Origin of the sequence: Mesorhizobium sp. B2-5-3 (assembly GCF_006441005.1) — a bacterium.
In the GTDB taxonomy this organism is placed as follows: domain Bacteria; phylum Pseudomonadota; class Alphaproteobacteria; order Rhizobiales; family Rhizobiaceae; genus Mesorhizobium.
On record NZ_VFUS01000001.1, the window covers coordinates 220,248 to 277,037 of the forward strand.

The window sequence follows — 56,790 nt, forward strand, 5'->3', positions numbered from 1 at the left end:
CGCGAAGGCGAGCGCATCGCGCTGGTCCCAGACATGGTTGCCGGTGGTGACGACATCGGCGCCGGCCGCGATGGTCTCGCGAAAAATCTCCTCGGTGATGCCGAAGCCGCCGGCCGCGTTTTCGCCGTTGACGATGACGAAATCGAGCTTGAAATCCGAGATCAGGCCCGGCAATTGCTCCCACACCGCCGTGCGGCCTGTCTTGCCGACCATGTCGCCGAGGAAGAGAAGTCTCATCTACGCCTGATCCGGAAAAGTGGCATGACTTTCGGCAAAGATCATGCGTCCCAAAGAACTATCTACAATTCTGGCTCGAACCGGCGCAACCCGCTCTCGGTGAGTATTTCCGGGATGATGACGTCATGGTCCTCATTGGGAACCATCGTCACTTCCTGGCAGTCGAAAGCAATGCCGATCAGCCGGGGCGCATGCCCCTTGTCGACAAGCTTGGCGATCGCACGGTCATAATAGCCCGCGCCGTAACCGATGCGGTGGCCGCGCGCGTCGAAGCCGGCGAGCGGCACCAGCATGACGGAGGGGTCAAGAACTTCGGCCTCCTCATGCGGCCCGACGGTGCCAAATCCCATATCGATCATCGGCGCGCCGCGTACCAATTCGCGAAAGACGATGGTCGTCTTGTCGAGGATCGCCGGAAGGCAGAGCCGTGCGCCCTTTTCGCGCAAGGCGAACATCAGCGGCCGGACATCGACTTCCGAGCGCATTGGCCAGAAGCCGGACACGATTTGGCCTGGCTCGATGGCAAGCTGGTCGCGCGCGGTTTCGGCCATATCGAGCGCGACTTCCACCCGCCAGAATTCATCGAGCGCGTCGCGGCGGCCAAGTGCTTCCTTGCGCAGCTGTTTTTTCAGGTCTTTTGAGGATGCCATGCGCAGACGCTAGAAAAAGCCAGACCTGAATGGACGTTTTGGGAGCGACGTTTTCCATCGCATGATCCACGAAATACGTGGATGTGGCGAATAAGTGACGATCCACACAACCGGTGGAGAAGTCGATCCCGGGTGCCTACAAAGTAGGTGGGCGCCGTGTGAGAAAACCCACGGGTCTTCCCAGGGACAGCTCCCTAAGGATCGTTAAGGCCCCGGGGAAAAGTGTCTCCTGCCGGGAAGCGCAGACCGTCAGCCCCAATATAGGCCGATGCCCTCCCAAGCGCCAGAGACTTGGCGCCAGAGAGTTGGCGCTCTTGCCCTGCCGGCTTCACACTTCGCCGCCGCCAACCCACCCTTGCATGGGCCAAGCCGTCTCCTTACGGTCGTCCGTACTGAACCAAGGAGCAAAAATGCGTTTCGAAGGCACGGCGGCCTACGTCGCCGACAAGGATCTGATGGTGGCGGTCAACGCGGCGATCGCGCTGGAACGGCCCTTGCTGGTCAAAGGTGAGCCCGGCACCGGCAAGACGGAGCTTGCCAGGCAAGTGGCGGCGGCACTCGGGCTGGAACTCATGGAATGGCACGTCAAATCGACGACGCGGGCGCAGCAAGGCCTCTACGAGTACGATGCAGTGTCGCGGCTGCGCGACAGCCAACTTGGCGATACCAGGTTCAACGATATCAAGAACTACATCAAGCGCGGCAAATTGTGGGAAGCCTTCGCCGCCGGCAAGAAGGTTGTGCTTCTGATCGACGAGATCGACAAGGCCGATATCGAATTTCCCAACGACCTCTTGCAGGAACTCGACCGGATGGAGTTCTTCGTCTACGAGACCGGCGAGACGATCCGCGCCGCGGTGAGGCCGATCGTCATCATCACCTCCAACAACGAGAAGGAACTGCCCGACGCCTTCCTGCGTCGCTGCTTTTTCCACTACATCCGCTTTCCCGACGTCGAGACGCTGCACAGGATCGTCGATGTGCATTATCCCGGCATCAAGCAGAATCTGGTGCGGGCGGCGCTCACTCAGTTCTACGAAATCCGCGACGTGCCGGGACTGAAGAAGAAGCCGTCGACCTCCGAGGCGCTCGACTGGATAAGGCTGCTGGTCGCCGACGACATCGCGCCCGAGGATCTGCGCGCCGACCCGAAGAACGCGCTGCCCAAGCTGCATGGCGCACTGCTGAAGAACGAGCAGGACGTGCATCTGTTCGAACGGCTGGCCTTCATGGCGAGACGGCAAGGGTGACGAGCGGCTCGGCGTCCTGAGGCCGAGCCGCAAGGCATTGCTAGGAGCGCACCTTGCCAGCACCCTGCGCAGGACGCCCGCTTCGCTGCTGCGGCGCGACATGTTTTGGACCGAAGATAGCAAAGCTGATGACGGCAAGAGCCAGAACGCCGATCCCGCTATAGAGCATGACCCAGCCAAAACCGTTGACCAGGGAGGCATGAACGATGGCGCCCGTCGGGTCGAGGGTCGCAAGCTTGGGCGAGTATTGCGCCAGGCCGTCGAGATTGCCGGCTGCGATCTTCTCCGCCAGGGCGCGCAGTTCGTTCGGGTCGATAGCCGTGCCGAATGCGTTGCGCAGATAAGAAACGATCCCTTGCGTCAGCAGCAGTCCCAGCACCGCGATGTTGATGGCAAGGGTGATCAGCCGCGCACTGATATCGATGCCGGACGCCATGCCGGCACGATCGGGTGACACCGAGCCGGTCGTGGTGTTGGTGGTCGGCGAATTGGTCAGGCCGATGCCGATGCCGGCGATCAGCGTGCCGGGCAGCATGGTCAGCCAGTTGCCCTCGAGCCCGGAACCTATCCACATGGCGATGAAACCGACCCCCAATGTCAACAAGCCGAGCGGGATCGCCACCCGCGCCTGATAGCGTGCCCGCAGGCGCTCGGCGATCGACGGCATCAGCATGAAAGGGAGCGTGTAGACGAGCAGCAACAGCCCGGTCGTGGTGCTGTCGTAACCGAGGACCCCCGAAAAATAGATCGGCAGATAGATGATGAACGGCCAGTAGCTGAAATTCATGCCGATGCCGCCCATGATCGCTCCCGAGAATTGGCGGATGCGGAAAACGGAGAAATCGAACATCGGATAGGGATTGATCTTCTCGGCTACGAGGAACGCGACGAAGGCCAGCACGGCCGCGCTTGCCACGCCGATGCGCGCGCCAGCGCCCAGATCGGCCCCTTGCGTGATCAGATAGGAGAAGCCGAACACCGCGAACGACAGTGTCAGTATGCCGGCCCGGTCAAGCTTCTGCGCGTTGCGATCGCGCGATTCGGTGACACCGGCGCCGATGAAAGCCAAGGCAAGAACGCCAAGCGGCACATGGATGAGGAACACCCATTGCCAACTCGACAGCGTCACAATCAATCCGCCAATGGCGGGGCCGAAGCCAAGGCCGATGCCCGAGACGACGCTCCAGGCGACGAAGGCCTTGCCGCGTTCACTGCCGTCTTGAAACTGGTGGGACAACACCGCCACGCTGCAGGTAAACATCGCTCCGCCCGCCAGGCCCTGAAGAAACCGGGCGATGATCAGCAGCGGAGCGCTCGTTGCGAGACCGCATAGCAGGGAGGCGAGGCCAAAGGCGACGGTGGTGCCCACCATCACGCGTTTGCGGCCGAGACGGTCGGCCAATGTCCCCGTCGCCATCAACACCGTGGTGCAGGCAATGGTGTAGGCATTCATGATCCATTGCAGATCCTTGAAATCAGCGCCAAGCACGGTTTCCAGTTTCGGCAGGATCACCGGGACGCTGGAGATTTCGAGGCCGAACAGCAGCGAGGCGAGGCAGACCCCCGCAAGAGCAACGGTGTTTCGGTCGATTGGAAACGTCATGTCGGTCACTTTCAGTCGGAGCATTCGGAAGTGGCTGCGAGCGTCGCTCTTCACACAGCGGTCGACATGACTTAAATGACCCCCCATCATGAAAAAAGACTATGCGTTTCTATTTCAGAAATGACAAAATGGAATGATTAGAGATGACCAGTCTTGACGTCGATGCCGTGCGGACCTTCGTCATGGTGGCCGACCTGCAGAGCTTCACGCGTGCGGCTGCCGCGCTGGGCAGCACCCAGGCGACGATCAGCGTTAAGCTGCGTCGGCTGGAAGAGAAGCTCGGCGCGCGTCTGATCGAACGAACGCCGCGCCGCGTGGCCCTCTCGGCAAGGGGAGCGGCTTTTCTCCCGGCGGCGCGTGAATTCCTTGCCTCCCACGAACGAGCCGTCACGGAATTTTCCGACGCGCCGTGTCGGCTTGCTCTCGGCTTTGTCGATCACGTCGCCGGGCCCGAGCTGTCCATATTGATAGCCCAGTTGCATGCCCATGATCCGTCGCTCGCGCTCAACATCAGGATCGATACGAGCTCCATGCTGGAGGAGGCTTTCGATCGCGGTGAGCTCGATGCGGTGATTGTCCATCAGGAAGACGACAGCCGCCGCGGCGAAGCCTTGTCGCGCACCCATTATGGCTGGTTCGCCGCCCCGGCCTTCGAATGGCGGCCGGGAACGCCATTGCGCTTGGCGCTGCTAAGCACCGTATGCAATTGCCCTGACCGCGTGAGAGCTGTCGAGACGCTGGATAAGGCAGGCATTGCCTGGAACGAGGCTTTCGTGGGCGGCGGCGGCGCAGCCGTCAATATCGCGGTGTCGGCCGGCTTCGCCGTCGCTGCGCTCGCCTACCGTGTCGCGCCGCCCGGCCTGGTCGAGGTGGGCCGCAAACTCGGCCTGCCGCCAATTCCCCCTTCCGAGATCGTTTTGCATTCGCACGGCTTGGCGCCAAGGGCACGAGAGGCGCTGCACATGCTCGCGACCGCTTTTCGCGAGTATAATTCGCCGGCGGGATAGGCAAGGGTGTTCCTGATCCCGATTCTGTTGGTATGGATTGGGTTCCAGACTTCAGAGGGAACGAAATGGCCGAGATCACTATCCGCCCGCTCACAGAATCCGACCACGCCGACTGGCGCCGGCTTTGGACCGCTTACCTTGCTTTCTACGAGACGAAGCTGCCGCAAGAGGTCTACGAGGTCACCTGGAAGCGCCTGTTCACGCAAGGCGAGTTCGAACCGAAGGGCTTCATCGCCCTCCTCGACGGCAAGGCTGTCGGCCTCACCCACTACCTGTACCATCGCTCTTGCTGGTCCGAGAAGAACAACTGCTACTTGCAGGATCTGTTCGCCGACCCCGAAGTGCGCGGCAAGGGGATTGGCGCTGCGCTGATCGAAGCCGTGAAGCAGGAAGCCGGCAAGATCGGCGTCAGGAATGTCTACTGGATGACGCACGAAACCAACGCCACGGCGCGCAAGCTCTATGACCATGTCGCGCGCCGCACCGGCTTCATCGAATATGATCTTCTATAGATAGAATATAGATAGAAAATGTTCATCCCCTTCTTCCTCGAACTGAAGGCAGCGCGCGTTCCCGTTTCACTCAGGGAATACCTGTTGCTGCTGGAGGGGTTGGAAGCCGGGCTGGTCGACTACGACGTCGAAGGTTTTTACTACCTCGCTCGCGCAGCGCTGGTGAAGGACGAACGCCATATCGACCGCTTCGACCAGGTGTTCGCGCATATCTTCAAGGGTGTGGAGGCGCTCAGCGGTCCGAATGCCGTCAACGTCGCTGATATCCCCGAGGAATGGCTGCGCCGGCTGGCCGAAAAGCACCTGACCGAGGAGGAGAAAAAGCTGGTCGCGGCGCTCGGCGGTTTCGAGAAGCTGATGGAGACGCTGAAGCAGCGGCTCGAGGAACAGAAAGGCCGCCACCAAGGCGGCTCGAAATGGATCGGCACTGGCGGCACCTCGCCTTTCGGCGCTTATGGCTACAATCCCGAAGGCGTGCGCATCGGCCAGCATGAGAGCCGCAACCGCCGGGCCGTGAAGGTCTGGGACAGGCGCGAGTTCGGGAATTTCGACGACGCCGTCGAGCTCGGCACCCGCAACATCAAGATCGCGCTGAAGCGGCTGCGCCGCTGGGTGCGTGAAGGCGCCGAGGAGGAGTTCGACCTGCCCGGCACCATCCACGCCACCGCCGAGCACGGTTATCTCGACGTCAAGACGCGGCCAGAGCGGCGCAACGCGGTGAAGCTTTTGATGTTCTTCGATGTCGGCGGCTCGATGGACGACCACATCAGAAGCGTCGAGGAATTGTTCTCGGCCGCCCGCGCCGAATTCCGCCAGCTCGAATATTTTTATTTCCACAACTGCCTCTACGAGGGCGTGTGGAAGGACAATCGCCGCCGCCATGCCGAGACGATCCCGACCTTCGATCTCCTCCACAAATATGGGCCTGACTACAAGGTGATCGTGGTCGGCGATGCCTCGATGAGCCCTTACGAGATCGCGCATCCCGGTGGCTCGGTCGAGCACTGGAACCCGGAGGCGGGCGCCGTCTGGCTCGGCCGTCTGCTGCGGCAGTGGCCGAACGCGGTATGGCTGAACCCCGAGAGCCAGAAGAACTGGGGGTTCACCCATTCGATCGCTATGATCCGCGACATGTTCGGCGGCCGCATGTTTCCGCTGACGCTCGCCGGACTGGAAAGCGCCACCAAGCAATTGTCGCGCAAGCATTGAGCCGGGAAAATGACGGGAGGTTCCATGACCTGTTTCCTCTGCCTGCAATGCGGTGTCCAGTTCGCGCAGAGCGAAGCGCCCCCACAGCACTGTCCGATCTGCGAGGACGAGCGGCAATATGTGCGCTGGGAAGGCCAGGCCTGGACCACACCGGAAGAGCTCGCGGCCGGGCATCGGCTTGTGATGAAGGGCGATGCCGGCGTTCTCGCCTTCGGCATCGAGCCGCGCTTCGCCATCGGTCAGCGGGCGCTGCTGACGCAGACGCCGCACGGCAACGTTCTGTGGGACTGCATCTCGATGGTGACCGACGAGGCGGTGGCCGAGATCAATCGCCGCGGCGGCCTTGCCGGGATCGCCATCTCGCACTGCCACTACTATTCGGTGATGGTCGAATGGAGCGAGGCGTTTGGCGGCGTGCCGATCTATCTCCATGACGACGACCGGCACTGGATCATGCGGCCACACCCGTCGATCGTCAGCTGGCAAGGCGAGACACTGGACCTGAACCCGGCGTTGACGCTCATCCGCTGCGGCGGCCACTTTGCCGGCGGCCAGGTGCTGCACTGGAAGCGCGAAGGCGGCAATGCTCTCCTGGCCGGCGATATCTTGCAGGTGACGCCGACCCGCCGCCACGTCAGCTTCATGTACAGCTATCCCAACTACATCCCGCTCAATGCGGCCGCCGTGCGCCGCATCGCGGCCGCGCTGGAGCCCTTCACATTCGATGAAATCTACGGCGCGTGGTGGAACCAGAACATTATCGGTGGCGCGAAACAGGCGCTGGCGGCCTCCGTTGCGCGCTATCTCACGGCGATCGCATGAGGATTGCAGAAGGCACGCTCGAAAATGCGGGCAAATCTCGTAACAAACGCCTATCTTGTTGCGAATAGACATTGCGATCAACAATGAGCCGTCAAGGCCGAGGAGTTTTCTGCATGGACACCCACGCCTATCCCGTCACCCGCACCGACGCCGAATGGCGCGCCCGGCTGACGCCTGAGCAATATGCCGTCATGCGCAACCATGGCACCGAACGCCCGGGCAGCTGTGCGCTGCTTCACGAAAAGCGCGCCGGCACCTTCTTTTGCGTCGGCTGCGACCAGCCGCTGTTCGAATCCAAGCTGAAGTTCGAGAGCGGCACCGGCTGGCCGAGCTTCAACGACCCCGTTCCCGGTTCCATCGAGACCACGACCGACCGCAGCTACGGCATGGTCCGCACGGAATGCCATTGCGCTCGCTGCGGCAGCCATCTCGGCCACGTCTTCGAGGACGGCCCGCCGCCGACCGGGCTGCGCTACTGCATCAACGGCGTGGCGCTGAGATTCGAGCCGGCCTGAGCGAGGCCTCGCCAATGTTTTCTGCGAAGGGCGGCCTCGGCCGCCTTTTTCGTGCAGCATTGTCAGACGACGACTGTTGCGATCAGCCAGAGCGCCGAACCCAGCATAGCAAGGGAGGCCTTGGCGCCCCCGGTTCGCTCCGCCGTCCGCCAGACGGCCGAGGTCAGGAAGATGTTGTAGGGCACCGGCGCGAAATGCACCGCCAGCACAAGACCGAGCGGCGTCTTCACCCCCAGCAGAATGAGCGCCGCCACGGACGATGCAATGTTGATCGCCGTGCCGACGAGCACCATATCGCGCCAGAACAGCCGGTCGAGCCGCACCTGGCCATCCCAACGCGAGCGGAAGAAATCCGCGAGCATCGGCGGCCTATCCCTGTCCCAGAACTTCGGTGACAGCGCACTCGAACCGCGAGCATTCGGTCACCAGCCAGTCCGTCATGGCCGGCCAATTGTCCTCGGCAAAGCAGTTGACCCGCCACTGTGAATTGATGCCGAGGTTTTGTGCGCTCTGCTCCGGCCTGAGCTTCAGCCGTTCCTCGATCGCCGGCTGAAACGGCTTGAGGCGCACCCAGACGTCGGTTGCGCCAAGCTTCTCGTTACGGCCGAAGAAGACGCCGACCACATTCTCGCTCGGCGCCACATACATGGAGAGCACCAGCGCAAATTCCGGCAGCCCGCGCTGCCAGAACCAGGGCCCTCGCCTCGCCAGCCGGGTTCTTTCTTCCGGGTGACGCTCGGCAAACAGCGTCCAGAAGCCGCGTTGGCGGAACTCCGAGGCCCTTCGGCCGCCGAAGTCGAACTCACTCATCGCCGACCCCGGACGTCACGAGATGCCTCGCCTTACACCATGCCGAGGGCGGCCTTGTAGAGGTCCAGGATGGACTCCTCCTCCTGGCGCTCGGCCTGGTCCTTCTTGCGCAGCCGGATGATCGCGCGCATCGCCTTGGTGTCGAAGCCGGTGCCCTTGGCCTCGGCGAACACTTCCTTGATGTCGTCGGAAATGGTCTTCTTTTCCTCCTCGAGCCGCTCGATGCGCTCGATGAAGGCACGCAACTGGCCGGCGGCAACAGTCTGGCTGGTCTCTGTGATATCGTCGGCCATGTTTTTCTCCAAAAAAATCGGTGCTTCGCCGCGACTCGGGGGAACCGTGCCGCCGCAAATTTCTGCGGTTCGATGCCCGACCAGGGACCGCGGGTCAAGCGGTTATCGAACAGGCCGTCAGGGCTGCCGACAGAAGCCGACAGTCTGTGCCTCTCTCTTGCGAGCTCTCAATTGAAGGCGATCAGCAGGTCCTTGGCATCGATCTGGTCGCCGGCCTTGACCAGCACCTCGGCGACCGTGCCGTCACGCTCGGCATGCAGCGCCGTTTCCATCTTCATCGCTTCGATGGAGAGCAGCACGTCGCCGGCCTTGACGGCCTGGCCGGCGGCCACCGCGAGCGCCGAGACGACGCCCGGCATCGGCGCTCCGACATGCGCCTCGTTGCCGGGTTCGGCCTTGCGCCTTGCCTTGGCGGCGGACGCGCCATGCGCCCGGTCGGGCACCTTGACGCGGCGCGGCTGGCCGTTGAGTTCGAAGAACACGGTGACCATGCCCTTGTCGTCCACGTCGCCGATCGCTTGGCAGCGCACGACCAGCGTCTTGCCCTTCTCGATGTCCACGAACACCTCGTCTTCGGGCTTCATGCCGTAGAAATAGGTCGGCGTCGGCAGCACGCTGACGGGACCGTAGGTTTCCTGCGCGGCCGCGAAGTCCGAGAAGACCTTCGGATACATCAGCCAGGAAGCGAACTCGTATTCGCTGAGCTTGCGCTCGAGCTTCCGTTCGATCTCCTTGCGGCTGGCCTTGAGGTCTGCCGGCTTCAGCAGCGAGCCCGGCCGCGCCGTGATCGGCCTGTCGCCCTTCAGCACTTTCTTCTGCAGCGCCTGCGGCCAGCCGCCAGGCGACTGGCCGAGATCGCCGCGCAGCATCGAGACGACCGAGTCCGGGAAGGCGATGTCCCTCGCCGGGTTCTCGACGTCGGCGACGGTGAGATCCTGGCTGACCATCATCAGCGCCATGTCGCCGACCACCTTGGACGACGGGGTCACCTTGACGATGTCGCCGAACATCAGATTGACGTCGTGATAGGTCTGCGCCACCTCGTGCCAGCGCGTCTCCAGCCCAAGCGAACGCGCCTGTTCCTTGAGGTTCGTGAACTGTCCGCCCGGCATCTCGTGCAGGTAAACTTCGGACGCCGGCCCCTTGAGGTCGCTTTCGAAGGCGGCATACTGGTTGCGCACCGCTTCCCAATAGAAGGAGATCCTCCGGATCCATTGCGGGTCGAGCCCGGGATCGCGCTCGGTGCCCTTCAGCGCCTCGACGATAGAGCCGAGGCAGGGCTGCGAGGTGTTGCCGGAGAACGCATCCATCGCCGCGTCAATGGCGTCGACGCCGCTCTCTACCGCCGCCAGAACCGTTGCCGCTGAGAGCCCCGATGTATCGTGTGTGTGGAAATGGATGGGCAGGTCTGTCGCTTCGCGCAGCGCCTTGAACAGCACGCGCGCGGCGCTCGGCTTCAACAGCCCGGCCATGTCCTTGACCGCTATGATATGGGCGCCGGCCGCCTCGAGCTCTTTCGCCAGCCCGACATAATATTTCAGGTCGTACTTCGCCCGTGTGGGATCGAGAATATCGCCGGTGTAGCAGATCGCGGCCTCGATCAGCTTGCCCTCGGCGCCGACCGCGTCCATGGCGACGCGCATGTTCTCGACCCAGTTCAGGCAGTCGAACACCCGGAACAGGTCGATGCCGCCTGATGCCGCCTGTTTGACGAAATGCTGCACGACATTGTCGGGATAGTTGGTGTAGCCGACGCCGTTGGCGCCCCGCAGAAGCATCTGCAGCAGGAGGTTGGGCGCCGCCTCGCGTACCAGCGAGAGCCGCTCCCAGGGATCCTCGGTGAGAAAGCGCATGGCGACGTCGAAAGTGGCGCCGCCCCAGCATTCAAGCGAAAGCAACTGCGGCAGGGCACGCGCATAGGTGCCCGCTATGCCGGCGATGTCGTGCGTGCGCACACGCGTCGCCAGCAGGGATTGATGGCCGTCGCGCATCGTCGTGTCGGTGACCAGCACCTCTTTTTGCGTGCGCATCCAGGCGGCGAATTTTTCCGGACCGAGCACGTCAAGCTTCTGCTTGCTGCCGCCGGGCACATTGCCGTTGAGGTAGGGCACCACGGGTGCGGCGGCATCGGCTTTCGGCTGCGGCCGGCCGCGCGTCTCGGGATGGCCGTTGACGCTGACGTCGGCAAGATAGTTGAGCAGCTTCGTGGCGCGGTCCTGGCGCTTGACCTGCTCGAACAGCTCCGGCGTCGTGTCGATGAACTTGGTCGTGTAGGAATTGTCGGCGAAGTTCGGGTGATTGATGATCGCTTCGAGGAAAGTCAGGTTTGTGGCCACGCCGCGGATGCGGAATTCGCGCAGCGCCCGGTTCATGCGTGCGATGGTCTCGGCCGGCGTCGGCGCCCATGCGGTCACCTTTTCCAGCAACGGGTCATAGAAGCGGGTAATGACCGCGCCCGAATAGGCGGTGCCGCCATCGAGGCGGATGCCGAAGCCGGTGGCGCCGCGATAGGCGGTGATGCGGCCATAGTCCGGGATGAAATTGTGCTCGGGATCCTCGGTGGTGATGCGGCACTGCAGCGCGTGGCCGTTCAGCCTGATGTCCTTTTGTGCCGGAACGCCCGATTCCGGCGTGCCGATGGCGAAGCCGTCGAGAATGTGGATCTGCGCCTTGACGATGTCGATGCCGGTCACCTGTTCGGTGACGGTGTGCTCGACCTGGATGCGCGGATTGACCTCGATGAAATAGAACTTGCCGGTGTCGGCGTCCTGCAGGAACTCGACCGTGCCGGCGCCGATATAGCTGGTTTCGCGCGCGATCTTCAGCGCATGGCCGCACAGCTCCTGGCGCAGCTCCTCGTTGAGATAGGGCGCGGGCGCCCGCTCGACGACCTTCTGGTTGCGGCGCTGGATCGAGCAGTCGCGCTCGAACAGATGCACCGCATTGCCACTGGTATCGCCCAGGATCTGCACTTCGACATGGCGGGCGCGCTCGATCAGCTTTTCGAGATAGACCTCGTCCTTGCCGAAGGCGGCTTTCGCCTCGCGCTTGCCCTCGGTGACCTCGCGGGCGAGATCGGCCTCGGCACGGATGGCGCGCATGCCGCGGCCGCCGCCGCCCCACGAAGCCTTCAGCATCAGGGGATAGCCGATCTCCGCGGCAAGTTTCTTGACCGCCTCCATGTCGTCCGGCAACGGATCGGTGGCAGGAATGACAGGCACGCCGACCTCGATGGCCAGATTGCGCGCCGCGACCTTGTTGCCAAGCCGGCGCATCGTCTCCGGCTTGGGCCCGATGAAGGTGATCCCGGCTTCGGCACAGGCCTCGGCGAATTCGGGGCTTTCCGAAAGCAGTCCATAGCCGGGGTGGATCGCATCGGCGCCCGACAGCCTGGCGACGCGGATCACCTCCTCGATCGAGAGATAGCTTTCGATCGGCCCCATATCCTTGTTGAGGTGCGGCCCGCGCCCGACCTGGTAACTCTCGTCGGCCTTGAAGCGATGCAGCGAATATTTGTCCTCCTCGGCCCAGATCGCCACCGTTTTGAGGCCGAGTTCATTGGCCGCGCGAAACACGCGGATGGCGATTTCGGACCGGTTGGCGACGAGGATCTTCGTGATGGCCAAGGACTGGGCTCCAGCAGCGGAAGGGAAGAGCAAGCGGCGCCATGATTAGCGTGAAAATGCTGCAGTGCAAACAAAATTTGACGCGCGTTTAAACCGATTTAAAATGGATTCTCCGCCTTGAGCGTGGCCCCAAACGGCTGAACATCAGCGGAAAGCCTCCGCTGACCTCAAAACGAGAATTCTCGCCCGCCAATAAACGCGCGATCGCTGCTTCCGTAAAGAAAATGCCCGGCGCGAGGCGCCGGGCATTCCGTGAAGTCAATGCGGACAGGCTTACATCTTCTGGACGTAGGTGTACTTGCCGTCGTCGCCCTTCTTCCACTCGTACATGACGTAGCCGGGCAGCGTCGGGTCACCCTTGGCGTCGTAGGAGAGGTCGCCGAGCACGGTCTTGAACGGACCCTTCTCATGCAGCGCCTTGGCAACTTCCTGCGGGTCGTTGGACTTGGCAGAGGTGGCTGCCTCGGCGATCGCCTGCATGGCTGCGTAGGCGTAGAGCGTATAGGCCTCCGGCTCGAAGCCCTGCGCGCGGAACTTCTCGACCAGTTCCTTGTTGGCCGGGATCAGGCGAGGGTCCGGGCCGAACGTGTTGAGTGTGCCCGCGACCGCGTCGCCAGCGATCGAAGCCAGTTCGTTCGACACGATGCCGTCGCCGGAAACCAGCGTCGCCTTGAGGCCCTGGTCGGCCGCCTGGCGGATGATCAGGCCGGCTTCAGTGTGCAGGCCGCCCCAGTAGATGATGGAGACGCCGGCTTCCTTCATCTTGGCGATCAGCGCCGAGAAGTCCTTGTCGCCGACATTGACGCCTTCATACATGACTTCCTTCACGCCCTTGGCGTTCATAGCCTTCTTGGTCTCGTCGGCAAGGCCCTGGCCGTAGGTGGTCTTGTCGTGCACGACGGCGATCTTGGCGTCCTTGAAATTAGCCGCCAGATAACCGCCGGCGATGCCGCCCTGCTGGTCATCGCGTCCGCAGGTGCGGAACACGTTCCACAGGCCGCGCTCGGTGAACTGGGGGTTGGTCGCGGCAGGCGTGATCTCGACGATGCCGTTTTCCGCGTAGACTTCCGACGCCGGAATGGAGACGCCCGAGTTGAAGTGGCCGACCACGAACTTGACGCCGTCGCCGACGAACTTGTTGGCGACCGAGATGCCTTGCTTCGGATCGGAGACGTCGTCGCCGACTTCGAGCTTGATCTGCTCGCCGTTGATGCCGCCCGCCGCATTGATGTCGGCGACCGCCTGCTCCGCGCCCTTCTGCAACTGTGCGCCGAAGGCGGCATTCGGACCCGTGATCGGGCCAGCAACGCCGACCATTAGATCAGCCCACGCATTGCCGCTGAACGCGATCAGCGCGGTCAGGGCGACGGCGGACAAAAGTGATTTTTTCATTTAAACGCTCCCATTAACGGAGTGGGCGTGGATGAAGCTTTCATGCGATGCCCACCCTTATCGCAGAAAGCATAGTTTGCCGATTTTCAGGCACTTGTCACGCCGATTCATCCCCGAAACGGCGTTAATGATGAACGTCAACCTTTCGGTTTCCAGCTCAAGATTGAAGCTCTTTCGTAGAGCCAATTATACTGTGTCACCATCTGGTTGGTTCGTGTGTATTGATAGCCGACGAAGCCGAGGATCATCAGTACGATGGTGTCGACGACATAGTAATGCAGCGAGAACATCGTGCCGTTGAACAGCGCGTGATGGATGAAGCGGATGCCGATGCCGAGACCCAGCAGATAGGCGAACAGCTGGACGAAGCTGCGCCAGGTCTGGGCACTGGCCTTGCCGGTCATCCATGCCGCCCAGCCGCCGAGCAGGCAGGTGACGAAGAAGAACTGCCAGATGGACGGTTCCTCGTAGAGAATGCCTTGCATGGTAAGGACTCCTGAACTCAGTGATGGCCGCCTTCGAGATAGGCGGCGCGCACTTCCGGATTGGCGAGCAGTTCCTTGCCGGTGCCGCTCATGGTCACATTGCCGTTGACCATGACATAGCCGCGCGTCGCCAGCTTCAGCGCGCCGAAGGCGTTCTGCTCAACCAGGAACACGGTCAGCCCCTGCGTGCGGTTCAGCTCGCGAATGGCATCGAAGATCTGTTTGACGATCAGCGGCGCAAGACCGAGCGACGGCTCGTCGAGCAGAAGCAGCTTCGGCCGCGCCATCAGCGCGCGCCCGATCGACAGCATCTGCTGCTCGCCGCCCGACAGCGTGCCGCCGCGCTGGGCGATGCGCTCCTTCAGGCGCGGGAACAGCGCGAACACCTTCTCGACGTCCTCGTCATAGTGCTTGAGGTTGTCGAGGCTGGCGCCCATCTGCAGATTTTCCATCACCGTCATGCGCGGGAAGATGCGCCGGCCTTCCGGCGACTGGGCAATGCGCAAGCGCGCGATCTCGTGCGTTGGCAATTGGGTGATGTCGGCGCCGGCGAAGGTGATGGTGCCCGCGCGGGCGCGCGGCGCTCCAAAAATGGTCATCATCAGCGTCGATTTGCCGGCGCCGTTGGCGCCGATCAGCGCCACGATCTCGCCCTCGTTGACGGTGACGTCGACGCCGTTCAGCGCACGGATGTTGCCGTAATAGGTCTGCACGCCCTTGATATCGAGCAGCGTCTTCCCGGCCATCACTTGCCCCCTCCGCGCTTGGCCCGAACGGGCTTGCCCGCTCCTGTCGCGGGCTTTGCTGCCTGCTTACCGGAAGCATGGCTCGTCGCCACCTTGCCGGCGTCGACGCGGCGCGAGAATTCCGTGTCCTTGCCCTGGCTAAGCAGCCTGGCCTGCTTGACCCATTCTTCGCGGGCGATGCGTCCGTCAAAGGCGAGATACGCTTCGACGGCCTCGACATCGGCCTTCTTCCAAGCGCCGATCTGGTCGAAGTGGAAGATGCCGTGTTCGTTGAGCTTCTTCTCGTTGACCGCGCCGATCCCCTTGATGCGGGTGAGATTGTCGGCCTTGCCGCCGCGGGGCGCCGCCAGGCGGTTCGAGATGCCCGCGGCCTTCGCGGCCGGCGTCTTGGCCCCTGTCTTGACGCTCGCCTTGGTGGCCGGCTTCGCCACCGGCTTGGTCCGCGAAGCAGGTGCTGGCGCGACAGCCTTGGCCGCAACGCTCGCCGCCCGCGCATCGACCTGCGCCGCCTTCGAGGCGCCCTTCGACACCGTGATGCGCTCGCCTTCGCTGTGGCCGACCGTGTCGCTCACCGGGCCGGCGAGATAGGACGACGATGTTCCCGGACCATGCGCGGCATCGGGACCGGTATCGAGTTGCTCGATGACGTCCTCGTCGCCGACTTCGGTCAGCACGGTCTCGACCTCCTCATCGTCGACGCCGAGATAGGCCGCGATGACGCGCGGATCGGTGCGCACCGACTGCGGATTGCCGTCGGAGATCTTGCGGCCGTATTCCAGCACCACGACGTGATCGGAGATCTGCATGACCACCGACATGTCGTGCTCGATCAGCAGGATCGAGGTGCCGGTGTTGTTCTTGATGTCCATCAGCAGGTCGTTGAGCGCGGCCGATTCCTTTGGATTGAGACCGGCGGCGGGCTCGTCGAGGCACAAAAGCTCCGGGCCGGTGCACATGGCGCGCGCGATCTCGAGGCGCCGCTGCGCGCCATAGGGCAGGTCGCCGGCCGGATCGTCGGCGCGGTCGACCAGATCGGCTTTCTCAAGCCAGTGCTTGGCAAGTTCGACGGATTCGGCCGAGGCCTTGCGGTAACCGCTGAAGCCGAACAGGCCGAGCACCGTATAGCCCGAAGCCTTCATCAGCTTGTTGTGCTGGGCAACGAGCAGGTTCTCGAGCACCGTCATGCCCGAGAACAGGCGGATGTTCTGGAAGGTGCGCGCCACCTTGGCGCGCGCCGGGATCTCATGGTTGGGCAGCCGTTCGAGCAGGTAGATCGAGCCGTCCTGCCGGGTGAGAGTGATCATGCCTTCCGACGGCTTGTAGAAGCCGGTGATGCAGTTGAACACGGTGGTCTTGCCGGCGCCGTTGGGCCCGATCAGCGCGGTGATCTCGCCGCGCCTGGCGGTGAAGGACAGGTCGCCGATCGCGACCAGGCCGCCGAACTTCATCGACAGGTGTTCGACGTTCAGGATGGCGTCGTTCATGGAGGGGTTCGCGTTCATCAGCCGTGACCCTCCTTGGTGAAGGAACTTGAGACAGCCCTTCGCACCTTGAGGAAGGCGGTCGGCTCACGGCTGCCGACAAAGCCGCGCGGCTTCCACAGCATGACGATCACCATGGCCATGCCGAACAGCAGCATACGGTAGAGTTCCGGCGTGAAGTCGGGTCCGAAGACCTGCTTGAGGAAGTCGAGTTCGCGCAGCACCTCGGTGCCGCCGATCATGACCAGAGCCGCGACGGCAATGCCGACCAGTGATCCCATGCCGCCAAGCACGACGATGGCCAGGATGATGGCCGATTCCAGGAAGACGAAGGATTCGGGGCTGACGAAGCCTTGCCGGGCGGCGAAGAACGAGCCGGCAAAACCGCCGAACATGGCGCCGGTGGCAAAGGCGGTCAGCTTGGTGGTCGTGGTGTTGATGCCGAGTGAGCGGCAGGCGATCTCGTCCTCGCGTAAGGCTTCCCAGGCGCGGCCGACCGGCATGCGCCTCAGCCTGACCGTGACGAAGGCGGTGAGCAGCGCCAGCCCCAGGATGAGGTAATAGAGGAAGATCTTGTAATAGGCGCTCGATGTGGCGATGTTCAGCACCTTGCCGATGTAGTTCGGATCCGAGACGTTGAAGCTCATCAGGCCGAAGAAGGTGACCTTCGGGATGCCGGAAATGCCGGCCGAGCCATTGGTCACCTCGCGCCAGTTGATGATCACCAGCCGGATGATCTCGCCGAAGGCAAGCGTCACGATGGCCAGGTAGTCGCCGCGCAGGCGCAGCACCGGAAAGCCGAGCAGCACGCCCCAGAAGGCGGCCATGGCGCCTGCGGCCGGCAGGAGGATCCAGAAGGAGAGGCCGTAATGCGTGCCGAGCAGCGCATAGGCATAGGCGCCGACGGCATAGAAGGCGACATAGCCGAGGTCGAGCAGGCCGGCCAGACCGACGACGATGTTCAGCCCCCAGGCCAGCATGACATAGATCAGGATCTGGATGCCGAAATTATCGACCCATTTCAGCGACCCTTGCAGCCCGCCGACGAGCGACCACGACATCAGCGACAGCATGCCCACGACAATGATCGGATAGAGCACCAGTGCGGCGATGCCGAGTTTTGTGAAGTTGGCATGGATGAAGCCGCGGAAATAGTAGATCACGCAGGCCAGCGCGTAGATGACCGCAAGGGCGCGCAGGAATTGCAGATAGCCGGCCGGCTCCGCCCCTACCCAGCCGGCGAGAGACCTGCTGAAGACGAACAGCAGCGCCGCGACGATGACGGCCACGATGAAGGCTGGAAAGAGGAAGAAGCGCGACGCCACGCTGGCCGGCAGCAAGCCGGTGGCGACGTCGGCGATCTTCTGGTTGGCCAAAAAGGGCTGGCCGTAGGCGACATAGAGGAAGCGTCCGACGGCCGTGGCGATGACCACTGCGGCGAGCAACCCCCAGCGCTGCACCAGGATCAGCTCGTTTGAGATGTTCTGGTCGGTCTTGAGCCCGATGAACAGCACGAACAGGCCGAGCGCGATGGCACCGGCATAGAAGGCCTCGCGCAAGGCGCGCTGCATGGGCGTGGCTGCGACGGTGTCGCGCTCGGGAGATACGGTGACGGCCATGATCTCAGACCTTTTCGACTTCTGGCCGGCCGAGAATGCCGGAAGGCAGGAAGATCAGCACGATGGCCAGGATCGAGAAGGCGGCGACATCCTTGTAGTCGATCGAGAAATAGGCCGACCACATGCTCTCGATGAAGCCGATCAAAAGACCGCCCAGCACCGCGCCCGGCAACGAACCGATGCCGCCCAGCACCGCTGCGGTGAATGCCTTCACGCCGGGCACGAAGCCGTCCGAGAAGGCGATGACGCCGTAATACATCAGGAACAGCGTGCCGGCGACGGCGGCAAGTGCCGCGCCCATGATGAAGGTGATCGAGATGGTGCGGTCGACATCGATGCCGAGCAGCGCCGCCATCTTGCGGTCCTGCTCGCAGGCGCGCTGCGCCCGGCCAAGCGAGGTCTTGTTGACCAGGTACCAGAACAACACCAAGAGCAACGCGGTGACGACGACGATGATGATCTGCTTCAGCGACACGCTGATGCCTTCGATGTTGTAGACCTTCGACACCATCGGCGGGATCGGCTTGTTGCGCGGGCCTTGCGTCACCTGCACGAAATTGGACAGCGCGATCGACATGCCGATGGCGGTGATCAGCGGCGCCAGCCGGAACGAGCCGCGCAGCGGCCGGTAGGCCACCTTCTCGATCGTCCAGTTGTAGAGGCTGGTCAGCAGCATCGCCACGATCATCATCACCAACAGCGCGATGACCACGGGAACCGAATAGAACAGGGCACCCAGGATGAGGAAAACGATCAGCGCCGTGAAAGCGCCCACCATGAAGATATCGCCATGAGCAAAGTTGATCATGCCGATAATGCCGTAGACCATCGTGTAGCCGATCGCGATCAGCCCATAGATCGATCCCAGCGTCAGCCCATTGATAAGCTGCTGGACAAAATACTGCATGTGTACATGGCTCCCCTGGAATGTCGCCCATGCAGACGCATTCCTTTTCGTATTTCCCCTAGTCGTAAAGTTTCGAGACGGGATTGCAACGTCATTTTTTGATCGTCATGCGTGTTTCCGACTGCACGCCGTTCGATTGCCCGTTTTTTCGCATCCGCCCCTGGACTATCGCGGACCCTATCATTGGCATAACGCAATGTCTTTGACGATTAAGCGTCATCATGCGCTCTATTTCGAAGAAATCGCCGTCAAAATAAGTTGATGAGACGATTTGTTGCGCTCGTGACAGCAATCCTTTTTGTCCTTCCCGACCTTCCGCAGCGTGATGAATCGCCTATTTGACGACGAAGCCGTGCGCGAACGGATCGCGGTCATCGATGAAGATCGTGTTGAGCCCGGTCATGCGCGCCCAGCCGCCGATCGAGGGAATGATCGCCGGCTTGCCTGCGACCGTGACGTCGTTTTCAACCTTGCCCTTGAACAGCGAGCCGATGATCGATTCATGGACGAACGCATCGCCGGCCTTGAGCTTGCCCTTGGCATGGAGCTGCGCCATGCGCGCCGAGGTGCCCGTGCCGCACGGTGAGCGGTCGATCGCCTTGTCGCCGTAGAAGACCGCGTTGCGCGCGTCCGCACCCGCCACCGTCGGCTCGCCGGTCCACAGCATGTGCGACAGCCGGTTGATGCCCGGATTCTCCGGATGCACGAAAGAGTATTTCTCGTTGAGCCGCTGCCGCACCACCGGGCTCCAGGCGATGAGGTCGCCCGCCGAATGGTCTGCCATGTCGCGATAGTTTTTCTGCGGCTCGACGATGGCGTAGAAATTGCCGCCATAGGCGACGTCGACGACGATCTCGCCGAGCACGGGGCATTCGACCGTCAACCCCTCGGCATGGAGGAAGGAGGGCACGTTGGTGATGCGCACCTCCTCGACATATTCGCCGACCTGTTTGTATTCGGCGATGACCAGGCCGGCCGGTGTGTCGAGCCTGAGCACGCCGGGCGTCTTCGGCTTGATCAGCCCGTGCTCGATGGCCATCGTCACCGTGCCGATGGTGCCGTGGCCGCACATTGGCAGGCAGCCCGAGGTCTCGATGAACAGGATGGCGATGTCGCAATCCTCGCGCGTCGGCGGGTAGAGGATCGAGCCGGACATGACATCGTGGCCGCGCGGCTCGAACATCAGGCCGGTGCGGATCCAGTCATATTCGGCCAGGAAATGCGCGCGCCGCTCCATCATCGTCGAACCCTGGAGCAGCGGGCCGCCGCCGGCGACCAGTCGCACCGGGTTGCCGCAGGTGTGGCCGTCGATGCAGAAGAAGGATTTCCTGGCCATGACGCTCCTCGAAAAATCAAAACCGTTGTGGACTGAAGGGGGCCACGTCGATCGGCGGAGTCTGCCCCAGGACAAGCTCGCGGATCAACCGTCCCGTCGCAGCAGCCTGGGTCAGGCCAAGATGGCCGTGGCCGAAAGCGTAGACCACCGGCCGGCTTCCCGATGCGCGGCCGACGACAGGCAATGAATCCGGCAGCGAGGGACGAAACCCCATCCATTCGCGTCCGCCCGAAGGATCGAGGCCCGGCAGGAAGTCTTGCGCCTTGCGCAGCAGCGCCTTCGAGCGCGCGTAGTTGGGCGGCCGCTCGATGCCGCCGAGCTCAACCGCGCCGCCGATGCGCAGGCCCGTGTCGAGCGGCGTGATCACGAAGCCTTGGCCGGAGAAGATCAGCATCCGCTTCACGTCGAAGGCGGCCTTTGGCAACGTCGTGTTGTAGCCGCGCTCGGTTTCGAGCGGAATGCGGTCGCCGAGCTGCCGCGCCAGCAGATGCGACCAAGCGCCGGCGGTGACGACCAGGTGCCGGGCTTGCCGCGTCGTGCCGTCGGCCAGGGTCAACGTCGCGCCGTTCCCGTCCGCGGCGACGCCGGCGATGCGGGCCTTCCCGAACCGCGCGCCCTTGGATTGCGCATAGTCCCAGATCGCCTTGCCGAGCAGTTTTGGATCGGCGATTGTCTTCCAGCCCGGCACGAACGTGCCTTTGCCGAAGCGCGGCGACAGGCCGGGCTGCAGCTCCGCCAGCTCCTCGCCGCCGACATGGCGGAAGCCGATGCCGAAGCGCTGGCGCGCCGCCCAGCCGGACAGCGAGGCCTGGAATTCGGCCTCGCTTTCGTAGAGTTCGAGCGAGCCATCCTCGCGCAGCATCCGCCTCGTGCCGGAGCGGTCGAGCAGGCCCATCCATTCGGCCTCGGCGAGCGCCATCATTGCGGCCTGCGCCACCAGGCCAGCCTCGTAGTGCTTCGCCGAGCCGGCACGCCAGAAGCGGATCAGCCAGGGCAGCAGCTTCGGCAGGTAGGCGGGCGGGATGGCGAGTGGGCCGAGCGGATCGGCCAGCCATTTCGGCAATTGCCGGAGCATGCCCTTGTGCGCCAGTGGCAGCACGTCGGAAAAGGCGAAGGCGGCGGCATTGCCGGAGCTCGTCTCCTCGCAGATGCCGGTGCGGTCGTAGACCGTGACGTTTCGCCCCGCCTCGGCAAGAAACGCCGCCGCGCAGATGCCGATGATGCCGCCGCCGACGATGGCGATATCTATTTCTTCTCCCTGTTCACGGGGAGAAGACGCCCGCAGGGCGGGGCGCCGCCGCGCTTCCATCGATTTGGAACTTCCTGTCACCTGGGCGCCGCCTCTCGGAAGAAAGCCTCAGAACGCCGGTAGTGTCGGCCGCACCGCCAGTGCGTCCTTGACGATCTTCTCGACCGCCTTGCGGCGCTCGCCCGACAGCGGCTGGCGCGGCATGCGGACGCGGTCGTTGGTTTGAATGGCGAACACCTCGGCAAGCTTGATGTTCTGCACCAGATAGGTCGAGACGTCGAGATCAAGCAGCGGCCGGAACCAGCGATAGATGGCGAGCGCCTCTTCGCGGCGGCCCCGCTGCATCAGCTGGTAGATCGCCACCGTCTCGCGCGGGAAGGCGGTGACGAGACCGGCCACCCAGCCGATGGCGCCCACCGACAGCGCCTCGAAAGCGAGATTGTCGACGCCGGTAAACAGGTCGTAGCGGCTGCCCAGGCGATTGATGATCTCGGTCGAGCGCCTGATGTCGTCGGAGGATTCCTTGATGGCGACGAAGCGCTCGTCCGACGCCAGCTCCTCCATCTGGTCGACGGTGACATCCACGCGGTAGGCGAGCCGGTTGGAATAGATCATGACCGGCAAGTCGCCGGCCTCCGCGACGGCGCGCAGCGCCGCCACCGTCTCTTCCGCATTGGTATGGTAGATCGGGCTGGGCACCACCATCAGGCCGTTGGCGCCTTCCTTGGCGGCGCGGCGGGCGATGCTGGCGGCCTCGCGTGTCCCGGCCTCGTTCACCGTCAGCAGCACCGGTTTCTTGCCAGCCACCTTCTGCGCGGTTTTCAGCACTTCAATCTTTTCGTCATGGGACAGCATCGGCCCTTCGCCGAGCGATCCGCAGACGATGATGCCGTCGCAGCCGGCCTCCATCTGCAAGCCGAAGCAGCGCTCCATCTCGGCATGGTCGAGGCGGTCGTCCGTGGTGAATTTAGTCGTGACGGCTGGGAAAACTCCGGTCCACATGGTCATCGCTCCTCTGATATATCAGCCGTATATCTATTAAGAAAGCCGCTGTCAACACGGATTCTCCTATGATATATGCAAAATATATCAGGAGACCGCCTTTGATATCCATGCAGAGGAGCGCTGCGTTCGAGCCAGCTGCGACCAAGGCCTACCGCATGCTCGAGCATATGATTGTCACGCTCGAACTGGCGCCGGCGAGTTTCGTCACTGAAGGCGGCCTGATCGAGAAGCTGGCGCTCGGCCGTACGCCGGTGCGCGAGGCGATCCAGAGGCTGGCCTGGGAAGGACTGCTCGACGTGCGGCCGCGCGCAGGCATCGCCATCGCGCCGCTGCACCCCGGCGACTGGCTGCGCGTCCTCGACGCGCGCCGCGGCGTCGAGGTGGTGCTGGCCCGCTCCGCGGCGCGCTTCGTCACCCGCGACGCAGCCGACCTCTTCCACGATGCCGCGCTTGCCATGCAGAAGGCTGTCATCTCCGGCAACGTGCTTGCCTTCATCCAGGCCGACAAGACGCTGGACGAGGCGCTGGCGCGGGCTGCCGACAACCCGTTCGCGGCCAGGCTGGCTGCCCCGCTGCAGACCCACAGCCGCCGCTTCTGGTTCCGCTACAAGGCCGATACCGGCCTGGCGGAATCGGCCGAGCATCACGTCGCGCTGATCCGCTCGATTGTCCACGGTGACGAGGAAGCCGCCGCGAAGGATGCCAAGCGGCTGATGGCATTGCTGCGCGCCCATGCCGAGGCGGCCGCCACACGTTGAAGCATACCGCCAGACACCGACCCCGGTTCAGGACAGTGCATGCCCAAGCCTACGCGTCGCCTGAACCGCTTAGACGCGATGCGCCTCAGGCTCCTGGCAAGGCCGCCTTGATCGTCGGGCTGTCCCAGCCCTCGCCCACGGACAGGATGCAACTCTGGCCCTTGGTGTCGGAGGCGAGGACGGTCCAACTGCCCTGTTCGGAAACGAATACCTCAAGCACCACGTTGGGATTGATCAGGCCACGCCCGGCCTCGCTTTCGTGGAAATTCTCGCCGAGCGCCTTGACGATGTCGGCGCGTGCCGCACATTGCCCGGCTGCATTCGCCGGCCCTATCGATAGCGCCGCCGCGGCGCATAGCAGCATGGACATAAGACGTTGTGCCATCGGACACCTCCTTGCGCCCGACGATGCGATGCTAACGGTCAGCCGTCGGCGCTCTGGTTGCCTGCCATGCCTCCTCCAGGGCAGGATCGTAGCTCTAAGTCCTGGCGCCCTCGCCGGTTCCATCACATTAGCGTTTGCAAAATAAACGGCCCGAGCCAGGGGACTCGGGCCGTAGATTTTTGGGTGGTCCTGCCGGCCCGCGCGGCCGCAGCCGAAGGACGCGCAAGCGGACAAGCGTCCGGCTAGTTCATCGTCGGGATGACGAACTCGGCCCCGTCCTTGATGCCGGACGGCCAGCGCGAGGTGACCGTCTTGGTCTTGGTGTAGAAGCGGAACGCGTCCGGACCGTGCTGGTTGAGATCGCCGAAGGACGACGCCTTCCAGCCACCGAACGTGTAGTAGGCGATCGGCACCGGGATCGGCACGTTGACGCCGACCATGCCGACCTGCACCCTGGAAGCAAAGTCTCGCGCGGCGTCGCCGTCGCGCGTGTAGATGGCGACGCCATTGCCCATCTCGTGGTCATTGGCGAGCTTGATGGCGTTCTCGTAGGTCGGCGCGCGCACCACCGACAGCACCGGCCCGAAGATCTCTTCCTTGTAGATGCGCATGTCCGACGTGACGTTGTCGAACAGGCAGCCGCCCATATAGTAGCCGTTCTCGTAGCCCTGCATCTTGAAGCCGCGACCGTCGACGACCAGCTTGGCGCCTTCCTTGACGCCGATATCGACATAGCCCTTCACCCGCTCCAGCGCCTGAGCGGTGACCAGCGGGCCAAAATCGGCGGCGGAATCCGTCGAGGGGCCGACCTTCAGGCTTTCGACGCGCGGCACCAGTTTTTCCATCAGCCGGTTGGCGGTGTCGTTGCCGACAGGGACCGCCACCGAGATCGCCATGCAGCGCTCGCCGGCCGATCCGTAGCCCGCGCCGATCAGTGCATCGACGGTCTGGTCCATGTCGGCGTCGGGCATGATGATCATGTGGTTCTTAGCGCCGCCGAAGCACTGCACGCGTTTTCCCGACGCAGTGCCGCGCGAATAGATGTAATGAGCGATCGGCGTCGAGCCGACGAAGCCGATAGCCTTGATATCGGGGTCGTCAAGGATGGCGTCGACGACTTCCTTGTCGCCGTTGACGACGTTGAGGATACCGGCAGGCAGGCCCGCCTCGATGAACAGCTCGGCGATGCGGATCGGCACGCCCGGGTCGCGCTCGGAAGGCTTCAGGATGAAGGCGTTGCCGCAGGCGATCGCAGGCGCGATCTTCCACAGCGGGATCATCGCCGGAAAGTTGAACGGCGTGATGCCGGCGACGACGCCGAGCGGCTGGCGCATCGAATAGACGTCGATGCCGGGGCCGGCACCGTCGGTGAATTCGCCCTTCATCATGTGCGGCGCGCCGATGCAGACCTCGACCACTTCGAGGCCGCGCTGGATGTCGCCCCTGGCATCGGCGATCGTCTTGCCGTGCTCGCGCGCCAGGATGTCGGCCAGTTCGTCATAGTCGCGGGCGACCAGTTCAAGGAACTTCATAAGGACGCGCACACGGCGCTGCGGGTTGGTCGCGGCCCATTTCGGCTGCGCCGCCTTGGCGTTCTCGACCGCCGCGCGCAGTTCCGCCTGCGAGGCCAGCGCCACCGTGCCGCGCACAGAGCCGTCCATCGGCTGCATCACGTCCTGCTTGCGACCGCTGGTGCCGGCGACACGCTTGCCGCCGATGAAATGACCGTATTCGATCATGATGTCTCTCCCTGGGTTTGTGATGGTGCATTGTCCGCCTTTGGCACGCCGATGGCAACGCGAGGGAGAACGCAACCGTTGTGCGGAAAATAGACACCGGTTGACGGGAGAGCATCAATTCTCGCAAATGGGAAGGATCACGAAGACGACGCCCAAGGATTGGCAGGTTGAATTCCTTCACCACAGAACGCGACATTGAAAATTGTCATCCGGACCATCCCCATGAACTGGGATGACGTCCGCATCTTTCTCGCCGTGGCGCGCGCCGGGCAAATCCTTGGCGCGGCGAGGCGGCTCGAACTCAACCACGCCACCGTCTCGCGCCGCATCGCCGCACTTGAAGACGCGCTGCGCACGAAACTCTTTCGCCGGCTGACCACCGGCAGCGAGCTGACGCCCGCCGGCGAGCGCCTCCTCGACATTGCCGAGCGCATGGAGGGCGACATGATCGCCGCCCGCTCGACAATATCGGGCGAAGGCGACGACGTTTCGGGCACGGTGCGGATCGGCGCGCCGGACGGATTTGGCGTCGCGTTCCTCGCCCGGCGCCTCGGCGCACTGACCGCGCTGCACCGTGAATTGACGATTCAGCTCGTACCGGTGCCGCGCTCCTTCTCCCTGTCTCGCCGCGAGGCCGACATTGCCATCACCGTCGAGCGCCCGACCGAGGGCCGGCTGGTAGCGGGCAAGCTGGTCGACTACTCGCTCGGCCTGTTTGCCTCACGTGCCTATGCTGAAGCCCACGGCCTGCCCCAGACCGCTGCCGAGCTGGGACGGCACACATTGATCGGCTATGTGCCGGACCTCATCGTCAGCCCATCGCTCGACTACGCCGCCGAATTCAGCGCGGACTGGCGCACCAGCTTCGCCATTTCCTCCGCGCTCGGGCAGGCCGAAGCGGTGCGGTCGGGCGCCGGCATCGGCATCCTGCACACTTTCGTCGCCCGCTCGATGCCGGAACTGGTGGCCGTCGACGTGGTGGCGCCCATCCGCCGTGCCTACTGGCTGGTCTATCACGAATCGGTCAGGCCGCTGCGCCGCGTCCAGATCGTTGCCTCCTTCATCACAAAGGCGGTGGAGCGGGAGAGAAATCTTTTCGTCTGACGCATGTCGGCCATCGCAGCTTCTTCCACGACACCGAGAACGGCATGATGGTGCTCGACCCCGCCTTCTTCGCCAGATGACGAGTATCTCCCCCATTCCAATCGGTCGCCACCGAAGTGACCATCCGGTGGGCTTACCGGCTCCTGTTCGACGAGGGCTGGGTGAAACAGGCGTTCTGACGCGATATCCCCCGGCCGCGCCCGCCGATGGCGAGCGGGCGGCGTCTATTTCAGATAGCGCTCCTGCGCCAGCGCGCGGGCGTCGATATCGGGCACTTTGTTCGAGATGATGTCGGCCAGCACCTTGGCCGAGCCGCAAGCCATGGTCCAGCCGAGCGTTCCATGGCCGGTGTTGAGGTAGAGATTGGAAAGCTCCGTGCGCCCAATCAGCGGCGGCCCGTCCGGCGTCATCGGCCGCAGGCCGCACCAGAACGTCGCCTCCCGCATGGCGCCGGCTCCCGGGAACAGGTCGCCGACCGAGTGTTCGAGCGTGCGCCGTCGCGATTCGTGCAGCCGGAGGTCGAACCCGGAAATCTCGGCCGTGCCGCCGACGCGGATGCGGTCGCCGAGCCTCGTGATCGCGACCTTGTAGGTTTCGTCCATCACCGTCGACACCGGCGCGGCGGCGGCATCCTTGATCGGCACCGTGATCGAATAGCCCTTGACCGGATAGACCGGGATCGGCCGCTTCATCCGGCGCATGAAGTCCGACGAATAACTGCCCAGCGCCATCACATAGGCGTCGGCGGTCAGCCAGCCCTTGCTCGTGCTCATATTGTTGACGCGGTTGCGGCTGCGGATGACGCGCCATATCGTCGTGTCGTATTCGAACTTGACCCCGCGTGCCACGCAAAGCTCGGCCAGCCTGTCGGTGAACATCTTGCAGTCACCGGTCTCGTCGCCCGGCAGCCTCAGGCCGCCGACGAATTTTTCGCGCACTGCGGCCAGAGCCGGTTCCGCCGCGATGCAGCCGTCCTGGTCGAGGACTTCGTAGGGCACGCCATATCTCTTCAGCACCTCGACATCGCCTGATGTGCCGTCGAGCTGCTTTTGCGTGCGAAACAGCTGCAGCGTGCCCTGCGTCCGCTCGTCATAGGCTATGCCGGTTGCCTCGCGCAGCGCCTTCAGCGTGTCGCGGCTGTATTCGGCCAGCGGCACCATGCGCGATTTGTTGACCGCGTAGCGTTCGGCGGTGCAGTTGCGCAGCATTTTGACCAGCCACGTCCACATATGTGGATCGAAGGCCGGCCGCACCACCAGCGGACCATGCTTCATCAGCAGCCATTTGATCGCCTTGAGGGGGATACCGGGCCCGGCCCAAGGCGAGGCATAGCCGGGCGAAATCTCGCCGGCATTGGCGAAGCTGGTTTCCAGTCCCGGCCCTTTCTGGCGGTCGATCACGGTCACCTCGTGGCCAGCCTCGGCGAGATAATAGGCCGTGGTCACCCCGATCACGCCACTGCCCAGCACCATGATTTTCATTCATTCACTCCTTGCCGCGCCGAGCGTCCTCAGGACGCCCGTGGACGCGGCCGTATTTTTGATTTGCGCATGATCCCGAGCGAAAATCGATGTCGATCTTCGAGACCACGCGCCGTTGCCCATTTCACGCCGCCGAGGGACCGGGGTCGTCTTCTTCTGTCTGCCGCATTCCGGCCGTCTCGCCAAGAGGCCGCCAATCGGCTGCGGCACTGTAGACGAGCCTGAGCCCGTGCGGTCTCCGCTCGTCAGCCTGGTCTTTCTGCCTGACCGTGCGCCGGGCAGCTTCGGGCTGGTAGAGCACGGCCTTGATCAGGATCGACTCCCGCCTGCCGTCGGCGTGTTCGACCGTTGCCGTCTGGCCTTGCGCCATGCCAAGCATGCAGAGCCCGCGCCTCGTTGCGACCGACAGGCTCGAGCCGACCGGCCCGCGCACCTCGTGCTGCACCAGGGTTCGCGTCTCGGCGGGACCGGCATCGACGCCGAACACCACCCTGCTGTTCAGCGTAACGATGTCGGGGCCGACCGAATCGATCGGCACGACATCGGCGCCTGAAAGCTTGTGTTCGAGCATGCGCACGATCGGATCCGCGAATGCCCGCCGGCGCTCCAGCATGACTTCGAGGACGGCGAAGTCCTTCGTCGTCAGGCAGCAATTCGTGCTCGTCATCACCGCCTCCGCCATCAAGCTCGTCGCGGGCCGGAAGCCGGCGCATCGACGGCCTCGACGGTCACTGACAGTTCCCGGCCGCCACGACCGTTCCAGCAAACCGTCTGCCCGACGCTCGCGCCAATGAGCGCGGTTCCCATCGGCGTCAGCACCGAGATCCGGTTCTCGGCTATGTCGGCCTCACCCGGGTAGACCAGCATGATGCGCTGGGCGTCGCCGCTTTCGCCGCGCACGATCACCGTCGAACCCATTCGCACCACACCGGCCGGCATCGCCGCCGCGCTCCTGACGACGGCCCTGTCCATTTCCGAAAGCAGCTCCTCGGCCGTCTCGGGCGCGCGATCGAGCAAAGCCCTCGCAAGGCCCGTCAGCCTGTCATGGTCGGCGTCGCTGATCAGAAGATGGCTGTTTGGACGCAGTTCTTTCGCGTGTTGCATGGCAAACCTCATGGACCGGCGCATCGAGCGGATGCGCGCCTGCCGGCGCGCTGGCGGCGGCGTGATGAAAGGCCGGCAGCCGCGAAGGGCTGTTCGGCTTGATGGCGATTGTGGATGGATGGATGCCCCGGTACGGACGGACGCCGGAAGGCGGCCGCGCCGGGGCTACGATCCCGCGATCGGGCAGACCCTGAAGAAGGTTTTGATATAAGCGAGCTTGCTCATGTGCCAAAGCTTGCCGAATGGCGCCCGCTTGTCAAGCGCGGCCAAACCGCTCAACCGCCCAGATAGCGCCGGTGAAAACGCGTTCCGAGGCTGGCCAGGATTTCATACCCGATGGTGCCGGCATGGTCGGCAGCATCGTCGACGCTCTGTGAGGGCCCTAGCAACTCCACCAGGTCGCCCTCTCCGAGCCGGCCGGGCGGCAAGGCGGAAATGTCGAGAATGATCGAGTCCATCGACACGCGCCCGAGGAAAGGCAGGCGCACCGCCTCGAACCATGCGGCCGAAGCGGAGCGGCGCAGCCAGCCGTCCGCATAGCCGAATGAAATCGTCGCCAGGCTGAGCGGGCCCTGCGCATGGTAGCTGTGGCCATAGCCGACGCCAGTGCCCTTTTGGACACTGCGCGTCTGCGCCACCTTGGCCTGCAGCCCGACCACGGGCAGCATCGGGTTGGCTTCGCCAGGCGTCGGGTTGATGCCGTAGAGGGCGGCACCGGGCCGGGCGAGATCGCAATGATAAAGCGGGCCTAGAAAGATGCCGGAGGAGTTGGCAAGCGAGGCCGGCGCCACGGGTAGCATGGCACGCAACCGCGCGAATGCCAGCCTCTGCTGTTCATTGGCCGGGTGGCGCGGTTCATCGGCGCAGGCCAGGTGGCTCATCACATATCTGACGTCGATGCCATCGAAAGCGCCGACATCCACGGCCACCGCCTCGACCTCGGCTGGCGCCATTCCAAGCCGCGACATGCCGCTGTCGACCTGGACGGCAGCCGGGAGCCGGCGCCCGGCGCGGTGTGCCGCTGCGCGCCAGGCTTGCAACTGTGCGCCACTGTTGATGACGGCGCACAAGCCAGCCGCCACCGCTTCCGGCTCGGAACCCGGCGGCATCCCGTTCAGCACGTAGATGTCCGGTCCGGCCCCCACCGCCTTGCGCAGCGCGATGCCTTCGGACAGCAGCGCGACGAAGAAGATGTCGCAGCCTTCCTTCATCAGCGCCGATGCCACTTGCGCGGCGCCGAGACCGTAGCCGTCGGCCTTGACCACGCCCGCGCAGCGCACGCCGCCCAGCCGCGCCTTCAGCCGCCGGTAATTTTCGCGGATCGCGCCAAGGTCGATGGTGAGGATGGCCCCGGCAGCAGCCTCGCTTGTGGCGTCGGCTTCCTCGGGCAGCGATCTTTTGGGGGCGTCGTGCATGGCGGCCCTTCTTGTGGCGGATGGACATCAATAAGACGGTCGAACCGGCGCGGCAACCGCTGGCGTTTGAACCGCGGCCGCGGCCCGTCCGGCTATGGCACAAGGTGACGGAACGCCGTCACCACGTCTTCATAGACCTTGCGCTTGAACGGCACGATCAGGTCGGGCAGCTCCTGCATCGGCCGCCACGACCATTTGTCGAATTCGGCGGTGTGGCCGCCGGGCGGCGGATTGATCTGGATCTCGCTGGTATCGCCATGGAAGCGGAAGGCGAACCATCGCTGCGTCTGACCCCGATAGCGCCCCTTGAAGGCGACGCCGACGAGGTGGTCCGGCAGATCATAGTTGATCCAGTCCGGCGCCTCGGCGAGCAGCGAGACGCTGCGCATGCCGGTCTCCTCATAGAGCTCCCGCTCCGCCGCCTGCAGCGGCTCCTCGCCCTTGTCGATGCCGCCTTGCGGCATCTGCCAGAGCTGCGTGGTGCCGGCGAATTCGCTGTCCGGCTCGGCGATACGATGGCCGACCCAGACCAGGCCCTCGGCGTTGAGGATCATCAGCCCGACACAGGGACGGTAGGGCAGCGTCTCGCGGTCGACCTTCTTCGTCTTCGGCATCATTCAGTCTTTCAAGCTGTTTCCCGGTGGCTAGCCCTTTTGCGGATCGATCGCCACCGCTGAAATCGGCACGATCTCGATGCCGCGTTTCTTGGCCTCGGCCGCCCATGACGACACCGTGTCGACCGTCAGGTCGAAAGCGGAGCCGATGCCGACCGCGGTTCCCTTGGCACGGGCGGTCGCCTCCAGGCTGTCCAGTTTCTTCAGGATGGCGCCGCGATCCTGCACGGCGTCGATCGCCGTGTCGCCGGAGACGAAGGGCACGCCGTCCTTCAGCGCCAGATCCGGCGCCAGGCTACGCGCCGACGAGCCGTCGTCGATATAGGCGAGCCCGCGTTTGCCGAGCTCGGCCATGAAGGGTTCCATTGCCGCCGGGTCGGCGGAAAACCGCGCGCCCATATAGTTCATGACACCGGTATAGTTCGTCGTCCGCGACAGTGCCCAGCGCAGGTTCTTCAGGTTCTCTTCCGCGCTCGCCGCCACCGTCAGCGTGTTGCGCCCGGGGTTGACATTGGGATAGTCGAACGGTTCGAGCGGCACCTGCATGACGATCTCGTGGCCGCTCTGCCGGGCGGCCTGCATCCAGCGGCCGATGCTGTTGCCTTGCGGCGCGAACGCCAGCGTCACTTCCGCCGGCAGCTTGGCGATGGCCGCCTGGGTGCCGGTCTGTGAAACCGCGAGCCCGCCGATGACGATCGCCACGCGGGCGCCGCGCGCGCCTGACCACGGCCGCGCGTAGACATCGAAGGGCCGCCGGCCGTCTGCGGCGCGCACCGGCAAGGGGCCGGCATCGCCGGCCTCGATCAGCGCCCTGTCGGGAATATGCGCGATCTTCAGGTTTTGGCCGATGGTCGACGGATCGCGGATGACGATTGCCGCCTTGGGCGGACCATCGCCTTCCTCTGTCTGCACATGGATGATCTGCGGGCCCCCAGCCTTGGCCGGCATTTCCGCCTTTGGCGTCGTGACCGGCGCCAAAGCGGACGGCGCAGCGGTCGGCTCCGGCACCACTTTCGGCGTCGAAACCGCGACTTCCTGCGGCTTGCGAAACGGCTTGTCCCTGAGCGCGATCGCGCCGGAGACGCCGACAACGGCCAGCACGACGAACGCAGCCACGAGCGCACCCACGCTGACCTTGCCGGCGGCGCGCGGCGGACGGACAGTCAGTCCGAGCGGTCGTTCGATGTCCTTGCCGATATCAGCCAAGCCCTGTCCCCGTCCGCATGGCTTCGAACATGGAACCTTTCGAAGAGACATGCGCGAATTCTTCAACCCCGGCGCACCCCTGGCGCCCTGTATCGAGGGATTCGCGTTACCCCCGAATCAAACTGCCGGAACCTTTCGGTCCCGGCAGCATCGCATTGCTTCCATCGGGCGGCCAGACCCGTTGTTGGCCGCCACCTGTTACTGGTTGAGGACAGCCTTCTGCGGATTGGGCGGGAAGGACGGATCGGTCTTCTGGCCGCGCAGAAGCTGCTCGGCATAGATGAGCTGGAGGTCGTTCTTCGGATCCGGCGGCACATAGGCTGCCGAGCCCGAACCGGTCGAGCTCTCGTCGGCACCCTTGATGTGGCCCTTGAGGTCGGATTCGCCGCGCGTCAGGTCCCTGCCCTGCAGTTCCGGCGGCAGCGGCTGGTCGACCTTGATGTCGGGCGTGATGCCCTTGCCCTGGATCGACTTGCCGGACGGCGTGTAATAGAGCGCCGTCGTCAGCCTGAGCGCGCCGTTCTCGCCAAGCGGGATGATGGTCTGCACCGAACCCTTGCCGAAGGACTGCGTTCCGACCACCGTGGCGCGGCGCAGGTCCTGCAGCGCGCCAGCGACGATTTCGGACGCACTGGCCGATCCGCCATTGACCAGCACGATCAGCGGCTTGCCGCCGATATCGTCGACCTGCTTGGACTTGGCGTCGAAGCGGGTAACGTCCTTGGGATCGCGGCCGCGCGTCGAAACGATCTCGCCACGGTTGAGGAAGGCGTCCGATACGCTTACCGCCTGATCGAGCAGACCGCCGGGATTGAGGCGCAGATCGAGCACATAGCCCTTGAGCTTGTCGTTCGGCACCTGCTTCTTGATGGTGTCGATGGCATTCTCGAGGTCGTCATAGGTCTTTTCGGTGAAGGAGGTGATCTTCATGTAGCCGATGTCGTTCTCGACCCGGAACTTGACCGCCTTGACCTTGATGATGTCGCGCACCACCGTCAGCTCGATCGGCTTGTCGGCGCCCTGGCGCAGGATGGTGAGCTTGATCGGCGTGTTGACCAGGCCGCGCATCTTGTCGACCGCGTCGTTCAGCGTCAGGCCACGAACCTCCTCACCGTCGATCTTGGCGATGTAATCGCCGGCCAGCACGCCCGCCTTGGCGGCCGGCGTATCGTCGATCGGCGTGATCACCTTGACCAGATCGTTCTCCATGGTGACCTCGATGCCGAGGCCGCCGAACTCACCCTTGGTCTGTACGCGCATGTCCTGCGCCTGCTCGGCGTTCATGTAGGAGGAGTGGGGGTCGAGCGAGGCAAGCATGCCGTTGATGGCGTTCTCGACCAGCGACTTGTCGTCGGGCGGCGTCACATACTGCGCCCGCACCCGCTCGAAGATATCGCCGAAGATCGCCAGTTGCTTGTAGGTCTCCGACCCCGCAGCGTTCGCTGCCGAGCCGGGCGCGCCATAGACCAGGCTCATGGCGGACGCGCCCATCAGCGCACCGGCAAACAGAAGCGACAGTTTCCGCATCATTTCACGTCCTTCCAGAAAAACGGTCCGCCCACCATGGGGCCGGATCGACGGGTTTTCCATCCTTGCGGAACTCGACATAGAGCTCCGGCGTGGCATTTCCATTCTTCGAAGCCGAGGTGCTTGCCACCCGGGCCTCTCCCATCGCACCGACCGGCTCTCCTGCGAGCACTGATTGGCCGGTTGCGACGCTGATTCTGCTCATCCCCGCCAAGACGACATGATAACCGTCGCCGGCATTCAGGATCAAGAGTTGACCGTAGGAGCGAAACGGCCCCGCATAAAGCACATTCCCATCCGCCGGTGCGGTGACGATGGCGCCCGATTGTGTCGCAACCATGTCCCCAAGCATCACCGCGCCGTTACCGTCTTCGGCGCCGAACCGGCGTTTGATGCGGCCGATGACCGGCAGCGCGATCTGTCCTTGCAGCGCCGAGAAGGGTGCCGCAGCGGCAAGCCGGTTGGCCTCGGGAACCGGCAGCGACGCCGTCATATCGCCGCCCGCCTTATCCCTGCCCGCCTTGTCGCCGCCCGCCTTGTCGCCGCCGGCTTGGCCGGCCTCCGCGGCCTTTGCGGCATCCGCGGCCTTGCGGTTGCGTTCGGCCTGGGCTTCGAGCGAGGCGATCAATTCCTTCAGGCTGCTGGCCTTGGCCGCGAGCGCCTCGGAATGCTGTCGCTCGGCCGACAACTGCGCCTGCGTGTCGGCTTCGAGCTTCTGCTTGGCTTCCAGCAGCATGCCGAGCCGCTTCTTTTCCGCAGTCTGCTCGCCGACCGCCGCCGTCAGCCGTGCCCGCTCGGCCTCGATCGAGGCCGTCACTCTTGTCTGCTCCTTGAGGTCGGCCAGGAGCCTGTCGGTCTGCTGGCGCAATTCAGGCACCACGGCGCCAAGCAAGATGGCGCTGCGCACCGACGACAGCGCGTCCTCCGGCTTGACCAGGATCGCCGGCGGCGGGTTCAGTCCCATGCGCTGCAATGCGCCCAGCACCTCCGCCAGCACGTCGCGCCGCGCCATCAGCGAGGCGCGGATCTTCTGCTGCTGGGTCTTCAGCCCCTCCAGCTTGGCGCCGATGTCCTCGATGTCCTGCCCAAGCTTTTGCTCGGTCATTGCCGACTGGATCAGCGCGGCGGTGATCGAGGCGTGGTCCTTCTTGACCGCGGCGATGTCGGCGGCCAGCTTGGCCAGCCGCTCGGACGACAGGCTTATCTCCTTGGAGATCTGTTCGTATTCGGCGCGGCTCTGGTCCGGATCGGGGGCCATGTCGAGCGTGTTCTCGGCCCATGCGGCATTGAGCGAAAGGATGACCACCGCCGCCGCGATGCCGCAGCGCGCGCGCCAGGAGCCCGCTGTCGATGAGCCCGTCGTCGATTTCCAGCCTTCAGCCATGCGGGATGGACTCTATCTGCGGCTTCGTTAACGAACCATCAACCATATTAATGCGCATCGCCCAAAACTGTGCAGCGGTTTCGCACACCGGTGAGCAAAATAGGGAAAGCCGGCCCGAAGCCGTGATCTTGCGCGGCATTGGGGCGGAATTCGGTGCGATGCGACCTTCAGGTTCTGTGATAGGGGTGGCCGGACAGGATCGTCGAGACCCTGTAGAGCTGCTCTGCCAGCATCACCCGCACCAATTGGTGCGGCCATGTCAGCGCACCGAAAGACATCACCAGCTCGGCCTGGGCGCGCAACGACGGATCGTGGCCATCGGCGCCGCCTATGGCCAGCGCCAGCGCCTTGCGGCCAGCGTCGCGCAATTGGCCGATGCGGCCGGCGAAATCTTCCGAGGACAGGTTCTTGCCGCGCTCGTCGAGCAGGATCAGCGCCGAGCCGGGCTGCAACTGCGCCTGCAGCCTTGCGCCTTCATCGCGCCGGCGTTCATCGGCGTTCTGGGCGCGGCCTTCGGCGATCTCGGCGATGCCGGAGAATTCGAGGCCGACAGCCGGGCCGCTCTTGGAGAAACGCTCGAAATAGCGGTCGGCGAGTTCTCTCTCGGGGCCGCTTTTCATCCGGCCCACGGCATGAACGGTAATCTTCATCCTCGCCTCAGAGGCCGCCGATGCGTGTCGCCCGAAAATCGTCAATGGGCCAGGAACCACGGCACGCATCCAAACCAACCGGCTCAGTGCAAGGTCTCTTCCTCGAGGTCCGGCGCCTGCCACATCTTTTCGAGATTGTAGAATTCGCGGACTTCGGGGCGGAAGACATGGACGATAATGTCGCCTGAATCGATCAGGACCCAGTCGGCGCCGGACAGCCCCTCGACACGCGCCGTGCCGAGGCCGGCATCCTTCAACGCCTTGAGGAGATGATCGGCAACAGCCGAGACATGACGGTGCGATCGACCCGACGCGACGACCATGTAGTCGCCGAGGCTCGATTTTCCCTGAATGTCGATTGAGACGATGTTTTCGGCCTTGGAGTCTTCCAGACTGGCAAGGACTGTCTTGATGGCGCGGGACACGGCGTCGTTTACGCTGATCCCGGCCGGCGAAGGCACGATGTCGGCCTTCTTCCGCAGTGCTGTTCTCAGTGTATTTCCTTTCGCAGCAAGAACAACCAAATCACCCCTGAAAGCGGGTGACACCGCTTAGATAGGCAGAGTTCCGTTGCAGTTTCAAGACGGAGCCCCGCTTCCATGCGAACTCATTGAGGCTCCGCTTGTTCCGCGCGACACGCAAAAGATCGGAACCCAGGCGTTCCGCAGGGGTTATCGGCTGATTGATCAACCGGAATCCCATTATGCCGATCGACCCGCAAAATGCCCTCCTGACCGTGCAGGCGGGGCTCTCTCAGCTCAGCGCGCTCATTGTCTCCTATTCCCTTTCGGCGGTCGGCGCCGTCATCCTTCTGGTTGTCGGCTACATCGTCGCCGGCTTTGCCGAGCGTTCGATTTTTGCCGGCCTGGGCCACATCCATGGCTTTGACCAGACGCTGCGGCACTTCTTTTCCAAGATCGTCCGCTATGCCATCCTCGTCCTGGTCGTCATCATGGTGCTCGGCCAGTTCGGCGTGCAGACGGCCTCGATCATCGCCGCGATCGGCGCCATCGGCCTGGCCATCGGCCTGGCGCTGCAAGGCACGCTGCAGAACATTGCCGCCGGGATCATGCTTTTGGCATTGCGGCCGTTCCGCATCGGCGAATCCGTCGAAGTCGGGTCCATTGCCGGCTCGATCGAGGAAATCGGCCTTTTCGCCACCAAGCTCCGGAGCGCCGAAGGCGTCTACATCCTGGCGCCCAACTCGACGCTGTGGAACCAGCCGGTGCGCAATTTTTCGCGCAACGGCGTGCGGCGCGGCGACATCACCCTCTCGATCGGCTCCTGGAACGACATCGACCGCGCCCAGAAGACGCTGCTTGCGATCGCCGCCGCCGAGCGCCGCGTCAAGCGTGAGCCGGCGCCGACCGCCTTTGTCGCGGCATTGGGCGAAAGCACCGTCTCGATCACCTTGCGTTACTGGACATCATCGGTGGATTTCTTCGCCGCCCAGGCCGATCTCACCAAGCGGGCCAAGCAGGAATTCGACCGCGAACGCATATCGATCCCGCTGCCGCCACCGCAGGCCCCGGCGCCGGAAACCCGCCGGCAATAGTCAATCGCCCCTGTGCCGGTGCTGTTCGTCCGGCGCGAAGGCGAGTTCCACCGGCAATGGCGCTTGCGCCGTCATCGGCGCGAAGCTGCCGGTTTCGGTTGCCGGCACCGGCCGCGCGGTGAACACGCGCAAAAGCACGAACAGGCAGAAGACGCAGGCGATGACCACTGTTACATAGATGAAGGCCTGCGTGCCGAAGACGGCTGACAGCGCGGTCACGATGCCCGGCACGATGAAGCCGGACAGCGACCAGGCAAACAACAAGGAACTCGACAGCGCCACCATGTCGTCCTTGCCGGCGCGGTCGGCGGCGTGGGCACTGGCCAACGAGTAGATCGATTCCGAGGCGCCGTCCCACATCACATAGATCACCAGCAGCACCGCCAGCGTACCGCCGTCGAAGCCGAGCGCAAACATCCCTGCCGCCGCGGCGATCGCGGATGCCGCGACCAGCACATAGCGGCGATCGGTGCGGTCGGAAATCCAGCCGAGCGGAACCTGCAGGATCAGCGTGCCCAGCGGCATCACCGAAAGCAGCAGCGCCACGTCGGCCTGGCTGTACCCCTTCGCGGTGGCGTGGATCGGCGCAAAACCGGAAATCGACATGGACAGGCCACCGACCGCCAGCATGCCGGCGACGCCGACCGGCGAAATCCGCCAGGCCCGGCGCAGCGCCACCGATGCCGCCTGCGGCGCCGGCGGCTGGGCCAGCCGGGTCATCCCGACGGGCAGGATGGATAGCGCGGTGAAGGCTATGCCGATCAGCGATGCATCCGCCGTCCTGATGTCGACCAGCGCCAGCGTCGCATAGCCGATGCCGAGCCCGCCGACATAGGCGACGTAGAAGACGGCCATTACCCTGCCGCGTATGGCGTTGGCCACGGCATCGTTGAGCCAGCTCTGCGCGACGATGAAAAGCCCGCATATGGCAAAGCCGTAGAGAGCGCGCGCCGCGATCCACAACAGGGGGTGCGGCCCGGCGCCGATTGCGGCATTCGACAGCGCGATCAGCGCCGACAGCACCATGAAGGCACGGGCATGGCCAACCCTGCGCACCAGCGGTCCGGTCAGGATGCAGCCGGCGAGACCACCCGCCGACAGACCGGTGACGATCAGACCGGCCCAGGTCGGATCGAAGCCTTCCACGCCGAGCCGGACGGGGATGTAAGCGAACATCAGCCCGTTGCCGATGGCGATCAGCGCCATCGACACCACGACGCTGGCAATCGCGATCAGCGGCGTGGGCGTGTCGCCGTGCCTCGGTTCCGTTTCGGTTTGGCTTTTCACGAGAGTGGTCATATCAGCGCAAGATCATCCATTCGATGACGAAAGGCCGCCGCAAAAGCGACATTGCCAGACTTGCCTTCCTCCTTGCGAAGAAAGGGCGCTGTGCCGATCAGCCCTTCGCCTGCTCGCGGATAGCCGTCGACGACAGCGACGAGCGCGGGCCGTGGATGAAGGTCCACGCGGGCGCCTTCATGCGGGCGAGCCTTGGCGCATCGCCTTCGTCGATGCGGGCATAGTCGAAGGTCTTGGCCACGACCGACGACAGGAACGACAGCGTCGCGCCCGGACGATCGATGACCGCGATCGGGAAGGTCATGACGATTTCGCGCCAGCGCTGCCAGCGGTGGAAATCGCGCAAGCTGTCGGCGCCCATGATCCAGACGAAGTCGACGCCGGGATTGCGCGCCTTGACCAGCGCCAGCGCGTCGGCGGTGTAGCGCACATGATGCGCCGCTTCGAAGGCGGTGACCTTGATCTTCGGGTTCTTGGCGATCTTCTCGGACAGGCACAGCCGTTCGGCCAGCGGCGCCAGCTCGTGCGTGTTCTTCAGCGGATTGCCCGGGGTGACCATCCACCACAACTGATCGAGCGCCAGCCGCCTGAGCGCGATCTCGGCGACCAGCGCGTGGCCGGCATGCGGCGGATTGAACGAGCCGCCGAACAGGCCGACGGCAAGGCCTTTGCCGGCATGCGGCATTTTGAGGTAGCTGGACGGGATAGGTTGCTCAAGCAGGGAAAGCATTCGCTAGGCACCCCCCTCTGTCCTGCCGGACATCTCCCCCGCAAGGGGGGAGATTAGCAGCTTCGGTGAAGGCACAAATCTTGGAGCATTGAAGATCGGCGAAACCAAAAATGTCAGCCGATCTCCCCCCTTGCGGGGGAAATGTCCGGCAGGACAGAGGGGGGTGGCTGGGCGCAAGCTTCAGGCCCTTTGGACGAAAAGCGTCAAGGCCTCACCTGTCCCGAGCCGCGCACGCGGTATTTGAACGAGGTCAGTTGCTCGACGCCAACGGGCCCGCGCGCGTGCATCTTGCCGGTGGCGATGCCGATCTCGGCGCCCATGCCGAACTCGCCGCCATCGGCGAACTGCGTTGAGGCATTGTGCAGCAGGATCGCCGAGTCGATCTCGTTGAAGAACCGTTCCACCGCCTGCGCGTCCTCGGCGACGATCGCCTCGGTGTGATGGGAGGAGAAAGTCTCGATATGCTCGATTGCGCCAGCGACACCGTCGACCAGCTTCACCGCGATGACGGCGTCGAGATATTCGGTGACCCAGTCGGCATCGGTCGCCGGCTTGGCGTCGAAGAACAGCTTCAGCACCTCGGCATCGGCATGGATCTCGCAGCCGGCGGCGCGCAAGGCGTCGAGGATCGGCACCAGGTGGGTGGAGGCAACCGCACGGTCGACCAGCAGCGTTTCGGCCGCGCCGCAGACACCGGTGCGCCGCATCTTGGCGTTGACGGCGATGCCGACTGCCATGTCGAGCTTGGCCGAGCGGTCGACATAGAGATGGCAGATGCCTTCGAGATGCGCGAAGACCGGCACCCGGGCCTCGGTCTGCACCCGCTCGACCAGGCTCTTGCCGCCGCGCGGGATGATGACGTCGAGATTGCCGCCGAGGCCTTTCAGCATTTCGCCGACGGCGGCGCGGTCGGCGGTCGGCACAAGCTGGATGGCGTCCTGCGGCAGGCCGGCTGCCTTCAAGCCGTCGACCAGGCAAGCGTGGATCACCGACGACGAGTTCAGCGAATCCGAGCCGCCGCGCAGGATCACCGGGTTGCCGGCCTTGAGGCAGAGCGCGCCGGCATCCGCCGTGACGTTCGGCCGGCTCTCGTAGATGACGCCGATGACGCCGAGCGGCGTGCGCACGCGTTCGATCCTGAGGCCGTTCGGCCGCTCCCAACTGGCGATCACGTCACCGACCGGATCGCCGAGTTCGGCAATTTCGCGAATGCCTTCGGCCATGGCGCGGATGCGGGCGGGATTGAGTTTCAGCCGGTCCATGGAGGACGCCGAGAGGCCGGCTTCATGCCCGTTCGCGATGTCGTTGGCGTTGGCGTCGAGTATGGCTCGCTCGCGGGCGATGATCGCCTGCGCCATGGCGGCAAGTGCCGCGTTCTTGGCGGCTGTCGTGGCGATGGCCAGCGGTCGTGCGGCGGCGCGGGCACGGCGGCCGAGGTCGGCCATGGTCGCCACTGTATCGTTCCGGGATTTTTCATGCAGCTTCAGCATGGCTCATCCTCCGCTCGTTACTTGGTCGCCCGCGAGGCTGACCACAAGGTCGTCGCGGTGGATCATCGCCGAACGCGCCTCGTAGCCGAGCACGGTCTCGATTTCGGTTGTCTTCAGGCCTGCGATCCTTACGGCATCCGCGGCATCATAGGCAACCAGCCCGCGGGCGATCTCGCGACCCTCGGGCGACAGGATCGCCACCGTATCGCCGCGCGAGAAATTGCCGCTGACCAGCTTCACACCGGCCGGCAGCAGCGACTTGCCCGATGTCAGCGCCCCGACGGCGCCGGCATCGACGGTGAGCCTTCCCGCCGGTTCGAGCTGGCCGGCGATCCAGCTCTTGTAGCCTTTCACCGGGTTGGCGCTCGGCCGGAAGAAGGTGGCGCGCTCGCCGCGCTCGATCGCCATCAGCGGCGAAAGCCGCGTGCCGGCGGTAATGATCATGGCCGTGCCGGCCGCAGTGGCGATCTTACCGGCGTCGAGCTTCGTGCGCATGCCGCCGCGCGACAGTTCGGAAGCCGCGGCACCCGCCATCGCTTCGATCTCAGGCGTGATGCGATCGACCACCGCGACGAATTTGGCCTCCGGGTCACGCGCCGGCGGCGCGGTGTAGAGACCGTCGATATCCGAGAGCAGCACCAAAAGGTCGGCGCCCATCATCGTCGCCACCCGCGCGGCCAGTCGGTCATTGTCGCCATAGCGGATCTCGGAGGTCGCCACGGTGTCGTTCTCGTTGATGACCGGCACCGCCTTCATCTTCAAGAGCGTCGAGATCGTCGCCCGGGCGTTGAGGTAGCGGCGGCGCTCCTCGGTGTCGCCAAGCGTGAGCAGGATCTGGCCCGATTTCAACCCGCCCTTGCCGAGCGCATCCGACCAGGCGCCGGCCAGCGCGATCTGGCCGACGGCTGCGGCCGCCTGGCTCTCCTCGAGCTTCAGCGCCCTTTTTCCAAGATCCAGAATGGTACGGCCCAGCGCGATGGCGCCCGACGACACGACCAGGATTTCCGCGCCGCCTTGAGCCAGCACGGCAATGTCGTCGGCCAGCGACGCCAGCCAGTCGCGCTTCAGCCCGGCGGTGCGGTCGACCAGAAGCGCCGAACCGATCTTGACGGTGATGCGCCGGTATTTCTTCAGCGACTGCACGGTCATGCTATTTTTCCCAGCGCGTGTCGACCGGCGCCGCGATCGCGTCGCGCGCTTCGGCCACGACCGCCATCAGCGCGCGCAGCACCGCTTCGACCCCTTCGCCGGTGACCGCCGACAGAAGCATCGGCGCACGGCCGGCGGCGCGCTTCAGCGACGCGACCTTCTTCTTGCGCTCATCCGCATCAAGCGTGTCGACCTGGGAAAGGGCCAGTATCTCGGCCTTGTCGGTCAAGCCATGGCCATAGGCTTCGAGTTCGGCGCGCACGGTCTTGTAGGCCTTGCCGGGGTTCTCCTCCTGCGCCGACACCAGGTGCAGCAGCACGCGCGTGCGCTCGACATGGCCAAGGAAGCGATCGCCAATGCCGACGCCCTCATGCGCGCCTTCGATGAGGCCGGGAATGTCGGCGATGACGAATTCGCGCGCATCGATGCGTGCCACCCCCAGGCCGGGATGCAGCGTGGTGAAGGGATAGTCGGCGATCTTCGGCTTGGCGGCGGTGACGGAGGCGAGAAAGGTCGATTTGCCGGCATTGGGCAGCCCGACCAGCCCGGCATCGGCGATCAGCTTCAGCCTGAGCCAGATGTTGAGCTCCTCGCCGGGCTGACCCGGATTGGCGCGGCGCGGCGCCTGGTTGGTCGAGGTCTTGAAGTGCTGGTTGCCGAAGCCGCCATTGCCGCCCTTGGCCAGCAGGAAGCGCTGGCCGACCACGGTGAGGTCGCAGATCAGCGTCTCGTTGTCCTCTTCGAACACCTGCGTTCCAGCCGGCACTTTCAGCGTGACGTCGGCGCCCTTGGCGCCGGTCATGTTGCGGCCCATGCCATGAGTGCCGGTCTTGGCCTTGAAATGCTGCTGGTAGCGGTAGTCGATCAGCGTGTTCAGCCCGTCGACCGCTTCCAGCCAGACGTCGCCGCCGCGGCCGCCATCGCCGCCGTCCGGTCCGCCGAACTCGATGAACTTCTCGCGCCGGAACGACACGGAACCCGCGCCCCCGTCGCCGGAGCGGACATAGACCTTGGCTTGATCGAGAAATTTCATCGGACAGCAGTTTCTTTATTGGCCTTGCGGCATTGCTCTAAACCTTGCGCCTTGCTCTAAACCAAGGCGCGGCGAAGGGCGAGGCCGTTTTGTGACAGTGGCCGCGCGGGGTTGGCCGGAGATGACGGATGAAGCTTGTAACCTACAACATCCAGTACGGCATCGGTCTTGACGGGCAGTACGATGTCGCGCGCATTGCCGACGCGGTGCGCGGTGCCGACGTGATCGCGCTGCAGGAGGTCACCCGCAACAATCCCAGGAACGGCGGACGCGACATGGTCGCCGAGATCGGCGAGGCGCTGCCCGACTATTTCGCCGTCTATGGCAGCAATTTCGAGGCCAATATCGGCTCGCGCATCGAAAACGGCCGCGCCATCACCACCACCTTCCAACTCGGCAACATGGTGCTTTCGAAGACGCCCATTCATCTGTCGCGCAACCTGCTCCTGCCGCGAAGCCGCAGCTTCGAGATGATGAACTTCCAGCGCGGCGCGCTGGAGGCGCTGATCGAGACGCCGCTTGGTTTCATCCGCTTCTATTCCATCCATCTCGATCACCGCAGCCCGGTCGAGCGCGCCAGCCAGATCCAGTTCCTGCGCCGGCGCCTGTTGAACTATGCGCTTGAAGGCGGCGCGCTGTCCGGCGTCGCCGAGATCGGCCTGCCGGAACTGCCGCACCCCGAGGCCTTCGTCGGCATGGGCGACTTCAACATGCTGGCCGGATCGCCCGAATATGTCGAACTCGCCGGCCGGCCGGACCACGAATTCGGCATGCCGCTGACCGCCGACTTCGCCGTCGATGCCGCCGTGCGCCTCAATGTCGCCGGCGACGATCTCGTCAGCTGGGTCGACCCCAAGGACCCCGGCAATACCGACCGCCGCAAGCGCATCGACTATGTCTTCACCAGCGCCTCGCTTGCCCGGTCGCTGAAGCGCCTGTGGGTCGACCGAAAGGCTGTTGGCTCGGACCATCTGCCGGTATGGGCCGAACTGGGCTGAGCCCAAATCGATGCACGTTTCTTTCCGAACCTTTGACCAGAGGCCCAGCGCCGATGTGTGCTGAGATTCAGGTCAGGCCGAGCCGAAAACGTTGGTTTTCGAGAACCGGAGCGGAGCGTACTTAAGGTACGCGAGCACCGGAAGCGCAGAAAATCAGCGTTTGCAGGCCGGCCTCACCTGAATATCGGCACACATCAAAAATGTACCCAGTTGCGCAGGCTGGTCCATGTCTTCCGGTCGAGGCGGTAACGCTCGACGGGCACCTGGCCGGCGACGATCGAGTTCAGCATGCCCTGGCCCGCATACTGGAAGCCGCATTTGTGGATCACCCGGCGCGAGGCCGGATTGATGACCCGCGTCGAGGCATGAAGCACCTGGATGTTTGTCCGCTGGAACGCGAGATCGACCAGGGCGTGCGACGCCTCGGTGGCGAAGCCGCGCTTCCAATAGGGCTCACCGATCCAGTAGCCGAGCTCCAGTCCGCGGTCGGTGGTATTCAATCCGGCGCAGCCAACGAAGGTTTCGGTGCCCGCCAGCGTCAGCGCATAGGCGATACCGGCGCGGCGCGACTTGGCCATGGCCAGGAAAGCGCGTGCCTCGGCCTCGCCATAGGGATGCGGCATGCGCGCCAGCATCTCGGCGACATGACGGTTGTCGGCGAGCTCGACCAGTTGCGCGATGTCGCTTTCGCGCGGAGCCCGCATCACCAGCCGCTCGGTGACCAGCACTGGGCAATCGATCGCATAACTTTCGTCTTCTGAGTCTTCCGCTTCGGCAACCATGTCAAAGTCCTCCAGGCACAAGAAAAAAGGGAGATGGAAACCCATCTCCCTTGATCCTTTTCCTGGCTTTGCCAAACCTTCTGGCTTCCAGACACCGGTTCCCGAGATGGGCTGCCGGTGTTGTGGCGCGGAACCGGCTACTCCGCTGCTTTGGTAATCGGGTTGACCGATACGTAGGTTCGGCCGTTGGCTTTTTTGTTGAACGTCACGGCGCCGGCTTCAAGCGCGAAAAGCGTGTGATCCGTACCCATGCCGACGTTGACGCCGGGATGCCAGGTGGTGCCGCGTTGACGAATGATGATGTTGCCCGGGATGACGGCTTCGCCGCCGAACTTCTTCACGCCCAGACGCTTGGAATGCGAGTCGCGACCGTTGCGCGACGAGCCGCCAGCTTTCTTGTGTGCCATCTAACTAACTCCGATGCGCCCAGGGGCGCTTGAATGGTCTTATGAACGCGTTCGCGTTCCGTTTCAAGTCCGATCCGGCGACGTTTCGCGCCGGTTGGCCTTACTTCTTCGCCAGTTCCTTGGCCTGCTCGCGCCAGTCCTTGATCTGGTCGGCGCTGAACGGCATGTTCTCGTCGATCTTGGCCACATCCTTCTCGGTCAGCTTGGCGAGCTGCGCGAAGGTGATGATGCCCTGTTCGTTGAGATCCTTGGCGGCGACCGGGCCGATGCCCTTGATCACGGTCAGATCGTCCGGCTCGCCCTTCGGCGCCTTGAACAGCGGCGCTGCCGCGGTCTCGGCCTTTGCCTCTTCCTTCGGGGCGTCCTTCTTGGCCTTGGCTTCCTTCGGCGCCGCGTCGGCGGCTACCTCGGCCTTGGCTTCCGCCTTGGCAGCGGCCTTCTTGGCCGGCTTGGCGCCACCCAGCAGGATCTCGGAGATCCTGACCGTGGTCAGCAACTGGCGATGGCCGATCTTGCGGCGCGAATTCTGGCGGCGGCGCTTCTTGAAGGCGATGACCGTGCGGTTCTTGCCCTGCTCGACGACTTCGGCGGTGACAACCGCGCCGTCGACGAACGGTGCGCCGAACGTGACATTCTCGCCCTCGCCATGCGCGAGCACGTGGCCGATCTCGACGATATCGCCGACATTGGCTTCGACTTTTTCGATCTTCAGGAGATCGTTGGCGGCGACGCGATACTGCTTGCCGCCCGTTTTGATGACTGCGAACATTTTTTGCCTTTCGCTGTTCGGTCGGCCTCGATGAACCGCCTGTGGCGGTTCGGCCGTCTTTTTGTCAGTCTGCGGGTTCAAAAAACAAGCGGCGCGGAAGAACCCTCCACGCCGATTGCGCGCTGTCCCTAACCGAAGGTTTGTTGCGAGTCAAGGCAAACGGCCAGATTCTCAGGGCAACGAATCCGGGCTAACGGGTTCCTTCGGAGCTTTCGTCGGCGCGCTGTTGATGGAGCCTTGAACGGAAAAACCCGCCTGTGCGGCGGGTCCCTGGCGCAACTCAGCACCATAACCAGATCTCTACCATAGTTGCCTTCACCCCGTCAAGAAAAAATTCCTATCAGGAGGTCGCCGGCACCGCCGGACCGGCGTCCTCAGGCCTCGTTAACCCGAGTTCGAAATCTTGGCCGGATTGCTGGCCGGCGAAGTGGCTGGCATCGTCTACCGCGGTCGGGACCGCGTCGCTCCGGGCCAGCCTCTGACGCAAGCTGACTTTCCGGCGGATTTGGCCTTGTAACCTGCCCGTTCAGCCGTTATCTAGTGCGCCGCGCCGGCAACGGCCGACCATGACCGCGGAGAGGTGGCAGAGTGGTCGAATGCACCGCACTCGAAATGCGGCATGGGTGCAAGCCCATCGGGGGTTCGAATCCCTCCCTCTCCGCCAGTCCGAATTGATTTCCTTACCTTATTTGGCTTTTCCCGCCCAGCCATAAACGTTTGCTAAAGCGAAGCAGCCGCACCGGGGGAGTGCGTGCAGCCCTGAGCTCCTGCGGCGCTGTAATTGTCTGGCATCGGGATTGCCGTGTAATCATCTGACGATGAGCTTCGCCAGCGAGCCCGGTGCCGAAACCCACGGGTCATCGAGGCACGAAATAGCGGGCGCGGCCACCAGCTGCGTCCTCTCTCGCCAGTCCGGTCGCAACCAGCGTTTCCAAAACCTGGGCCACACGTCCGCTGCGCTTGCTGGTGTTCCTGCCATCGAACGATAAGGAAACATCATCCAAATGCGCCGGCGCCGGGAGCTTGGCGAACAGGTCACGCACGAGCCTAATTTGTTCCAACCGTCGGACGGCCATTTGGCCAGTCCGAAATCTCGATCACGGTTGCGTCCGCCTCGATTTGTTCTTCCCTCGCGCCGGGCCGACCAGCTAAAGCCGGGATCAAGTCCTCCCACCCATAGGCTGCAAGCACAGCCAGGACTGATTGAACGATTTCGGACCTGGTCGACACGAAAAGCGCCGTCCAAGCGGCGATGCAGGTCTATAGGGCGGGCACGGCGACGGCCGTTGCGCACTGCGCACTGACTGCCCCCATTTCGACGGTCTCGCCGCGTCTGGTAGGCTCGGCGGCTTACGGTACTGGCAAGCTCGCCAAGCAGTTGACAGGCTGACGCCGACACAGCGTCGCCTACTCAGTCGTCTGCTCGTCCAGGCGGGCCGCGTGACAGCGCCAGTCAGCGACGAGCAACGGAGGCAGCGCGGGTACTGATCGAAGCAACCCCGCTGTTAGGGCAGCGTAGCTGGGGCGTAGCAGCTCACAAAAGGCGCTTTTCCAGTGCCTGATATCATTGCGCAATGATAGGCTTTCCTCGACGCGGAATTGAACACCATCATACCGTCGCCGGGTGCCACTAACCAATCGGCTGGCGACGCCGCCAGCGGAGCTTGCGTCCTGGCGAGCATTCCACTGCCCAACAGAATAGCCGCTGCTATTATCAAGGTATCGGCTCGGATTTGCATTGGTTGTTGCCTCCCTTTCGTCGTTCGTCAGGGCGGTGCCTGCCTTGACGACTGCCAATCTAGCACCAGTGTCAAGGCATGGAAGACAGTCGAGAGGATGGTTATCGTTCTGGCGCACGGTCTTCCGTGATCTCGCCGGAACGAAGGAAGTCGATCATTGACGCGACGAACGCACCAGCCGCCACGGCAAGCGGCACCGAAAAGCAGACGGTGCCATATTGATCAGCTCAGACAGCGAGGTGACGTCACGAAGGCACTTCTGTCTGGATGGCCGCTGTAGCCTGTGCGTGACGCGTCGACCGGTTCAGCTCAATTCGGATGATGCCCGGCAATCGCGGCGAGAAAAATCTCCCCGAATTCCCTAAGCTTCGCCGCTCCCACGCCATTCACCTCGGCGAAGGCGTCGAGGTCGCGCGGGCGGCGTTCGGCCATGTCGATCAGCGTGCGGTCCGAGAACACGACATAGGCCGGCACCTGCCGCTCCTTGGCCAGCCGCAGCCGCAGCGCCTTGAGCGCGCCCAGCAGCGATGCATCCACACCCTCGGCGCTGGCGGCGGAGCTTTCCCCGGAACGCTTCCTGCCGCGCGCGAGAGGGTCCCGCATCTCGACGCGATAATGGAACGCAACCTCGCCGCGCCCGAGGGCGCGGCCGCTTTCGGAAATGGCGAGGCCGCCATGGCCGTCCGGATCCGGCACAAGGAACCCGCCGGCGACCAGTTGCCGGATAAGCGACAGCCAGACCGTTTTCCTATACGCCGCGCCGGCCCGGAAACTGGTCAGCGTTTGATGGCCTCTCGCCAGTACTTTCTCGGTCTCGTGGCCGAGCAGGATGTCAATGACATGGGCGGCGCCGAAGCGCTTGCCGGTCTGCGCGACTGCCGTCAGGATGATCCGCGCTTCCGCTCCGCCATCGGCGCGCGGCGCCTGGTCGAGGCAGTTGTCGCAATTGCCGCAGGGCGCTGCCTGTTCGCCGAAATAGCCGAGCAGGATCTGCCGGCGGCACTGTACCGCCTCGCAATAGCCGATCAACGTATCGAGCCGGCGATGCCCGCGCTTCTTGTGTTCAGGTGATGATTCTTCGTCGTCGATGAACAGGCGCCGCATGCGGATATCGCCGAGCCCGTAGAGCATATGCGCCTCGGCTGCCCGCCCGTCGCGGCCGGCGCGGCCGATCTCCTGATAGTAGGCTTCGAGGCTGCCCGGCAGGTCGGTGTGGAAGACATAGGCGACGTCGGGCTTGTCGATGCCCATGCCGAAGGCGATGGTCGCCACCATGACGACGCCGGAGAGCGTCATGAAGGCGTTCTGATTCGCCTCACGCGTCTCCTTGCTCATCCCGGCGTGATAGGCGAGCGCGGTGACGCCGTTCTTCTCGAGGAAGGCCGCCATCTCCTCGGTCTTCTTGCGTGACAGGCAGTAGACGATGCCGCTTTTGCCCGCGTGACGCTCGACGAAGCGCAGCAACTGGCGCTTGCTGTCCTGCTTGGCCTCGAGGGCAAGCTTGATGTTCGGCCGGTCGAAACCCAGCACCACGGTTTCGGCGCGCCCGGCAAACAGACGCGCTTCGATATCGGTGCGGGTAGCCTCGTCCGCCGTCGCCGTCAGCGCGATGATCGGCACTTGCGGGAAAATGGAGCGCAGCCGCGACAGATCCTCATATTCGCGCCGGAACGCCGGACCCCATTGCGAGATGCAATGCGCCTCGTCGATGGCGATCAGGCTGACGTCGAGCTTGGCCAGCGCCTCGAGCATCCGCTCGGTCATCAGCCGCTCCGGCGCGAGGTAGAGCAGGCGCGTCTGGCCAGAGGCGACACGGCGCCATGCCGCCACATTGGCCTCGCGCTCGATCGAGGAGTTGATCGTATCGGCTGACACGCCGGCAAGGCGCAACGCCGCGACCTGATCCTGCATCAGCGCCACCAGCGGCGAGACGACGATGGCAAGGCCGCCCAGGACCAGCGCCGGAACCTGGTAGCAGAGCGATTTCCCCGCACCCGTCGGCATGACGGCCAGCACATGGCGTCCGCCCAGCAGCGCGTCCATGATTTCGGCCTGGCCGGGACGAAAATCGTCGAAGCCGAACACGTCCTTCAACACGCGTTGCTTGGGGTCTGGTACATCCGGCGGAACGCTCGCCGTCGATATTGCCATCTCGCAATGGTCCCCTGGTTTGGCTGAGGCAACGTTCTTAAAGCGAAGATCGCCGGAACGCTATCCGCGATGCGCGGGGTGGCATGTCCACCGGCTCCAATTCGCGCCTTCCCCTGCGACATCAGCACCCCTGCTGGATTCGCTCACGCGCTGCGATGTAAGCTTGCCCGGCGCGATCAGGGAGGGAGCGATGCTGCAGACCAGACAGGACGCTCTCGGCGAGCGCTTCAAGCAGCAGCGCGCCGCATTCGAGGCGCAGCCCTTTCCGGGCCTCGATGTCCGCAAGGATCGCCTCGTCCGGCTGCTGGCGCTCACGGAAAAGCATGAGGCCGACATCTGCGCGGCAATCGACACCGACTTCGGCGGCCGCTCGGCTCATGAGACCCGCCTTGCCGAGCTGTTCGTGGTGCGGGCCGGCATCCGCCACGCGCTGTCTCACCTGAAAGGCTGGATGCGGGAACGCCGCGTCGCCACCACCTTGCCGTTTCTGCCGGGCAGGAACCGCCTCGTCCCGCAGCCGCTCGGTGTCGTCGGCATCGTATCGCCCTGGAATTACCCTTTCCAGCTCGCCGTCGCGCCGGTCACCGCGGCGCTCGCCGCCGGCAATCGCGTGCTGGTCAAACCCTCCGAATTGACGCCCGCCTTTTCAGCGCTGCTGGCGCGCCTGGCCGCCGAGCATTTCGCACCGGACGAACTCGGCATCATCACCGGCGACGCGGAGGTCGGCAAGGCTTTCGTGTCGATGCCTTTCGATCACCTGCTGTTCACCGGTTCGACGGCCGTCGGCCGCGAGGTTGCATTGGCCGCCGCGGCCAACCTCACTCCAGTCACGTTGGAACTCGGCGGCAAGTCGCCGGCAATCTTCGACCCCTCATGCGACCTCGATGCGGCGGCGGCCAGCGTCGCCTATGGCAAGCTCCTCAATGCCGGGCAGACCTGCATCGCGCCGGACTACCTGCTGGTGCCCAAGGGACAGTCAGGCATCGTGGCAGAGAAACTCGCGGCGGCTATGGCGAAGCTCTACCCCAGCCTGCGCGACAATCCGGACTATACCGCCATCGTCAGCGACCGGCATTATCAGCGCCTGCGGGCCATGATCGCGGAGGCCCGAGACGCCGGCGCCGATGTCATCGAAATCAACCCGGCCGGCGAGGCGTTCGGCGCCGCAGGCCGCAAATTGCCGCCGACCCTGGTCAGGAACGCCGATCCCGACCTGCGGCTGATGCGCGAAGAGATTTTCGGGCCGGTGCTGCCGATCCTCGAATATGCCGGGATCGACGACGCCATCGCCCATGTCAACCGGGCCGACCGGCCGCTGGCGCTCTACTGGTTCGGGCGAGACGGCGGCAACCAGCAACGCATCCTGCACGAGACCATCGCCGGCGGCGTCACCATCAACGATTGCATGCTGCATCTGGTGCAGGAGAACCAACCCTTCGGCGGCGTCGGCGCCAGCGGCATGGGCGCCTATCACGGGGAATGGGGCTTTCGCACCTTCAGCAAGGTGAAGCCGGTTTTCCTGCAGTCGCGCTTGAGCGCGGGGAGCCTTCTGCGTCCGCCCTATGGCAGGACCTTCGAACGGCTTTTCGGCCTGCTCAGGCACATCACTTGAACGCCGTGCGGCGCCCGCCGCCGGCGACGCGATCACATGGCGGCGCTATCACATGGCGTCCGCGCGTTAAGCCTATCTTCACCATGATTCGGCAGGCTCCATTTCCTGCGGCCACGTTTCGAGTACCGCGGCGCGCAAGCGCCCAGGCAACAGACCCGCGCCTCTCCGGAGGCGCGGGTTTTTCATTTGGAAACAGCGCGCCGAAACGAGCGTCCATCGCTCATCGCATGGCCGGCCCTCAGGCGAGGAAATCGGCGCGGTGCGGCGTAAAGCTGTCGACCAGCCGGCCGGCTTCGAGCGCCTTGACGCCATGCACCAGGCCTGACGGCACGATGAAGCTGCCGCCTGTCTCGATGATTTCGGTCCGGCCGTCGATGGTCACCTCGAAGCGGCCCTCGGCGACGTAGCTTGCCTGTACATGCGGATGCGAATGCAGGGCGCCGACGCCGCCCTTGTCGAAGGCGAACTCGACCATCATCAGTTCATCCGTGTGCAGGAGAACGCGCCGCCTGTTGCCATCCGGCGTCGCCGTCCAGGCGCCCGCGCCGGCCTGGGAGAAGATTTTCGTTTCGCTCATCGCAATATCCTCATCGCGCCAGCCAGCCGCCGTCCACTGGCACCACCGCGCCATGCATATAGTCCGACGCCGACGCCAGCAGGAAGGCCGCCGCATCGCCAATGTCTTCCGGCCGGCCCCAGCGGCCGGCCGGAATGCGCGCCAGGATCGAGGCGCTGCGGTCGGGATCGGCGCGCAGCGCCTGCGTATTGTTGGTTTCGATATAGCCCGGCGCGATGCCGTTGACGTTGATACCTTTCGCTGCCCATTCGCAGGCGAGCAGCCGGGTGATGCCGAGCACGCCGTGCTTCGAGGCGGTGTAGGACGCGACGCGGATGCCGCCCTGGAAACTCAGCACCGAGGCGATGTTGACGATCTTGCCCCTGCGTCCGCCGGCAAGGACGCGCCTGGCGAAGCCTTGGCAGAGCAGAAAAGCCGTCTTCAGGTTGAGGTCGAGCACCTCGTCCCAATCGGCTTCCGAGAGATCGACGGCGTCGGCGCGCCGGATGATGCCGGCATTGTTGACCAGCCCGTCGAGCGGCCCGCTTTCGTCCCAGACGCGCTCCAGCATCGGACCTGCGGCGGATGTGTCGGCAAGGTCGGCCGCGACCGCCTCGAACCGACCGCCCGCCGCGGCGATCCTTGCGGCCGTCTCATCCATCGAGGAGCGGCCGACGCCGACGACCATGCCGCCGGCGCGCGCGATCGAGACGGCAATGCCTTGGCCGATTCCGGTGTTGGCGCCGGTGACGAGGATGCGCCGACCGGTCAGGCTGAAGGCGGAGAAATCGCTCACCGCAGGTCTTCCATCGCAACCGGATCGACATCGGTGTAGTCGACATTGTCGCCGGCCATCGCCCAGATGAAGGCATAGCTGGAGGTGCCGGCGCCTGAATGGATCGACCAGCCGGGCGACAGCACGGCCTCCTCGTTGCGCATGACGATATGGCGGGTCTCGTCCGGCTCGCCCATGAAATGGAAGACGCGCGCCGCCTCCGGCAGGTCGAAATAGAGATAGGCCTCCATGCGCCGGTCGTGCACATGGCACGGCATGGTGTTCCAGATGGAGCCCGGCGCGAGTTGCGTCATCCCGACGACGAGCTGGCAGGTCCTGGCCCCGTCGGCATGGATGAACTGGAAGATCGAGCGTTCATTGCAGGCCTCCTTGCTGCCGAGATCGAGACGCCTGGCGTCACCGATGCGGATCAGCCGGCTGGGAAAGGTTTGATGCGCCGGCGCGCTGAGCAGATAAAACTTTGCCGGCGCCGCCTTGTCGACTGAGGCGAATGACACATCCTGCGTGCCCATGCCGAGATAGAGCATGTCGCGCGCCTGCAGCTCATGGAGCTGGCCTCCGGCTTCGATCGTGCCGGCGCCGCCGATATTGACGGCGATCAACTCGCGGCGCTCGAGAAAGCCTTTCGTTCCAGTCGGCTTGATTGCCTCCAGCCGAAGCGGCGCGCCGGCCGGCATCGCGCCGCCCACGATCATGCGGTCGTAATGTGTGTAGGTCAGGCCGACGCGGTCGGGCTGGAACAGGTCTTCGATGTGGAAATTGTGGCGCAACTCGTCGGTTCCCATGGCCGCGGCGGCGGCGGGGTCGATGGCAAAACGCGATGTATAGTCGGTATGGTTCTGGCTCATTGCTGTCCTGACTTGAGATGGATCATTCGCCGCCGGCCGCCTTGACCGAGTCGGAATAATAGACCTGCCGCGCATGCAGGCGCTCGCGATAGCGCTGCTGGCTGGCCGAGAGATGCGTGCGCATCGCCTCGCGCGCGGCTTCGGCATCGCCCGATGTGATCGCGTTCAGGATCACCAGATGCTCGCGCTGCAGCCCGCGCTGATAGCTGTCGGACTGCACAAGCTCGGTCGACCAGGGCGAGGTCACATCGCACGGAATGGCGCGCCGGCCGAGCACGTCGAGCATCTCGACATAGAACGGGTTATTGGTGGCGCTGGCGATGGCGCGATGGAAGGCGAGATCGGCCGGACCGGTCGGCTCGCTGGCGAGCAACAGCCGTTCGAAGTCGAAGAAGGCTTCCTGGATCGCCGCCTCCTGGGCCGCGTTGCGGCGGATCGCGGCGAGCCCGGCCGATTCGATCTCGATGGCGAGCCGCACTTCGAGCACGTTGAGTGCGATCGAATCCTTGCTGCCCATATCGGCCGCGAGCGCCCCGAACATCGTCGAGATGTGCTCTGTGACGAAGACGCCGGCGCCCTGCCGCGGCTCGACCAGGCCGTCGGCGGCGAGCTTGGCCAGGGCTTCGCGGATGACGGTGCGGCTGACGCCGAAGGTTTCGGTCAACTGGCCCTCGGTCGGCAGTTTGTGGCCTGGCAGGATCTCGCCGGCCTGAAGCTGCCTGCGGATTGCCGCGACGACGGTCTCCGACAGTTTGGGTTTTCTCTCGACCCTGAGGTCAGCTGCGCTATCCAATGCCATGTCGTCCTCTATTTGAACACGCTCGGCAACCAGAGCGAGATGGCCGGAATATACGTCACCAGCCCGAGAACCACGATACCGGCGCCATAGAACGGCCAGATCGAGCGCATCGCTTCCCAGACCGTGATCTTGCCGACGGCGCAGGCGACGAACTGCACCGTGCCGACCGGCGGCGTGTTCAGCCCGATGCCGAGATTGAGGATGGTGATGACGCCGAAATGCACGGGATCCACGCCATAATGTGTGACCAGCGGCAGGAAGATCGGCGTGCAGATGATGATCATCGGTCCCATGTCCATGAAGGTGCCGAGCACCAGCATCAGGACATTGAGCAGCAGCAGCACGACGAGCGGATCGGTGGAGATCGCATTCATGCCGGCGATCAGCAGCACCGGCACTTTGAGATAGGCCATCAGCCAGCTGAAAGAAGCCGCCGTGCCGATGATCAACAGCACCATCGAAGTGGTGCGCACGGCGCCCTTGGTGGCGTGGACGAAATCGCTCCAGCCCATCGAACGGTAAACGAGGACGGTAACAAGCAAGGCGTAGAGAATGGCGATGCACGAACTCTCCGTCGCTGTGAAGATTCCGGAGCGGACGCCACCGAAGATGATGCCGATCAGGAGCAGTCCCGGAATAGCGATGAGCGCCAGCTGCCCGACGCGCGAAAAACCGGGGAAGGCCTCGACCGGATAGCCGCGGCTGCGGGCGACGAAATAGGCGGTGACCATCAGCGAGGCGGCGAACAAAAGGCCCGGTAGTATGCCGGCGGTGAACAGGTCGGCGATCGAAATCTTGCCGCCCCCTGCGATCGAATAGATGATCATGTTCTGCGATGGCGGCAAAAGCAGCGCGATCAGCGCCGCCATCGAGGTGACGTTGACGGCATAGTCGGCGCCATAGCCGCGTGCCTTCATCTGCGGGATCATCAGCCCGCCGACGGCCGCGGCCTCGGCCACGGCCGAGCCGGAAATGCCGCCGAACAGCGTGCCGGCGATGATGTTGACCTGGCCGAGACCGCCTCGGACATGGCCGACCAGGGAGCCGGCAAAGGAAACGATGCGCTGCGCGATGCCGCCGCGCACCATCAGATCGCCGGCATAGATGAAGAACGGGATCGCCATCAGGGAGAACGCGCTCATGCCCGATTTCATTTGCTGGAACACGACCAGGGGCGGCAGGCCGAGATAGAGGACGGTGGCGAAGGAGGCCGCACCAAGACAGAACGCGATCGGCGTGCCGCCGAACATCAGCAGCGTGAAGACGCCGAACAGGATCCAGAGCTCCATCTAGGCCTCCTGCACCGCCGGCATCTCCGGCACGTCCTCGAGATTGATGTCCTTGTCGATATCGACGCCCGACCAGCGCAGCGCGATGCGCTCGGCCGAGAACAGGCAGATCAGCACGCCGCCGGCGACCAGCGGCAGATAGTCGAAGCCGCCCGGCAGCTCGAGCGCCGGGATGATGGTGTGCCAGGTCAGGCCGACAAGCTTGCAGCCGTACCAGACCATGCCGAATCCGAAGCCGAGCGCGATCAGGTCGGACAGCGTGCGCAACGCTCCCTTGCTGCCTTTCGGCAGGATATAAAGCAGCACGTCGAACCCCATATGGTAGTTCTCCCGCACGCCGACGGCGGCGCCGAGGAAGATGAACCAGTTCATCAGCATGATGGCGCTGGTTTCGGTCCAGCTCGGCGACGAATTGAGCACGAAGCGGAAGAAGACCTGATAGGCGACGAGCGCGGTCATCGCGACCAGCCCGATGCCGGCCAGGTAGAGCGCCCCGTCGCAGATCCTCGAAAGCACGACGCTGAACCGTGGCGGCGCCGTGCTGCTTGTCATTGTCGCCATCTGATCCTCCCGATCGCCGGCCGGTCACGAAGGCGCGGGACGGCGTGCATTGCCCGCCCCGCGGCCGACTTCACTTGGTTGCCTGGACGCGGGCGGCGAGGTCCTT

55 protein-coding genes, 1 tRNA gene and 1 other RNA gene (2 of these 57 running past the window's edge) are annotated in these 56,790 nt (G+C 64.2%); 12 read left to right on the forward strand and 45 right to left on the reverse strand.

All coding sequences use genetic code 11. The features are described 5' to 3' along the window. The 3 genes from FJ867_RS01165 to ssrS form a co-directional block, all read right to left on the reverse strand. On the reverse strand, positions 1-237 hold the beginning of the coding sequence (locus tag FJ867_RS01165; protein WP_140493122.1) for a YmdB family metallophosphoesterase. 588 nt of this gene lie to the left of the window's left edge; the window shows 237 of its 825 coding nt (coding positions 1-237); its start codon is at positions 235-237; its stop codon lies beyond the left edge, outside the window. A gap of 62 nt (positions 238-299) precedes the next feature. Beyond that, entirely contained in the window at positions 300-887 is a 588-nt protein-coding gene (locus FJ867_RS01170; protein ID WP_140517540.1) for a 5-formyltetrahydrofolate cyclo-ligase, read from the reverse strand. 95 nt (positions 888-982) lie between these two features. Continuing rightward, positions 983-1,138, reverse strand: a non-coding RNA gene (gene ssrS / locus FJ867_RS01175) — 6S RNA. Between the two features lie 159 nt (positions 1,139-1,297). Between ssrS and FJ867_RS01180 the strand changes: the two genes are divergently transcribed. Then, on the forward strand, positions 1,298-2,137 hold the full coding sequence (locus FJ867_RS01180; protein ID WP_140517539.1) for a MoxR family ATPase: 840 nt from the start codon (positions 1,298-1,300) through the stop codon (positions 2,135-2,137). Between the two features lie 40 nt (positions 2,138-2,177). Here the strand turns inward: FJ867_RS01180 and FJ867_RS01185 are convergent, their stop codons facing one another. After that, on the reverse strand, positions 2,178-3,740 hold the full coding sequence (locus tag FJ867_RS01185) for an MFS transporter (protein WP_246671771.1): 1,563 nt from the start codon (positions 3,738-3,740) through the stop codon (positions 2,178-2,180). Positions 3,741-3,883: 143 nt separating this feature from the next. Between FJ867_RS01185 and FJ867_RS01190 the strand changes: the two genes are divergently transcribed. From FJ867_RS01190 to msrB, 5 genes are all read left to right on the forward strand, one after another. After that, complete coding sequence (locus FJ867_RS01190; RefSeq protein ID WP_140560783.1) at positions 3,884-4,747, forward strand: LysR family transcriptional regulator; 864 nt, start codon at positions 3,884-3,886, stop codon at positions 4,745-4,747. A gap of 65 nt (positions 4,748-4,812) precedes the next feature. Beyond that, on the forward strand, positions 4,813-5,259 hold the full coding sequence (locus FJ867_RS01195; protein WP_140493107.1) for a GNAT family N-acetyltransferase: 447 nt from the start codon (positions 4,813-4,815) through the stop codon (positions 5,257-5,259). An 18-nt stretch (positions 5,260-5,277) separates the two neighbouring features. Continuing rightward, complete coding sequence (locus FJ867_RS01200) at positions 5,278-6,468, forward strand: VWA domain-containing protein (protein WP_140493104.1); 1,191 nt, start codon at positions 5,278-5,280, stop codon at positions 6,466-6,468. Between the two features lie 24 nt (positions 6,469-6,492). Beyond that, positions 6,493-7,290, forward strand: coding sequence for an MBL fold metallo-hydrolase (locus tag FJ867_RS01205; RefSeq protein WP_140816298.1), 798 nt, complete (start codon positions 6,493-6,495; stop codon positions 7,288-7,290). A 113-nt stretch (positions 7,291-7,403) separates the two neighbouring features. Beyond that, positions 7,404-7,805: a peptide-methionine (R)-S-oxide reductase MsrB gene (gene msrB / locus FJ867_RS01210; RefSeq protein ID WP_140649967.1), complete on the forward strand. Its 402-nt coding sequence runs from the start codon at positions 7,404-7,406 to the stop codon at positions 7,803-7,805. 62 nt (positions 7,806-7,867) lie between these two features. Here the strand turns inward: msrB and FJ867_RS01215 are convergent, their stop codons facing one another. The 13 genes from FJ867_RS01215 to FJ867_RS01275 form a co-directional block, all read right to left on the reverse strand. After that, entirely contained in the window at positions 7,868-8,167 is a 300-nt protein-coding gene (locus FJ867_RS01215) for a hypothetical protein (RefSeq protein ID WP_140517534.1), read from the reverse strand. A 7-nt stretch (positions 8,168-8,174) separates the two neighbouring features. Next, complete coding sequence (locus FJ867_RS01220; protein ID WP_140517533.1) at positions 8,175-8,615, reverse strand: hypothetical protein; 441 nt, start codon at positions 8,613-8,615, stop codon at positions 8,175-8,177. 32 nt (positions 8,616-8,647) lie between these two features. Then, the gene (locus FJ867_RS01225) at positions 8,648-8,908 is read right to left on the reverse strand and encodes a DUF2312 domain-containing protein (RefSeq protein WP_140493089.1); all 261 of its coding nucleotides are present in this window, start codon (positions 8,906-8,908) and stop codon (positions 8,648-8,650) included. A 167-nt stretch (positions 8,909-9,075) separates the two neighbouring features. Continuing rightward, positions 9,076-12,534 carry a pyruvate carboxylase gene (gene pyc / locus FJ867_RS01230; RefSeq protein WP_140816300.1) on the reverse strand — a complete coding sequence of 1,153 codons (3,459 nt, stop codon included), beginning with the start codon at positions 12,532-12,534 and terminating at the stop codon, positions 9,076-9,078. A 273-nt stretch (positions 12,535-12,807) separates the two neighbouring features. Then, on the reverse strand, positions 12,808-13,926 hold the full coding sequence (locus FJ867_RS01235) for a branched-chain amino acid ABC transporter substrate-binding protein (protein WP_140493083.1): 1,119 nt from the start codon (positions 13,924-13,926) through the stop codon (positions 12,808-12,810). Positions 13,927-14,063: 137 nt separating this feature from the next. Continuing rightward, positions 14,064-14,411, reverse strand: a complete 348-nt coding sequence (locus FJ867_RS01240; RefSeq protein ID WP_140493080.1) for a DUF6867 family protein — start codon at positions 14,409-14,411, stop codon at positions 14,064-14,066. A 17-nt stretch (positions 14,412-14,428) separates the two neighbouring features. Next, a complete protein-coding gene (locus tag FJ867_RS01245) occupies positions 14,429-15,157 on the reverse strand; it encodes an ABC transporter ATP-binding protein (RefSeq protein ID WP_140493077.1) in 729 nt (242 codons plus the stop codon). Further along, entirely contained in the window at positions 15,157-16,659 is a 1,503-nt protein-coding gene (locus tag FJ867_RS01250) for an ATP-binding cassette domain-containing protein (RefSeq protein WP_140580111.1), read from the reverse strand. The genes FJ867_RS01245 and FJ867_RS01250 overlap by 1 nt, the downstream gene beginning before the upstream one ends. Next, positions 16,659-18,257: a high-affinity branched-chain amino acid ABC transporter permease LivM gene (gene livM / locus FJ867_RS01255; protein ID WP_140493070.1), complete on the reverse strand. Its 1,599-nt coding sequence runs from the start codon at positions 18,255-18,257 to the stop codon at positions 16,659-16,661. Before livM ends, FJ867_RS01250 begins: the two co-directional genes overlap by 1 nt. 4 nt (positions 18,258-18,261) lie before the next feature. Then, complete coding sequence (locus tag FJ867_RS01260) at positions 18,262-19,164, reverse strand: branched-chain amino acid ABC transporter permease LivH (RefSeq protein WP_140493067.1); 903 nt, start codon at positions 19,162-19,164, stop codon at positions 18,262-18,264. Between the two features lie 334 nt (positions 19,165-19,498). Beyond that, positions 19,499-20,500 (reverse strand): 4-hydroxyproline epimerase, encoded by a 1,002-nt coding sequence (locus FJ867_RS01265; protein ID WP_140816302.1) that lies wholly within the window; start codon positions 20,498-20,500, stop codon positions 19,499-19,501. Between the two features lie 16 nt (positions 20,501-20,516). Beyond that, positions 20,517-21,830, reverse strand: a complete 1,314-nt coding sequence (locus FJ867_RS01270; protein ID WP_246675014.1) for an FAD-binding oxidoreductase — start codon at positions 21,828-21,830, stop codon at positions 20,517-20,519. Positions 21,831-21,857: 27 nt separating this feature from the next. Continuing rightward, positions 21,858-22,751 carry a dihydrodipicolinate synthase family protein gene (locus tag FJ867_RS01275; RefSeq protein ID WP_140517527.1) on the reverse strand — a complete coding sequence of 298 codons (894 nt, stop codon included), beginning with the start codon at positions 22,749-22,751 and terminating at the stop codon, positions 21,858-21,860. A 110-nt stretch (positions 22,752-22,861) separates the two neighbouring features. On the opposite strand from FJ867_RS01275, the gene FJ867_RS01280 reads away from it, so the two are divergent. Further along, positions 22,862-23,512 carry a GntR family transcriptional regulator gene (locus FJ867_RS01280; RefSeq protein WP_224655912.1) on the forward strand — a complete coding sequence of 217 codons (651 nt, stop codon included), beginning with the start codon at positions 22,862-22,864 and terminating at the stop codon, positions 23,510-23,512. Positions 23,513-23,597: 85 nt separating this feature from the next. Here the strand turns inward: FJ867_RS01280 and FJ867_RS01285 are convergent, their stop codons facing one another. Beyond that, positions 23,598-23,897 carry a hypothetical protein gene (locus tag FJ867_RS01285; protein ID WP_140517526.1) on the reverse strand — a complete coding sequence of 100 codons (300 nt, stop codon included), beginning with the start codon at positions 23,895-23,897 and terminating at the stop codon, positions 23,598-23,600. Positions 23,898-24,139: 242 nt separating this feature from the next. Then, a complete protein-coding gene (locus tag FJ867_RS01290; RefSeq protein ID WP_140517525.1) occupies positions 24,140-25,636 on the reverse strand; it encodes a CoA-acylating methylmalonate-semialdehyde dehydrogenase in 1,497 nt (498 codons plus the stop codon). 222 nt (positions 25,637-25,858) lie between these two features. On the opposite strand from FJ867_RS01290, the gene FJ867_RS01295 reads away from it, so the two are divergent. Next, positions 25,859-26,740, forward strand: coding sequence for a LysR family transcriptional regulator (locus FJ867_RS01295; RefSeq protein ID WP_140580113.1), 882 nt, complete (start codon positions 25,859-25,861; stop codon positions 26,738-26,740). A gap of 224 nt (positions 26,741-26,964) precedes the next feature. Here FJ867_RS01295 and FJ867_RS01300 read toward each other — a convergent pair whose 3' ends face one another. From FJ867_RS01300 to rsfS, 10 genes are all read right to left on the reverse strand, one after another. Then, positions 26,965-28,221, reverse strand: a complete 1,257-nt coding sequence (locus FJ867_RS01300; protein ID WP_140517523.1) for a D-amino acid dehydrogenase — start codon at positions 28,219-28,221, stop codon at positions 26,965-26,967. Positions 28,222-28,345: 124 nt separating this feature from the next. Then, positions 28,346-28,888, reverse strand: a complete 543-nt coding sequence (locus FJ867_RS01305; protein WP_140517522.1) for a nucleoside-diphosphate kinase — start codon at positions 28,886-28,888, stop codon at positions 28,346-28,348. A gap of 14 nt (positions 28,889-28,902) precedes the next feature. Next, entirely contained in the window at positions 28,903-29,325 is a 423-nt protein-coding gene (gene rnk / locus FJ867_RS01310) for a nucleoside diphosphate kinase regulator (RefSeq protein ID WP_140517521.1), read from the reverse strand. Positions 29,326-29,600: 275 nt separating this feature from the next. Then, a complete protein-coding gene (alr, locus tag FJ867_RS01315) occupies positions 29,601-30,740 on the reverse strand; it encodes an alanine racemase (protein WP_140816304.1) in 1,140 nt (379 codons plus the stop codon). A gap of 92 nt (positions 30,741-30,832) precedes the next feature. Further along, positions 30,833-31,354 (reverse strand): RNA pyrophosphohydrolase, encoded by a 522-nt coding sequence (locus tag FJ867_RS01320; protein ID WP_140493512.1) that lies wholly within the window; start codon positions 31,352-31,354, stop codon positions 30,833-30,835. Positions 31,355-31,384: 30 nt separating this feature from the next. After that, entirely contained in the window at positions 31,385-32,560 is a 1,176-nt protein-coding gene (locus FJ867_RS01325) for a divergent polysaccharide deacetylase family protein (RefSeq protein ID WP_140525019.1), read from the reverse strand. Positions 32,561-32,758: 198 nt separating this feature from the next. After that, positions 32,759-34,090 carry a S41 family peptidase gene (locus FJ867_RS01330; protein ID WP_181165202.1) on the reverse strand — a complete coding sequence of 444 codons (1,332 nt, stop codon included), beginning with the start codon at positions 34,088-34,090 and terminating at the stop codon, positions 32,759-32,761. A 1-nt stretch (position 34,091) separates the two neighbouring features. Further along, a complete protein-coding gene (locus tag FJ867_RS01335) occupies positions 34,092-35,471 on the reverse strand; it encodes a murein hydrolase activator EnvC (RefSeq protein WP_140662830.1) in 1,380 nt (459 codons plus the stop codon). Positions 35,472-35,638: 167 nt separating this feature from the next. Beyond that, complete coding sequence (gene rlmH / locus FJ867_RS01340) at positions 35,639-36,121, reverse strand: 23S rRNA (pseudouridine(1915)-N(3))-methyltransferase RlmH (RefSeq protein WP_140517517.1); 483 nt, start codon at positions 36,119-36,121, stop codon at positions 35,639-35,641. Between the two features lie 83 nt (positions 36,122-36,204). Next, a complete protein-coding gene (rsfS, locus tag FJ867_RS01345; protein ID WP_135902362.1) occupies positions 36,205-36,582 on the reverse strand; it encodes a ribosome silencing factor in 378 nt (125 codons plus the stop codon). A gap of 242 nt (positions 36,583-36,824) precedes the next feature. Here rsfS and FJ867_RS01350 point away from each other — a divergent pair, with 242 nt between their 5' ends. After that, complete coding sequence (locus FJ867_RS01350; protein ID WP_140554892.1) at positions 36,825-37,676, forward strand: mechanosensitive ion channel domain-containing protein; 852 nt, start codon at positions 36,825-36,827, stop codon at positions 37,674-37,676. Here FJ867_RS01350 and FJ867_RS01355 read toward each other — a convergent pair whose 3' ends face one another. From FJ867_RS01355 to obgE, 5 genes are all read right to left on the reverse strand, one after another. Beyond that, entirely contained in the window at positions 37,677-38,975 is a 1,299-nt protein-coding gene (locus tag FJ867_RS01355; RefSeq protein ID WP_140517515.1) for an MFS transporter, read from the reverse strand. A gap of 97 nt (positions 38,976-39,072) precedes the next feature. Then, a complete protein-coding gene (locus FJ867_RS01360; RefSeq protein WP_140560819.1) occupies positions 39,073-39,660 on the reverse strand; it encodes a nicotinate-nucleotide adenylyltransferase in 588 nt (195 codons plus the stop codon). Between the two features lie 248 nt (positions 39,661-39,908). After that, positions 39,909-41,195, reverse strand: a complete 1,287-nt coding sequence (locus tag FJ867_RS01370; RefSeq protein ID WP_140560768.1) for a glutamate-5-semialdehyde dehydrogenase — start codon at positions 41,193-41,195, stop codon at positions 39,909-39,911. A 3-nt stretch (positions 41,196-41,198) separates the two neighbouring features. Continuing rightward, a complete protein-coding gene (proB, locus tag FJ867_RS01375) occupies positions 41,199-42,338 on the reverse strand; it encodes a glutamate 5-kinase (RefSeq protein ID WP_140517608.1) in 1,140 nt (379 codons plus the stop codon). A 7-nt stretch (positions 42,339-42,345) separates the two neighbouring features. Next, positions 42,346-43,377 (reverse strand): GTPase ObgE, encoded by a 1,032-nt coding sequence (gene obgE / locus FJ867_RS01380; protein ID WP_140493021.1) that lies wholly within the window; start codon positions 43,375-43,377, stop codon positions 42,346-42,348. 128 nt (positions 43,378-43,505) lie between these two features. Between obgE and FJ867_RS01385 the strand changes: the two genes are divergently transcribed. Further along, complete coding sequence (locus FJ867_RS01385) at positions 43,506-44,375, forward strand: endonuclease/exonuclease/phosphatase family protein (RefSeq protein WP_140816308.1); 870 nt, start codon at positions 43,506-43,508, stop codon at positions 44,373-44,375. Between the two features lie 194 nt (positions 44,376-44,569). Here FJ867_RS01385 and FJ867_RS01390 read toward each other — a convergent pair whose 3' ends face one another. The 3 genes from FJ867_RS01390 to FJ867_RS01400 form a co-directional block, all read right to left on the reverse strand. Next, complete coding sequence (locus FJ867_RS01390) at positions 44,570-45,157, reverse strand: GNAT family protein (RefSeq protein WP_181167602.1); 588 nt, start codon at positions 45,155-45,157, stop codon at positions 44,570-44,572. A 137-nt stretch (positions 45,158-45,294) separates the two neighbouring features. Further along, on the reverse strand, positions 45,295-45,564 hold the full coding sequence (rpmA, locus tag FJ867_RS01395) for a 50S ribosomal protein L27 (RefSeq protein WP_140493012.1): 270 nt from the start codon (positions 45,562-45,564) through the stop codon (positions 45,295-45,297). 100 nt (positions 45,565-45,664) lie between these two features. Further along, the gene (locus FJ867_RS01400) at positions 45,665-46,333 is read right to left on the reverse strand and encodes a 50S ribosomal protein L21 (RefSeq protein ID WP_140517511.1); all 669 of its coding nucleotides are present in this window, start codon (positions 46,331-46,333) and stop codon (positions 45,665-45,667) included. 574 nt (positions 46,334-46,907) lie between these two features. Between FJ867_RS01400 and FJ867_RS01405 the strand changes: the two genes are divergently transcribed. After that, positions 46,908-46,997, forward strand: a tRNA-Ser gene (locus tag FJ867_RS01405). A gap of 1,384 nt (positions 46,998-48,381) precedes the next feature. On the opposite strand, the gene recQ is transcribed toward FJ867_RS01405, so the two are convergent. Continuing rightward, complete coding sequence (recQ, locus tag FJ867_RS01410) at positions 48,382-50,223, reverse strand: DNA helicase RecQ (RefSeq protein ID WP_140816310.1); 1,842 nt, start codon at positions 50,221-50,223, stop codon at positions 48,382-48,384. A 190-nt stretch (positions 50,224-50,413) separates the two neighbouring features. On the opposite strand from recQ, the gene FJ867_RS01415 reads away from it, so the two are divergent. Beyond that, the gene (locus FJ867_RS01415) at positions 50,414-51,835 is read left to right on the forward strand and encodes a coniferyl aldehyde dehydrogenase (RefSeq protein ID WP_140685994.1); all 1,422 of its coding nucleotides are present in this window, start codon (positions 50,414-50,416) and stop codon (positions 51,833-51,835) included. Positions 51,836-52,073: 238 nt separating this feature from the next. Here FJ867_RS01415 and FJ867_RS01420 read toward each other — a convergent pair whose 3' ends face one another. From FJ867_RS01420 to FJ867_RS01450, 7 genes are all read right to left on the reverse strand, one after another. Next, positions 52,074-52,412 carry a cupin domain-containing protein gene (locus FJ867_RS01420; RefSeq protein ID WP_140518251.1) on the reverse strand — a complete coding sequence of 113 codons (339 nt, stop codon included), beginning with the start codon at positions 52,410-52,412 and terminating at the stop codon, positions 52,074-52,076. Between the two features lie 10 nt (positions 52,413-52,422). Further along, positions 52,423-53,187: a 2-dehydro-3-deoxy-D-gluconate 5-dehydrogenase KduD gene (kduD, locus tag FJ867_RS01425; protein WP_140518250.1), complete on the reverse strand. Its 765-nt coding sequence runs from the start codon at positions 53,185-53,187 to the stop codon at positions 52,423-52,425. Further along, on the reverse strand, positions 53,184-54,035 hold the full coding sequence (gene kduI / locus FJ867_RS01430) for a 5-dehydro-4-deoxy-D-glucuronate isomerase (protein ID WP_140816312.1): 852 nt from the start codon (positions 54,033-54,035) through the stop codon (positions 53,184-53,186). Before kduI ends, kduD begins: the two co-directional genes overlap by 4 nt. A gap of 22 nt (positions 54,036-54,057) precedes the next feature. Next, entirely contained in the window at positions 54,058-54,834 is a 777-nt protein-coding gene (locus tag FJ867_RS01435; RefSeq protein ID WP_140816314.1) for a FadR/GntR family transcriptional regulator, read from the reverse strand. Positions 54,835-54,842: 8 nt separating this feature from the next. Next, positions 54,843-56,123, reverse strand: a complete 1,281-nt coding sequence (locus tag FJ867_RS01440) for a TRAP transporter large permease (RefSeq protein ID WP_140560745.1) — start codon at positions 56,121-56,123, stop codon at positions 54,843-54,845. Next, positions 56,124-56,675: a TRAP transporter small permease gene (locus FJ867_RS01445; RefSeq protein WP_140816659.1), complete on the reverse strand. Its 552-nt coding sequence runs from the start codon at positions 56,673-56,675 to the stop codon at positions 56,124-56,126. Positions 56,676-56,754: 79 nt separating this feature from the next. Beyond that, positions 56,755-56,790: the 3' portion of a TRAP transporter substrate-binding protein gene (locus FJ867_RS01450; RefSeq protein ID WP_140492983.1), read on the reverse strand. 942 nt of this gene lie beyond the right edge of the window; the window shows 36 of its 978 coding nt (coding positions 943-978); its start codon lies beyond the right edge, outside the window; the stop codon is at positions 56,755-56,757.

Coding starts and splice junctions, on each gene's coding strand:
- FJ867_RS01170 (WP_140517540.1), bottom strand. CDS start 887: ATGGCATCCTCAAAAGACCTGAAAAAACAGCTGCGCAAGGAAGCACTT.
- FJ867_RS01180 (WP_140517539.1), top strand. CDS start 1,298: ATGCGTTTCGAAGGCACGGCGGCCTACGTCGCCGACAAGGATCTGATG.
- FJ867_RS01185 (WP_246671771.1), bottom strand. CDS start 3,740: ATGACGTTTCCAATCGACCGAAACACCGTTGCTCTTGCGGGGGTCTGC.
- FJ867_RS01190 (WP_140560783.1), top strand. CDS start 3,884: ATGACCAGTCTTGACGTCGATGCCGTGCGGACCTTCGTCATGGTGGCC.
- FJ867_RS01195 (WP_140493107.1), top strand. CDS start 4,813: ATGGCCGAGATCACTATCCGCCCGCTCACAGAATCCGACCACGCCGAC.
- FJ867_RS01200 (WP_140493104.1), top strand. CDS start 5,278: ATGTTCATCCCCTTCTTCCTCGAACTGAAGGCAGCGCGCGTTCCCGTT.
- FJ867_RS01205 (WP_140816298.1), top strand. CDS start 6,493: ATGACCTGTTTCCTCTGCCTGCAATGCGGTGTCCAGTTCGCGCAGAGC.
- msrB (WP_140649967.1), top strand. CDS start 7,404: ATGGACACCCACGCCTATCCCGTCACCCGCACCGACGCCGAATGGCGC.
- FJ867_RS01215 (WP_140517534.1), bottom strand. CDS start 8,167: ATGCTCGCGGATTTCTTCCGCTCGCGTTGGGATGGCCAGGTGCGGCTC.
- FJ867_RS01220 (WP_140517533.1), bottom strand. CDS start 8,615: ATGAGTGAGTTCGACTTCGGCGGCCGAAGGGCCTCGGAGTTCCGCCAA.
- FJ867_RS01225 (WP_140493089.1), bottom strand. CDS start 8,908: ATGGCCGACGATATCACAGAGACCAGCCAGACTGTTGCCGCCGGCCAG.
- FJ867_RS01235 (WP_140493083.1), bottom strand. CDS start 13,926: ATGAAAAAATCACTTTTGTCCGCCGTCGCCCTGACCGCGCTGATCGCG.
- FJ867_RS01240 (WP_140493080.1), bottom strand. CDS start 14,411: ATGCAAGGCATTCTCTACGAGGAACCGTCCATCTGGCAGTTCTTCTTC.
- FJ867_RS01245 (WP_140493077.1), bottom strand. CDS start 15,157: ATGGCCGGGAAGACGCTGCTCGATATCAAGGGCGTGCAGACCTATTAC.
- FJ867_RS01250 (WP_140580111.1), bottom strand. CDS start 16,659: ATGAACGCGAACCCCTCCATGAACGACGCCATCCTGAACGTCGAACAC.
- livM (WP_140493070.1), bottom strand. CDS start 18,257: ATGGCCGTCACCGTATCTCCCGAGCGCGACACCGTCGCAGCCACGCCC.
- FJ867_RS01260 (WP_140493067.1), bottom strand. CDS start 19,164: ATGCAGTATTTTGTCCAGCAGCTTATCAATGGGCTGACGCTGGGATCG.
- FJ867_RS01265 (WP_140816302.1), bottom strand. CDS start 20,500: ATGGCCAGGAAATCCTTCTTCTGCATCGACGGCCACACCTGCGGCAAC.
- FJ867_RS01275 (WP_140517527.1), bottom strand. CDS start 22,751: ATGTGGACCGGAGTTTTCCCAGCCGTCACGACTAAATTCACCACGGAC.
- FJ867_RS01280 (WP_224655912.1), top strand. CDS start 22,862: ATGCAGAGGAGCGCTGCGTTCGAGCCAGCTGCGACCAAGGCCTACCGC.
- FJ867_RS01285 (WP_140517526.1), bottom strand. CDS start 23,897: ATGGCACAACGTCTTATGTCCATGCTGCTATGCGCCGCGGCGGCGCTA.
- FJ867_RS01290 (WP_140517525.1), bottom strand. CDS start 25,636: ATGATCGAATACGGTCATTTCATCGGCGGCAAGCGTGTCGCCGGCACC.
- FJ867_RS01295 (WP_140580113.1), top strand. CDS start 25,859: ATGAACTGGGATGACGTCCGCATCTTTCTCGCCGTGGCGCGCGCCGGG.
- FJ867_RS01300 (WP_140517523.1), bottom strand. CDS start 28,221: ATGAAAATCATGGTGCTGGGCAGTGGCGTGATCGGGGTGACCACGGCC.
- FJ867_RS01305 (WP_140517522.1), bottom strand. CDS start 28,888: ATGACGAGCACGAATTGCTGCCTGACGACGAAGGACTTCGCCGTCCTC.
- rnk (WP_140517521.1), bottom strand. CDS start 29,325: ATGCAACACGCGAAAGAACTGCGTCCAAACAGCCATCTTCTGATCAGC.
- alr (WP_140816304.1), bottom strand. CDS start 30,740: ATGCACGACGCCCCCAAAAGATCGCTGCCCGAGGAAGCCGACGCCACA.
- FJ867_RS01320 (WP_140493512.1), bottom strand. CDS start 31,354: ATGCCGAAGACGAAGAAGGTCGACCGCGAGACGCTGCCCTACCGTCCC.
- FJ867_RS01330 (WP_181165202.1), bottom strand. CDS start 34,090: ATGATGCGGAAACTGTCGCTTCTGTTTGCCGGTGCGCTGATGGGCGCG.
- FJ867_RS01335 (WP_140662830.1), bottom strand. CDS start 35,471: ATGGCTGAAGGCTGGAAATCGACGACGGGCTCATCGACAGCGGGCTCC.
- rlmH (WP_140517517.1), bottom strand. CDS start 36,121: ATGAAGATTACCGTTCATGCCGTGGGCCGGATGAAAAGCGGCCCCGAG.
- FJ867_RS01350 (WP_140554892.1), top strand. CDS start 36,825: ATGCCGATCGACCCGCAAAATGCCCTCCTGACCGTGCAGGCGGGGCTC.
- FJ867_RS01355 (WP_140517515.1), bottom strand. CDS start 38,975: ATGACCACTCTCGTGAAAAGCCAAACCGAAACGGAACCGAGGCACGGC.
- FJ867_RS01360 (WP_140560819.1), bottom strand. CDS start 39,660: ATGCCGCATGCCGGCAAAGGCCTTGCCGTCGGCCTGTTCGGCGGCTCG.
- FJ867_RS01370 (WP_140560768.1), bottom strand. CDS start 41,195: ATGCTGAAGCTGCATGAAAAATCCCGGAACGATACAGTGGCGACCATG.
- obgE (WP_140493021.1), bottom strand. CDS start 43,377: ATGAAATTTCTCGATCAAGCCAAGGTCTATGTCCGCTCCGGCGACGGG.
- FJ867_RS01385 (WP_140816308.1), top strand. CDS start 43,506: ATGAAGCTTGTAACCTACAACATCCAGTACGGCATCGGTCTTGACGGG.
- FJ867_RS01390 (WP_181167602.1), bottom strand. CDS start 45,157: ATGGTTGCCGAAGCGGAAGACTCAGAAGACGAAAGTTATGCGATCGAT.
- rpmA (WP_140493012.1), bottom strand. CDS start 45,564: ATGGCACACAAGAAAGCTGGCGGCTCGTCGCGCAACGGTCGCGACTCG.
- FJ867_RS01400 (WP_140517511.1), bottom strand. CDS start 46,333: ATGTTCGCAGTCATCAAAACGGGCGGCAAGCAGTATCGCGTCGCCGCC.
- recQ (WP_140816310.1), bottom strand. CDS start 50,223: ATGGCAATATCGACGGCGAGCGTTCCGCCGGATGTACCAGACCCCAAG.
- FJ867_RS01415 (WP_140685994.1), top strand. CDS start 50,414: ATGCTGCAGACCAGACAGGACGCTCTCGGCGAGCGCTTCAAGCAGCAG.
- FJ867_RS01420 (WP_140518251.1), bottom strand. CDS start 52,412: ATGAGCGAAACGAAAATCTTCTCCCAGGCCGGCGCGGGCGCCTGGACG.
- kduI (WP_140816312.1), bottom strand. CDS start 54,035: ATGAGCCAGAACCATACCGACTATACATCGCGTTTTGCCATCGACCCC.
- FJ867_RS01435 (WP_140816314.1), bottom strand. CDS start 54,834: ATGGCATTGGATAGCGCAGCTGACCTCAGGGTCGAGAGAAAACCCAAA.
- FJ867_RS01440 (WP_140560745.1), bottom strand. CDS start 56,123: ATGGAGCTCTGGATCCTGTTCGGCGTCTTCACGCTGCTGATGTTCGGC.
- FJ867_RS01445 (WP_140816659.1), bottom strand. CDS start 56,675: ATGACAAGCAGCACGGCGCCGCCACGGTTCAGCGTCGTGCTTTCGAGG.